The sequence below is a fragment of the Paractinoplanes ferrugineus genome, from assembly GCF_016862195.1.
In the GTDB taxonomy this organism is placed as follows: domain Bacteria; phylum Actinomycetota; class Actinomycetes; order Mycobacteriales; family Micromonosporaceae; genus Actinoplanes; species Actinoplanes ferrugineus.
This window is the reverse complement of sequence record NZ_BOMM01000060.1, coordinates 1-56867: the sequence shown is the minus strand read 5'-3', so window position 1 is coordinate 56867 and position 56867 is coordinate 1. Positions and strand designations below refer to the sequence as shown.

The following is a 56867-nucleotide window of genomic DNA, read 5'->3' as shown; positions in this document are numbered from 1 at the left end:
GCCGGGTCTCGCTGTTCCTGATCGTCCAGGTCCCGATCATGCTGTTCCTGGCGCTGCTGATCGCTCTCGCGATCGACAGCGGCCGGCTCTACGGCGCCGGGTTCTTCCGGGTCACGGTCTTCCTGCCGTACGCCGTGCCGGCCGTCGTCGCCGCCCTGATGTGGGGCTTCATCTACGGCTCCCAGTTCGGCCTGATCGGCAGCATCAACGACGCCCTCAACGTCACCCTGCCCGACCCGCTGAAGCCCAGTCTGATCCTTGCCTCCATCGGCAACATCGTGACCTGGGAGTTCGTCGGCTACAACATGCTGATCTTCTACTCCGCGCTCAAGGTCGTGCCGAAGTCGCTCTACGAGTCGGCCGAGATCGACGGTGCCGGGCAGTACCGGACGATCTGGTCGATCAAGCTCCCCGCGATCCGGGGTGCCCTGGTCATCGCCACGATCTTCTCGATCATCGGCAGCTTCCAGCTGTTCAACGAGCCGGCCATCCTGCGCGCCTCGGCGCCGAACGCGATCACCACCTACTTCACGCCGAACTTCTACGCGTACTCGCTGACCTTCTCCGGGCAGCAGTTCAACTACTCCGCGGCGGTGGCAGTCGTGATGGCCGTGATCACGATGATCGTCGCCTACGTGGTCCAGCTCCGCGGAACGAGGGACCTCTGATGACCACGACCACGGTGCCCGGCTCCACCCGTACCCCCTCGACGTCGGCCGAGAGCCGGCCGGCCAAGCGCAAGCGGCGCGGCAGTGTCACCCTGACGGCGCTCACCGCACTGATGGCGATCTATGCGCTGGTGCCGCTGGCCTGGCTGGTGTTCAACTCGACGAAGACCCAGGAGGGGCTGTTCAGCTCGTTCGGGCTCTGGTTCGACGACGGACATTTCGCGCTGTGGGACAACATCAGGACCACCTTCACGTACGACGGCGGGATCTTCAGCCGCTGGCTGGGAAACACCCTGCTGTACGTCGTCGTCGGGGCCGGTGGCGCGACCTTCCTCGCCGTCCTCGGTGGCTACGGGCTGGCCAAGTTCCAGTTCTTCGGCAAGAAGGCCGTGTTCGCGATCGTGATCGGCGCCGTGGCCGTGCCGCCGACCGCACTGGCCGTGCCGACCTTCCTGATGTTCAGCAAGATGGGCCTCACCAACACCCCGTGGGCCGTGATCATCCCGTCCCTGATCTCGCCGTTCGGCCTGTACCTGATGTGGACGTTCGCCGCGCAGGCCATCCCGACCGAGATGCTCGAGGCCGCCCGGGTCGACGGCGCGAGCGAGTTCCGCACGCTGTTCCGGATCAGCCTCCCGCTGCTCGCGCCGGGCATCGTCACCACTCTGCTGTTCACGATGGTCTCGACCATGAACAACTACTTCCTCCCGTTGATCATGCTCAAGGACCCCGACTGGTACCCGCTCACCGTCGGCCTCAACGCCTGGAACGCCCAGGCCGCCACCGCGGGCGGCGAGGCCGTCTTCAACCTCGTCATCACCGGCTCACTCATCACCATCACGCTGCTGCTCGCCGTGTTCCTGCTGCTGCAGCGGTACTGGCAGTCCGGCCTGGCAGCCGGCTCCGTCAAGGAATAGCCCTCCCGAAAGGACCATTAATGTCCAGATTCCGCACAGTCGCGGCCGTCGCCTCAGCGGCCGCACTGGCTCTGTCGATGGCCGCCTGCGGCTCGTCCGACTCGTCGTCGGACTCCGCCTCGTCCGGCGGCGGCAAGGCAGTCTCCGACGCCGACGTGACGGCGGCCCTCGAGAAGGGCGGCAACCTGACCGTCTGGGCCTGGGAACCGACCCTCAAGCAGGTCGTCGCGAAGTTCCAGGAGAAGTACCCGAAGGTCAAGGTCGACCTGGTCAACGCCGGCACCGGCGACAAGCAGTACACCGCCCTGCAGAACGCGATCGCGGCCGGCAAGGGTGTCCCCGACATCGGCCAGATCGAGTACTACGCGCTGCCGCAGTTCGCCCTCGGCAAATCGCTGACCAGCCTCGGCACGTTCGGCGCCGACGGCATCAAGGCCGACTTCGCGCCCGGACCGTGGAACTCGGTGAACAACGGCGGCCAGGTCTACGGCCTGCCGATGGACTCCGGCCCGATGGCGCTGTACTACAACAAAGAGGTCTTCGACAAATACAAGATCGCGGTGCCGACCACCTGGGACGAGTACCTCGACGCGGCCCGCAAGCTGCACGCGGCCGACCCCAAGGCGTACATCACCAACGACACCGGCGACGCCGGCTTCGTGACCAGCATGATCTGGCAGGCCGGCGGCAAGCCGTACGCCGTCGACGGCACCAACGTCACGATCAACTTCTCGGACGAGGGCACCCAGAAGTTCGAGAAGGTCTGGCAGACGCTGATCACCGAGAAGCTCGTCGCGCCGGTCTCGTCGTGGAGCGACCAGTGGTTCCAGGGCATCGCCAGCGGCTCGATCGCGTCCCTCGCGACCGGCGCCTGGATGCCGGCGAACTTCGTCTCCAGCGCGCCCGGCGGTGCCGGCAAGTGGCGTGCCGCCGCGCTCCCGCAGTGGACCGCCGGTGCGAACGCCAGCGCCGAGAACGGTGGCTCCTCGCTCGCCCTGATGGACAAGGGCACCGCCGACAAGGCGCTGGCCTACGGCTTCCTGAAGTACGCGACCGACGGTGACGGTGTGCAGACCCGCGTCGACAACGGCGCCTTCCCGGCCACCACCGCGCAGCTGTCCGACGCCAAATGGCTCGCCACCGAGTTCCCCTACTTCGGCGGTCAGAAGGCCAACGAGATCTTCGCGAAGTCGTCGCAGAACGTCCTCACCGGCTGGTCGTACCTGCCGTTCCAGGTCTACTCGAACAGCATCTTCAACGACACCGTCGGCAAGGCGTACGTCTCCGGCACCACGCTGGCCGACGGCCTCAAGGCCTGGCAGGACCAGTCCGCGAAGTACGGCACCGAGCAGGGCTTCACCGTCAAGTGACACCCGGGGGCCCGCGGTTTTCGTCGCGGGCCCCGTCTTTCTTCCTGGCTAGGAGTTCGTGTGAGTTCCCCTCGATGGCTGCGTCGCGACGGTGCCCCCCGCTTGGAGTTCGGCGCCGACTACAACCCTGACCAGTGGCCACGTGATGTGTGGGACTCCGACGTCCGGCACATGCGCGAGGCCGGCGTCACCATCGTCTCGCTGGCGATCTTCTCGTGGGCCAAGCTCGAACCGGCCGACGGCGAGTTCGACTTCGCCTGGCTCGACGACGCCATGGATCTCCTGCACGCCAACGGGATCCTGGTCGACCTGGCCACCGCGACCGCGTCCCCGCCGCCCTGGCTGACCGCCGCCCACCCGTCGATCCTCCCGGTCGACCGGCTCGGGCACACCATCTGGCCGGGTGGTCGCCAGCAGTGGCGGCCGACCTCGCCGATCTTCCGCCGCTACGCGCTGCGGCTGGTCTCCGTCCTCGCGGAGCGTTACCGGGACCACCCCGCGCTCGCGGCCTGGCACGTCTCGAACGAGCTCGGCTGCCACAACATCTACGACTACTCCGACGACGCGGCCGCGGCCTTCCGCGGATGGTTGCGCGACCGCTACGTCACCCTGGACGAGCTCAACGACGCCTGGGGGACCGCGTTCTGGGCGCAGCGCTACACCGACTGGGCCGAGATCATCCCGCCGCGCCTCGCCGCCACCCACCCGAACCCGGGCCAGCAACTCGACTTCAAGCGGTTCTCCTCGGACGCGCTGAAGCAGTACCTGGTGGAGGAACGCACGATCCTGCGCGCCGCCACCCCCGACGTCCCCATCACCACGAACTTCATGGTGATGGGCGAGACGAAGGGCATGGACTACGCCGACTGGGCGAGCGAGGTCGACTTCGTCTCCAACGACCACTACCGCCAGCCCGGCCCGCAGTCGCTCGACGAACTCTCCTTCTCGGCCAACCTGACCGGCAACATCGCCGGCGGCCGGCCCTGGTTCCTGATGGAGCATTCGACGAGCGCCGTGAACTGGCAGCCCATCAACGTGCCGAAGAAGCCGGGCGAGCTGGCCCGTGATTCCCTGCTGCACGTGGCCCACGGCGCCGACGCGGTCTGCTTCTTCCAGTGGCGCCAGTCCCGGGCGGGTGCCGAGAAGTACCACTCGGCGATGCTGCCCCACGCCGGCACCGACAGCGACCTGTTCCGCGCCGTCAAGTCGCTCGGCGACCGCCTGACGTCGTTGTCCTCGCTCGCCGGCACCCCGCGCACCCGCGCCCGCGCCGCCATCGTCTTCGACTGGCCGTCCTGGTGGGCGTCCGAACTCGACTCGCACCCCACCGACCGCCTGCGCTACCGGCAGGAGGCCCTGGACTGGTACACCGCCTTCCTCGACCTGGGTGTCCGCGCCGACGTGGTGCCGCTCTCGGCCCCGCTCGAGGACTACGACGTGGTGGTCGCCCCGATCCTGCACGTCGTTCCCGCCGACCTGGCCAAACGACTGGACGCCTACGTGTCGGCCGGCGGCCACCTCGTCACGACCTACTTCTCCGGCATCGTCGACGAACACGACCACGTGTGGCTCGGCGGCTACCCGGGCGCCCTGCGTGACCTGCTCGGCATCCGCATCGAGGAGTTCGCCCCGCTGCTGGACGACGAGAGCGCCGCCCTCTCGAACGGCACGGTCGGCACCGTGTGGACCGACCGGATCGACCTGACCGACGAGTCGACCGAGGTGCTGGCCTCCTACGACTCAGGCGAGATGAGCGGCCGCCCGGCCGTGACCCGACGCCCCGTGGGCAACGGCTCAGCCGCCTACGTCTCGACCCGCCTCGGCGCCACCGGCCTCACCCCCGTCCTGTCGACCTTGCTGGACCGCGCGAACCTGCACAGCGACCTCCCGGTCGCGTTGCGGGGCCAGGTCGAGGTGGCCCAGCGAGGCGACTTCCGTTTCGTCGTGAACCGCACCGACAACCCGCTCGACATCACCGAGCTGGGTGCCCCCGAGCCCACTCTCGCCGCCAGGGGAGTGGCGGTGTTCCGCGCCTGACCTGCCAGTCGCCCGCCGAGCGACCCGGTGACGACCTTCCAGACGTCACCGGGTCGTTGCACATCCACCCCACACCGCCTCTCGGCTGCGCCTCGACGTTCCCCCGCGGCCCCTCGTTTCATCCTGCTCGGCTCTATGGGGTCCGTTTCGGCCTGTGGCTTTCGCATTGCCCTCAGCGGAGCTGTGCGTGTCGCGGCACGTGCGGCTTTCTCTTCGTCGATGCAGGCCCTTCCGACGCGGGTCTCACCGGTGCGCCGTCGCGGGGCATCCCGAGGCGGCCGCGTGTTGCCACCATCAGCACCGCGGCGGCCAGACCGGCGCTGATCGTGAGAGCGTGCAGCGAGTCGCGGAACAGGTCCAGCTGCGGAAAGATCTGCGGCCATACCAGCGAGAAGACAGTGTTGACGCCGGCGTGCAGCAGCATGACCAGTGGCAGGCTTTCCCCGGTCCGGTTGAACACCCAGGTGAGCACGATGCTCAGCACCGTCGAACCGGCCAGGAACTCGACCGGCATCACCCAGTCGACGTGGGGCCAGCCCGCCCATTCGGTGAAGAACAGCGGCAGATGCCAGGCGCCCCACAGCGGACCCAGGATCAGCGAGGCCCGGAGCGGCCCGAATCTGATCTGCAGGCGCGGCTGGGCGAAATCGCGCCACCCGGGCTCCTCCGCCACCCCGGTCGTGAGGACCTGAAGGGCGAGTATCGGCAGGTAGAGCAGCAGGATCGTCGGCGACGGCAGGTGCGCGCCGGCCCAGGCGCGGGGCAGCGCGAACGTGGCGGCGATGGCCGCGGCCGGCACCCCGAGGAGCACGAGGGCATACCACCGGAGGCTCACTCGCCACCGAACCAGTCGCCGCACCCACCTGGTCAGTCCCGGTCGCCCGGCGGCGAGCGCGGTCACCACGAGCGCCGACGTGACCGGTCCGAGATAGGCACCGGGCAACACGCCGAGCAGCTGGGTGCTGCCGAACAGTCGCGGCGGGTGCCACGGCAGGATGCCGAGGCCCGACGTGGACAGGACGAACGGGAGCCAAGCGAGCCACGTCAGGCCGAAGGTCAGGATGAAGTAGGCGAGCAGGGGGCGGCGGGCGATGAATCCTCGCGGGCTGGTCATGGAGCGAGAAGACCATGCGGTGTCCGCCGCGGGCACTACGTCCAGGCGCCGCTTGAAGGTATGCCTAGCACTACCTCAAACGTATGCCTAGACGGCTGGGCCGTCCCGAGGACCCTGGATAGCGTCTCTCCCATGCCCGAACCCCACGCAAACACCGCCCTGGCTGCGCTCCGCCGTGGCCGGTTCCTGGCGAGCTCGTGGCCGTGGCGATCTCTCGCCTTCCTCATCACCACCGCTCCGCTGGCCTCCGTGATCGCCATCCCGTTCGGCCTGCTGACCCTCCCGTGGCTGCTGATGCTGCGATGGTCGACGAGCGGCCGGGTCGGCCTGTTCGGCGGGCTGTTGCTCTTCCTGGGCGGCGCTGTGCTGGTCGCGGGGCTCGGTCCGCTGGTGGCCTGGCCGCTCGCCGAGGCGGAGCGGGTCCGGTTGCGTCTGGTCGACAACCGGGATGTCGTGGTGACCCGGTCCCGCTGGCGGCGCCTCGGCTACGCGGTATTCCTGGTGACCGGCGTCCCGATCGTCTACAGCGCGATGGTCGTGCTGATCATGCTGTTGGTCGTCTGCGCGCTGAGCCCGGCGCTGGTCGGTGATGGCCCGGTTTCGTTCGGAGTCGTCACGATCAACACCTCCCGAGAGGCCGTGCCCTATTCGATCGTCGGGGCACTCGCCCTGATCGGAGTTCCTTTCCTGATGGGGGCCGTCGCCGGCGCGCACGCGGCGCTGGCCCGCGGGATGCTGCACGCCGGCACCAGCGCCGAGCTGCGGGCCGAGCTGGTCGAGGTGTCGCGGTCGCGGGCCCGCCTGGCCGGCGCGTTCGAGGCCGAACGCCGTCGTATCGAGCGCGACCTGCACGACGGGGCGCAGCAACAGGTTGTCGGGCTGGCGTTGCAGATCAGCCTGGCCAGTCTCGACGTCCCGGCGGGCTCGCCGGCCGGCTCCGCGCTGGAGAAGGCGCAGGTCCAGGCCAAGGAGTTGATGGGCAACCTGAGGGAGCTCATCCACGGCATCCGGCCGCAGCTGCTGACCGAGCTGGGTCTGCCGGCCGCACTGCAGGATCTGGCCGGGCGCTCGGCGGTCCCCACCCGGGTCGACGTCGACCTGCCTCGGCGGCCGCCCGAAGACGTCGAGGCCACTGTCTACTTCGTGGTCGCTGAAGCCCTGGCCAACGTCGCCAAGCACAGCGGGGCAAGTTCGGCCGCAGTAACCGTCCGCTGGGCCGGCGAGTTGGTGAGCGCCGAGGTCACCGACGACGGGCGAGGCGGCGCCGACCCGGCTCACGGCAGCGGGCTGCTCGGGCTGGCCGACCGAGCCGCTGTCGGCGACGGACGCATGTACCTGTCCAGCCCGGCCGGGGGACCGACCGTGATCCGTGTGGAGTTGCCGTGCCGCCGAAAGTGACAGTCGTACTCGCCGAGGACGCGGTGTTGCTCCGTGAAGGTCTGGCCGGCTTGCTGCAGCGCTTCGGCTTCGATGTGGTGGCTGCTGTCGGCGACGCGCAGGAGTTGATGGCCGCGGTCGCGAGGCACAAGCCGCAGATGATCGTCACCGACATCCGGATGCCGCCGACGTTCAGCGACGAGGGACTCCGAGCGGCTGTGCAGCTGCGCCGCGAAGATCCAGGCCTGGCGGTCGTGGCGTTGAGTCAGTATGTGCAGCACGGCTACGCCGCCGAGTTGCTCGACTCCGGCAGCGGCCGCAGCGTCGGCTACCTCCTGAAAGACCGCGTCGTCGATGTGGAGGACTTCATCGTTGCGCTGAACCGGGTGGCAGCGGGCGACACGGTGGTCGACCCGGAGGTGGTCCGCAGCCTGCTGGGCCGCCGGAACCACCCGCTCGACGCGCTCTCGCCGAGGGAGCGTGAGGTGCTGGCGCGCGTGGCCGAGGGTTACTCGAACGCCGCGACAGCCCGCTTGCTGAGTCTTTCCGAGGCGGCGGTGGGCAAGCACGTAGGCAACATCCTGGCGAAGCTGGACCTGCCGCCAGACGACAACACCAACCGGCGTGTCCTGGCGGTCCTGACCTATCTGCGGGGCCAGTCATGACTGTCCACGCCCGACCACCGCCGTGAGTTCGTGCCCCCGGCCCGCTGCAGCGGCGAGATGGACGAAGCGGTGTACATGTGGACAGTGACGATCAGCCATAGAGAGATCTTTGAGCGGTACCTCTACGCGGGCGCCATCACTCGCAACCCCGACGCGTTTGCTGAGTTGTTCACGGAGGACGGCATCTACGAGGTGCCGCTGGCCGGTGACAGGCTCGAAGGACGTGCGGCGATCCGGGCCGGCATCGCTGTCTATCAGGTGCAACCGGAAGGGCTCGGCACGGTGAACATGGAGCTGTCCAAGGTGGTCCTGCATGACACCGCCGACCCGGACGTCTTCATCGCCGAGATCGACACAGTCCTGGACAGCCCGACCGCCGACAGCCCGGCCGCCGACAGCCCGGCCGCCGACAGCCCGGCCGCCGCCGAGGAAGAGCCGGCGGTGGCTCGGCGCACGATGTCGCTCGTGCAGATCTTTCGGGTCCGGGGTGAGCAGATCGCGCATCTGCGTGACTACTTCGAGACGGAGCCGAGGGCGGCGGCGGGCTAGTGAGCGGCCTCCAGAGCGGCGGCGCGGGCAGGGGTGGCCGTCCGAGACGTCAAGGTGTTCGCCAGTGCGCCGGTGAAGCGTTCCAGTGACTGGTTGAACGCCTCGCGGACAAGCTTCCCAGGGCGGGCGAATCGGGGCGGGGGATTTCCCGTCTAGGGCAGGCGAGTCCAGGGCGGGCGAGTCGGCGCGGGCTGAGTCGGCACTGTGATGGAGCAGTCAGCAGGAGTAGAATTTAATAGCTGCATTATGCAGCTAGTGTGGAGCTGTGCGAAACAGGAGGGTGGGTTCTTCGATGTTCAAGCAGCCCAAGGCGGTCTACGCGGTGGCGTTCGCCTGCGTGGTCAGCTTCATGGGGATCGGGCTCGTGGATCCGATCCTGCCGGCGCTGTCGAAGCAGCTCGATGCGACACCCAGTCAGGTCAGTCTGCTGTTCACCAGTTATCTGCTGGTCACGGCGGTGGCCATGCTCTTCACGGGGTGGGTGTCCAGCCGGATCGGGGCCAAGCTCACGCTGCTCGCCGGCCTTGGCCTGATCGTGGTGTTCGCGGCGCTGGCCGGGCTGTCGGGGTCGATCAACGGCATCGTGGGCTTCCGGGCCGGTTGGGGCCTGGGCAACGCGCTGTTCATCGCGACCTCCCTGGCCGTGATCGTGGCGTCGGCGTCGGGCGGGTTCGCCGGGGCGATCATCATGTACGAGGCGGCGCTCGGGCTCGGCATCGCGGCCGGGCCGCTGGTCGGTGGCCTGCTCGGCAACATCAGCTGGCGCGGGCCGTTCTTCGGGGTGGCCGTCCTGATGGCGATCGCTCTGCTCGCCACCGCCACGCTGCTGGAGCCGCAGCCGAAGCCGGCCCACCGGACGTCGATCCTGGCTCCGCTCAAGGCCCTCCGGCACCGGAGCCTGCTGACCATCAGCTTGACGGCGGTGCTTTACAACTGGGGCTTCTTCACGATGCTCGGCTACGCGCCGTACCCGATGGAGCTCTCGGCCACCAAGCTCGGCTTCGTCTTCTTCGCGTGGGGCCTGCTGCTCGCCTTCTTCTCGATCACCGGCGCGCCGTGGTTGCAGCGGCGGTTCGGCACGGCGCCCTCGATGTACGGCGCGCTGACCGTGTTCGCGATCCTGCTGCTGCTCATCGGTCTGTTCACCGAGAACCGCTGGGCCGTGATCGTCTGTGTGGTCGCCTCCGGCGTCGTGGCGGGCATCAACAACACTCTGACCACCCAGGCGGTCATGCTTGTCGCGCCGGTCGAGCGGCCGGTCGCCTCCGCGGCGTACGGCTTCGTCCGGTTCATCGGCGGCGGGCTCGCCCCGTACTTCGCGGGCAAGATGGTCGACCACTGGAACATGCACGTCCCGTTCGTGGTGGGCGCGATCGCCGTACTCGGCGGGGTGGGAATCCTGACCACCGGCCACCGCATGCTCGCCGCCGCCGACGCCGAAATGGCGGCGGGCCGGCCGGGGAATCCCGAGGAGGTCGCCGGTGAGATGGCCGACGAGTTCGGCGGTGCCCCCGACGCGATCGACTTCGAGAAGGAAGCGACCGCGCGCTAGGGCCGCGTCGCGCCGGGGACGGCGGCCCAGGGCGAAGGCTGCCGGCTACGGGGTGGTCACCGCACGCATGAGGAAGTCGACGAGCTGCCGGGCGTGGTCGGCGGCGTTCGCGGCCAGGGCCGGGGGAGTGCTCATCGCGTGCACCATGGCGCCGCCGACCAGGGTGTCCAGCAGCAACGTCACCGACGTGCCGGCGGGCAGTTCGCCCCGGGCGATGCCGCGCCGCACGATCGAACGGGCGGCGCGGGTCTGGGCCTTGCGGATCGCCTCGTAGTTCTCGGCGACGCCGGGAATCGCCCCGGCCTCCAGCGAGACGCGCAAGGCCGCGCGGCTCGCCGGGCCGGAGTAGAGGTCGAGGATCTGCGTGGCCAACTCGACCATGTCGCCGTGCAGGGTGCCGGTGTCCACGTCGCTGACCCGCACCAGGCCGGTCGAGAGGGCATCGCTGAGCAGCGACTCCTTGCTGCTCCAGCGCAGGTAGAGCGATGCTTTGCCGACCCCGGCCCGTTTCGCGACGACCTCCATGGCGAAGCCGGCCCAGCCGAGCTCGCCGAAGACGTCCAGCGCGGCCCGGGCGATCCGGCGATCCACCTCGGGATCGCGGGGCCGGCCGGGCGCGGCGCTGGTCGTACTCATCGGGTGATTCTATTTGGGTCAGGGCGTGGCGGCGGCCACCAGTTCCTGGTAGGCGGCGACGCCGTCGGGGTCGGCGTAGCCGCCGGCCGGGAAGGTGCTGGCGCCCAGGTACCAGTTGTCCATCTGCCAGTAGGCGACGATGTGGAAGTTGTGGCTCGTCAGCCACGTGCGGGAGGCGCGGATGGCCGGCCCGCGGGAGGCCCGGGTGCCCTGGTCGTCGTCGATGCCCCACTCCGGCAGGGTGAGCGGCCGGCCGAGGCCGCTGACCGCGTTGTACCAGCGGGTCATCCGCGGGTCGGCGTTCACCGCGACCGGGTCGTCCGGCTCGCTGCCGCGGGTGCTGGCCTGCCAGTAGAGATCGAACCCATAAGCATCGGCGTACGCGGCGGGAACGAGCCAGTCCTGGATCTCGTAGTCGCCGCCGGTGCCGTTGTTGGTGACCTTCGTCGAGCCCGTCCGCCACTGGTACGACATGTAGATCGGCACGACGTTGAGGCTCGGCTTGACCGCCTTGGCCACCGTGTAGGCGCGGCTGAACGCGGCGACGAACTGCACGCCCGTCATGTCGTTCTCGGGCTCGTGGAAGTAGGTGAGGTAGCTGTTGGCCGGCATCGCGGCCGCGATGTTCTGGATCTCGGTGTCGCAGCTGCCGGCCGCGACCGCGGTCGGCGTGCAGGACGTCTTGAACGAGAACCAGAGGCCGGCGCCGTTGTTGTTGTGGCAGTTCAGCGCGTCGTTCGGGGGCAACTGGCCGGCGCTGGCGAAGACCCGGCGGATGCCGAGCGCGCCGAGGTTGGTGCGTTCGTCGAGGAAGCCGGCGCAGGTGTTGCCGCTACCGACGGTGTCGGCGGCCGAGGTGGTGGCGCCGACGGCGAGGGTGGGGAGGGCGGCGCCGGCCGGCGTGGCGGCCGCGGCAACCGTGACGAGGGCGACGACAAGAGGGGCAGCGAAACGCATGTCTTCAAAGTAAGTACACATATCGAAAGATCGCCATACGACAATGTTTCACTCACGAACGATCGTGGCTCGGGAAGCGCTTCCCCGAGTTTCACCACATGGTGTCGATTAGTGCACGCCGAGGTAGAGAGAGCGCTTCCCCAACCTTGATACTCCGGGCACTTCCTATCCCCGTTCCCCAAGGGAGTGTCAATGCAGTCATCCCCACGTGTCCGCGTGCTGACGGCCGTCTCCACAGCGGTCGCCGGCACGCTCTTGTTCGCCCCGACGGCGGCTCAGGCCGCCAGCGTCACCGTCCAGGCCGAGTCCTACGCCGCCCAGTCCGGCGCCCAGGTCGAGGCCACCGCCGACAGCGGTGGCGGCCAGAACGTCGCCTACCTCGGCAACGGCGACTGGCTGCGCTACGACGGTGTCAACCTCGGCGCGGCCGGCTCGCTCACCGTGCAGGCCCGGGTCGCCTCCGCCACCGGCACCGGCAGCATCGAGTTGCGCACCGGCTCGCAGACCGGCCCGGTGCTGGCCAGTTTTGCGGTCGCCAACACCGGCGGCTGGCAGGCGTGGTCCACCCAGACCACCACCGTGGCCAGCCACCCGACCGGTTCGCAGACCGTGTTCGCACTTCTCAAGAACTCGACCGGGGGCGACTTCGTCAACCTCAACTGGTTCTCGTTCGGCGACGGCGCGGCGACCGACGGGCCCGGCTGGATCCCGCTCGACCAGGCCGCCTGGAACGCCCAGCTGGCCCAGTTCAACGCGCTCACCCCGAAGGCGGTGCCGGCCGGCACGGTACGGGTGTCGGAGTTCAACGCCACCTGCGCCTACAGCCACTCGCGCCCGGACGACCCGATCATCTTCCCGGGGATGCCGGGGGCGTCGCACATGCACACGTTCCTGGGCAACACCAGGACCGACGCCGCCACCACGACGCAGGCGCTGCTGTCCAACGCCGGCACCACCTGCCGGCCGTCGCCCGACCTCTCGGCCTACTGGATTCCCACCCTCTACAACGGTGACCAGGCGATCGAGCCCAAGGACGTCGTCGTCTACTACGGTTCCCGGATCACCGACCCGAGCGTCACGAAGCCGTTCCCCCAGGGCTTCAAGATGATCGCCGGTGACGCCAAGCTGCAGACCCCGACGCCGGCCGGCTCGGTGAACGCGTTCTACTGCGCCGGCCCGGGCGGCGAGATCGGCCGCAGCGCCGACGGCAACTGGCCGATCTGCGCCTCCACCGCCGTGCTGATGTTCCACCTGGTCTTCCAGGACTGCTGGGACGGCAAGCACCTGGACAGCCCCACCCACAAGGCGCACGTCTCGTACAGCTACGACGGCACCTGCAAGGGCGACTACCCGGTCGCCATCCCGAACCTGTCGTTCCTCATCTCCTACCCCACGCAGGGGTCGGCCAACGGCTTCCGGCTCGCTTCCGGCCTGGCGTCCTCGATGCACGGTGACGCCTTCTTCGCCTGGGACAACCTGGCGCAGAGCCAGCGGGTGAAGAACTGCATCGTGCAAAAGGCCAAGTGCAACACCGAAGGCAATTTCTGACGTACGGGCGGGGCCGGTGCGTTCGCACGCCGGCCCCTTCAGTCGTGGTCCCAGCCGGAGCAGCACCGGTTAACAAGGTTGCCCAAACGTGCAAACAAAATCGAACACGATTCAGCGCTTATTGACGCTTTCGAGCGTCCGGGCGTAACTTCCGGGCCAAGGTGTCGACAACCTTGAATGTCTGCTCTCATCCCCAGGAGCGCTCATGCGCAGACTGTTCCGGATCTTCGCCGCGCTGGTCCTCACCGCCGGCACCCTCTTCGGCATCGCCGGCGTCGCCCACGCGGCCGCCGCCCGCCCCTGCGACATCTACGCCGCGGCCGGCACCCCCTGCGTGGCCGCGCACAGCACCACCCGGGCCCTGTTCGGCGCCTACAGCGGCCGCCTCTACCAGGTGACCCGGGCCTCCGACGGCGCCACCCGCGACGTCGCCACCCTGACCGCCGGTGGCTATGCCGACGCGGCCGGCCAGGACGCCTTCTGCAACGGCAGCACCTGCCGGATCACCCGGATCTGGGACCAGACCAGCCGCCACAACGACCTGTCGGTGGCACCGGACGGCGGGGCCGGCAGCGGCGACCGCGGGGCGAACGCGAGTGCCATCGCGGTCACGGCCGGCGGGCACAAGGTGTACGGGATCTGGGGCACCCCGGGCGTCGGATACCGCTACCCCGGAGTCGCCTCCGGGGTGGCCGTGAACGGTCAGCCCGAAGGTGTCTACATGGTGGCCAGCGGCACCCACGTCGGCTCCGACTGCTGCTTCGACTACGGCAACGCCGAGTCCACCCCGTACGACACCGGCAACGGCCACATGGACGCCGTCAGCATCGCCACCACCTGCTACTTCGCCCCGTGTCAGGGCTCCGGCCCGTGGATCGAGGCCGACCTGGAGAACGGCATGTTCCAGGGCGGCAACGGCTCCAACCCCAACCCGGGCAACAATTCCGCGTTCGTCACGGCGGTCCTGAAGAACAACGGCCGGACGACGTACGCGCTCAAGGGCGGCAACTCCCAGTCGGGCGGCCTGACCACCTGGTACGACGGTTCGCTGCCCACCGACAAGAGCGGTTACCGGCCGATGCACCAGGAGGGCGGCATCATCCTGGCGATCGGCGGCGACAACAGCAACCGCAACCGGGGCACCTGGTTCGAGGGCGCGATGACGGCGGGCTACCCGACCGACGCCGCCGAGAACGCGGTCCAGGCCGACGTCGTCTCGGTCGGTTACGCCGGCCAGACCAGCGTGATCAACGGCCCGGCCGGCACGGTGACCGGTCCCGGCGGCAAGTGCATGGACGTGGCCGCCGACGACACCGGCACCAACGGCACCGCGGTCCAGCTGTGGGACTGCCAGTCCTACGCCGCCGACCAGCACTGGTTCCGGAACTCCAACGGCTCCCTGCGCACCCTCAACCGCTGCCTGGACATCGTCGGCAACGGCACTGCCGACAACACCCAGGTCGAGCTCTGGGACTGCAACGGCGTCGGCGGCCAGGTGTTCCAGCAGCAGGCCGACGGTTCCCTGAAGAACCCCCAGTCCGGCCGCTGCCTGGACGCCCCCAACGGCACCAGCACCAACGGCACCCGGCTGCAGATCAACGACTGCAACGGCAGTGCCGCCCAGAAGTTCGCCCTCAGCTAGCCCGCGCGCCGAGCGTGGCCCTCCCCGGCGGCAACCCGGGGAGGGCCACGCGCTACGAGCCTGGGTAGAGCATCCCGACAATTTGACGTGTCAGGGCCTTGGCTTCTGCGTCCTTGCCGAGATCGTGCAGGATCAGGGTCAAAGTGCCGACCTGTTCGACTGCCGCCATAGTGTCGAGGCTCGGCGCGGCCTGGGTAATGGTTACGGCGCGTCGTGCCAGTGGCTCGGCTTCGACGGCGCGATCCAGCTTCCGCAGGGTGACGGCGAGGTTGTCCAGCACCGCCGCTACTTCCGGGTGATCGGACCCCAGAACATTCTCGACAAGGGTCAAGGCTCGGCGGTGCATCGTCTCGGCCTCACCGGCCCGGTCGAGCTCGCGCAGGCAACCAGCGAGGTTGTTCATCACGGTGGCCACGCGGTGATGGTCGGGCTCGAGCGTCTTCTCGGCTATCAGCAGGGCGTGACGGAGTAACGGCTCCGCTTCCGCCGGCCGGTTGAGGTCACGCAGGCTCGTGGCCAGGTTGTTCAAGCACAAGGCCACCAAGGGGTGACCGGAGCCGAACGCGGACTCGGCAATGGCGAGAGATCTGCGAAAGAGTCGCTCGGACTCGGCCGCCCGGCCGAGATCGCGAAGGGTGCCCGCGAGGCTCCCCAGCCGATTGGCGACCTCGGGATGCTCGGGGCCCAGATTGGCCTCCGTGATGGCCAGCGCCCGGCGCTGCAACGGCTCGGCCTCGTCGGCTCGTCCAAGATCTCGGAGTGTATTGGCGAGGTTGTGCAGGCTTGCGGCCGTGTCTGTGTGGTCGGGCCCGAGCGCGGCCTCGGTGATGGCCAGGGCCCGGCGCTGCAACGGTTCAGCTTCGTCCGCCCGCGCCAGGTGAGTCAGGCTCACCGTCAAATGATCAAGTGCAGCGGCCACCTCGACATGATCAGGGCCGCGTACCGCTTCGATGATGGTCAGAGCACGTCGGTCGTAGTCCATCGCGCGTCGGTAACGGCCCTGGGTGGTCTCATAGACGGCTGCCTTCAGGAGAAGCTCGGCCAGATTCAAGCCCGGACCGTCGTCGCACAGGCGCTCGAGCGCGGCGACGTGCGGACTCAGTGCCGCCCAACGAGTTCGTTCAGTCAGGACGAACTCGGGATTACCGACCGGCACGGACGTCGCGAGGATGTCGACGGCCAGCCTGAGCAGTTCTGGCCAGGGACTCGCCGCACCCGGACTCGTCGCGCCGGCGTCGCCCGCGCCGTCGACGATCTGGCTGATGGTCGCGGATTGCACCAGCCGATGAACCGTCACGGTGTCTTTCGTCAAATCGATCATGTGGTAGGACGCCAGAGTCCCCAGTGCGGCCGCGGCCTCCGCCTCCCAGGCCGCATCTGTGCCGGAAACAATTACTTCGCGCGGAAGGGCGTCTGTCGCGTAGCAGGACAGAAGGTGCATCAGGAGCGCGGCCAACGGTGCCTGCTCCTCGATCCGGCTCATAGTGATCGACCAGGTGGAGGCCACCGAACGCGACGCGTCGTCGCCGAACGCCACCGTGGCCAGAACCTGCCCCGGCTCATCGAGCAGCCGTCGCAGGTAATCACCCATCGCGGTTTGGGTCTGCCGTAGATATGCCCCGGCCTGCTGCAGTGCCAGCGGTAGGTGGCCCAGTTCCCGAGCCAGGGCGGCGGCGGTCGCCGGATCGTCCTGGCCGCTCAGCCGGATCAGCAGGGCGATCGAGGCGTCTTCATCGAGCACGCCGAGCCGCAGTGACCGATCGGTGATGCTCTCCCACCGCGCATCGCGTCGAGTGGTGATCAGTACGTGGCCGTTGCTCAGTTGGCCCAGCAGAGGTTCGACCTCGTGCCGGTGTTCCACGTTGTCCAGCACCAACAGCCAGTCGTCGTGGCACTGCAACCAGCCGATAGCCCAGTCGGCAGCCGCCGCCTCCGTAACGAGGGTCAGGATGCCCGGGTGCAGACGCGAGGCCAGCGTGTGGAGTCCCGCTTGAATCGTGTCCGCGGATTCGGCGACCACCCACCAGGTCACGCGATAGCGCGCTCGGTGACGCGTCGCGTATTGCAGAGCCAGTTCCGTCTTCCCGACGCCGCCGAGCCCGTGCACGGCCTGGGTCACGACTCCGGCTCCGCCACCCCCGAGCGGATCCAGTTCGTCCAATTGGCTGGATCGTCCGACGAACTCGCGCGTCGCCGCCTTGGCGACTCCCCACACCCCTGAGTCCGGCGGGTCCACCTCCGACGGCGATCTCAGGGTGATCGCCCCGCTCAGCACCCGGGCCTGCGCGTGATCACCGGTCTGAACGATACCGGCGTTGTGGCCGATCGAGATCGAGCGCTCTCCGAAGTTGCCGGGTCTCGGCATGTCAATCGCGATCTTGCCAGGCCGTGCTGCGGTCACCCGTCTGCACGATGCCGGTGTTCTGGTACATGGCCGTCGCACGGTTCCCGGACGCATCGATCGTCGCGCCGTCCGTCCCCAGCAGCGTGGCGACGTCGGCGGCCAGCACGGTGTCGGCCTCGATCGCCTTGCGGATCTGTGATCGTAGGGCCGCGACACGGTCCGCATCGTCCGGCCGGTCGGCCACGTCCTGCACGGCTGCGGCGATCGCCGGTTCGGATTCGCCACGACGGAGGATCCGGTTCAGCAGCCGGCGGCCCAGTCTTGCCGTGCCGTCGGTGGTGGCGTCGACAGCCCCGTCCTGCACTCGCTGCGCGATCGCCGACCCGTACGCGGCGACCGCCGCCGTGACATAGGGCACCACGACAGCCGCCAGGTCGATATCCACCACGATCAACTCCAAACGGCGCACTCAGTTCCTCTGAGATGTATCACGTGGTGTCACTGACGGCCTGCGGACCGGCGGCACGGGAATCCGGTGGCATCACGCAGAGTCGTCCGGCGTAGGCCCTCGAGCCCGCCGGAGTTGCCGTACCGCTCCTCGCATGACATCGCCGCCCGTTCTCGTCGCCGCGAGGACCAGACCTGACGAGTTGACTTGCCTCGGCGACGACCGCACTGCCACGGGCCTCGTTCCTGCACGTGCGGCGGCCGGCCCAGCAATCAGGCCGAACGTTCGTAGGGGATCTTCTCGCCGGCCTCCACCGCGATCGGCAGCCGGTTCTCGGCGGGCGGCAGCGGGCACGTCGCGAAATCCGTGTAGGCGCACGGCAGGTTGGTCGCCCGGGTGAAGTCGAGCGTCACGGTTCCGTCGGCGGTCGGCGCGTCGATCGCCAGGCTGCGGTTGGCCGCATAGGTGGTGACACCCGACGTCTCGTCAGTGAACAGGGCGAAGAACGACCCCGGGGAGCGCCCGTTGAAAACGGTCAGCGCCAGCGGCGTCCCCAGCGCCTCGAACTCGACCTGGCCCGGCGACTCGTAGACGTGCTCCAGCCCCTCGACCGCCGCACCCACCGTCACGTCGCGCGGCGCCTCGAACGGCACGAACCGCCCGCTGAGCACCCACTTCTCGTCCGGCTCGTAGGCGGGCGTTCCGTGGAACTGCTCGCGCAACGCGTGGGCGGGGTGCCGCGGCCGCACGATGTCGAAGCCACCGCGCTTGGCCACCTCGAGCACGGCGTCGCCGGCGAGCACGTCGATGCCTTCGCGTTCGGCGATGACGCCGAGCGTGACGGTCCCGGTCTTCTCGACGCCGTCGACGGTCACGGTTTCGCCGTCGTCCAGCGCGACGACCACCCCGGCGGGGCCGGTCGACCATGCGCCGGGCGCGTCGGGGAAGCGCTGCGGTGTCGTGGTGAGGAAGTTCAGGCTGGTGATGGCCAGGAACCCGTGCGGGGCGGCCAGTTGTTGTTCGTGCGCGGTGTGCCACTGCGCCCAGTCGTCGGTAGCCATGGCCCGAGCCTATCCCTACGGACACGATAGGAGATAGGGCCAGGGGATACGATCTTGCAGATGTACGTGCTCTTCCCCGGCCGCCATCACCTGCTGACCCGGTTCCAGGCCGACTACCTGGCGCGGTTCGCCGACGCCACCATCGTCTGGGCGGTCACCTCGGCCAACCACGAGAACACCAAGCGCAACCCGGTCCCGTACCACCGCCGGGAGGCCGCCGTCGAGCGCCTCAGCGCGCAGACCGGCCTGCGTTCCCTGGTCGTGCCGATCTTCGACACCGCCCCCACGAACGCGTTCGCCGAGGTGACGCTGAAGACGGTGGCGGTGGCGACGGGTCTGGAGCTGACTCCGGCCGACACGGTGGTCGCCTGTTCGACGCCGGAGGTCGCGGCGCTCTACGAGAAGCTCGGCTTCGAGATCGCGCTCGTGGAGGCGGAGACGGACCCGGCCCCGGAACGGCCCTGGGACGTGCTGCTGCGCCTCGCCGGCGGCGACGAGACCTGGCGTGAGCTGGCCCATCCGGCGACGATCGACGTGTTCGAGCGCTACCGCCTCGTCGAGCAGGTGCGGGCGGCGGTCAACGATCCGCTGGTCGGCGACGAGGGTGGGCTGACCACGACGCGCGACTACCGCACCTATGTCGAGGCGTTCGCCGACGCCGCCGAGCGCAAGTGGTCCGCGGTGAAGAGCCACGTGCGGCCGGGCCGGATCGTGGACATCGGCTGCGGGGCCGGCTCGTTGCTGGAGCTGGCCGACCGGGAGCCGGCGCTGCACGAGAGCGACCTGATCGGCGTCGAGGTGGCCCGGCACCTCTTCCAGGAGTGCGTGCACAAGAAGGCGCAGGGCGTCTTCCAGAACGCGAACGTCTACTTCTACCAGCGCAACGTCCTGGGCGGCGCGATCTTCGCGGACCGCTCGGTCGACACCACGCTGACGTTCGCGCTGACCCACGAGATCTGGTCGTACGGGCAGCAGCGGGAGTCGCTGCGGCAGTTCGTCAAGCGGATCCACGACCACACCGCGCCCGGCGGCGTCTGGATCAACAGCGACGTGTGCGGGCCCGACGACCCGCACCGCGAGGTGCTCCTGAAGCTCACCACGGTCGACGGCGACAATCCGGCGGAACCACGGCGCGACCTCGGGACCGAGGAGCACGTCCAGGCGTACGTCGCGAGTCTGTCGACCCGCGCCAAACTGGACCAGTTCGCCGTCGATTTCGCCTTCCCGTTCCGGTTCGAGCCGGTCGGCGAGGACGTCGTGCGGATCGAGCTGGGCGCCGCCATGGACTTCCTGACCCGCAAGGACTACGTGGACAACTGGCTGTCGGAGACCCACGAGCAGTTCTGCGGCCTGAGCTTCGCCGACTGGCGTGAGTTGCTGGCCGAGGCCGGGTTCGAACTGGACCCGGCCTCGGCGGCGATCCGCAACGACTGGGTGATCGACAACCGGATCGCGCCGGTCGCGTCGCTCAGCGAGCTCGACGGCCGCGAGCTCGACTGGCCGACCACCCACCTGCTCACCGTCGCGCGGCGCCCGCGCAACGGCTGAGGCTCACCAGCCCACCGCCACCAGCAGATACTGCGGGTCGCCGTGCGAGATGAACGTCGACTGCCCGGCCACGTCGTCGTAGGGGAAGCCGTAGGCGAGCGCGCCGAGCGAGTTGTCGTGCCAGAACTCGGCGTAGTAGTTGGCCGGCGCCGCCCGGTAGAAGTTGCTCACCGTCTCCTGCTGGGCGGCGGGCAGGTCGGCGGTGTGCCGGTTGAGCGCCGCGCACTGGGCGGCGTTCGCGGCGAGCGGGCCCGAGCAGCCGAAGATCTGCTGGGTGGTGGCGCTGACGCCGACCGACGACGCGTACGAGGACAGGTAGTTCTGGTATTGCCCGCCCGGCTGGAAGGCGGGGTCGCCGCCCGGTGACACGATCCGGTACGGCGCGGTGGCGGTGGCCGAGTGCTGGAACGGTGTGGGAACGGCCGCCGCGAACCGGGCGAACGTGGCCATCCGGTCCTCGGTGAAGGTCTGGTAGTTCTCGCCGACCTGCTGGTCGGTTCCGTCGTGCGAGTGCAGCCGCAGGGCGAGCTTCAGCCCGAAGGCGTCGACCCGGGTGGTGTTGCCGTTGAAGACGTCCGGTCCGACGGTGAACTCGATGAAGTCGTAGTACTGGCTGTCGGCCGAGCCGAGGTGGAAGTACATCCGCCCGGCCGAGTTGGCCGGCATGTCGAGGTAGGGCTGCTCGGCGATGGAGTGGGTCTGGCCGTTGAAGCTCCAGAACACCTGGCTGTCGGGGTACCGGCCGTTGGTCCGGTTGAGCACCTTGACCTCGACGACGTTGCGGGCGGCCGGGATGCCGGCGGTGTCACCCCAGAACGAGTCGGGCATCGCGGTGCTGCTGCCGCCACCGCCGGTGCCGCCGGTGCCGTAGACCTGGAACTCCCACAGCGAGTAGCCGTAGGGGGTCGCGCGGACGGTGCCGTTCACCCGGACGTATCGCCCGGAGCCGCGCACCGTGAGGCTCTGCGTGCCGCCGGTGCCGGTGGTGGTGCTGTAGACGGTGGTCCAGGTGCTGCCGTCGGCCGAGGTCTGGATCTGGAAGGACTTCGCGTACGCGGCCTCCCAGGTCAGCTTGACCGAGGTGATGGTGGCTGTCGCGCCGAGGTCGACCCGCAGCCACTGCGGGTCGCTGAACGCGCTCGACCAGCGGGTGCCGGTGTTGCCGTCGACGGCCGCGCTCGCGGCGTAGGCGCCGCTCTCGGTGCTCGACGCGGTGGCGGGTCGGCCCTGCGAGAGCAGGGTGTCGGCGGCGTCGGCCCGGCCGGCGGCCGGGAACAGGCCGAGGACCAGGAGTACGGCGCCGAGCGCGGCCGTGGTCAGCCGGCGCCGGGGGATGGCGTGTCGCATGGGAGTCTCCCGAACAGTGGTGCGCCCTCGCGGCTAGGGGGATGCGAGAGCGCTCTCACCGTCCGAGTCTCATCGACCGGAGCCGCTACCTCAAGGAAACCGGGTTCCGGAACTTCGGCGCCCAGCCGATCGCCGGGGCGATGTGCTTCACGATCGTCTCCAGGATGCGCGCGTTGTAGGCGACACCGAGCTGGTTGGGCACCGTGAACAGGATCGAGTCGGCGGCCCGGACGGCGGCGTCGTTCGCCAGTTCCTCGGCGATGCGGTCGGGCTCACCCGCGTACGTGCGGCCGAAGCGTGACCGGACCCCCTCGAGCAGGCCCACCTGGTCCTCGTTCTCCTGGTTGCCGAAGTAGAGGCGGTCGATGTCCTCGGTGATCGGCAGCACGCTGCGCGAGACCGAGACGCGGGGCTCCCGGTCGTGGCCGGCCTCTTTCCAGGCGTCCCGGTAGAGCTGGATCTGCTCGGCCTGGAGCTGGTCGAACGGCACCCCGGTGTCCTCCGACAGCAGCGTCGAGCTCTGCAGGTTGAGCCCGAGCCCGGCCGCCCACGTCGCGGTCTGCCGGGTGCCCGCGCCCCACCAGATGCGCTCGCGCAGGCCGGGGGACTGCGGCTGGACGGCCAGCCCGCCACTGATCCCGGTGCGGGCCGGGTCGGTGCGCGCCATCGCCTTGCCGCTGATCGCGTCCAGGAAGATCGTCGTCTTCTCGCGCGCGAGGTCCGCGACGGTGCTGCCCTCCGCCGGTACGTAGCCGAAGTTGGCGGCGCCGTCGAGCGCGGTCTCCGGCGATCCCCGGCTGACCCCGAGCTGCAGCCGCCCGCCACCGATCAGGTCGGCGGCCGCGGCCTCCTCGGCCATGTAGAGCGGGTTCTCGTAGCGCATGTCGATCACGCCGGTGCCGATCTCGATCCGCCGGGTGCGCGCCCCGATCGCCGCCAGCAGCGGGAACGGTGCGGCGAGCTGCCGCTCGAAGTGGTGCACTCGCACGTACGCCCCGTCGACCCCGAGTTCCTCGGCCGCCTCGGCCAGCTCGATGGTCTGCAGCAGCGAGTCCGCCGCACTGCGTGTCTGTGACCCGGCGGCATCGCGCCAGTGCCCGAACGACAGGAATCCGATCTTCTTCTCCACGCCCGTGCCAACCCCGCGTGGTGGCCCCGGATTCCCGTCAGGCGGTGTCGAGGTGGTTCTTGATCGTTTCCATGACGGTGGCGAGGGCTTCCAGCTCGGCGGAGCTGAGCACCTCGGCGAAGTGGGTGCGGACGGCCTGCGAGTGCTGCTTGGCGGCGCGCCGGAAGGTCGCCCGGCCGTGCTCGGTCAGGCGGACCTCGGCCACCCGGTTGTCGGACCGGTGCCGGCTGCGCACGACCAGTCCGCGGCTCTCCATCCGGGCCAGGTGGTGGGACAGCCGGCTCTGCTCCCAGCCGATCAGATCGGCCAGCTGGGTGGAGCGCAGCGCCGGTTCGCCGCGCTCGTGCAGGGCCACCAGCACCGGGTAGTCACTGCCGGACAGCCCGGAGTCGGCCATCAGCAACCGGTCGAGGTGCCGCTGGAGCAGCGGCGTGACCTCGATGAGCCCGCGCCAGGCCCGGAGCTCGAGCGGGTCGAGGCCGCCCGGTTCAGGAAGATCGTCGACCACGGTCCGAACCTAGCAACGGGGTGTCCGACAACACCAGCCAATTGCATGACGTGTCATATATCGTCTTCGGCACGCGAGCCCCGTGACTTGAGGCCCCTGATTCGAGGAGAGTGCGATGGCCACCGTCGAGCAGCTGATGAACGCCAACCTGCTGGAGGTCTTCAACGAGCGCGACGGCGACCGGCGCCGGGCCGCGATCGCGCGGACCTATGCGCCGCACGTCCGGTTCGCCGATCCCGACGCGGTCGTCGAGGGCCACGAGGCGCTCGACGCCAAGGCGCAGCAGATCCTCGACGGGGCTCCGGGGTTCGTGTTCACCGCCGGCGGCCCGCTGCGGGTCAGCCACGACCTGGGCATGCTGGAGTGGAACTTCGGTCCCGAGGGACAGCCGCCGGTCGTGCGCGGGGTCGACATCGCGCTCGTCGCCGACGGCTTGATCACCAGCGTCCACACGCTGCTGCTCGACTGAGCCGCCGCGCCGGGCGACGATCGGATCGCTAGGCGCGCTCCGGGCCGGCGGCTGACGGCCGCAGGGCCAGCTTGCCGACCGTGGCCCGGGCCTCCAGCTCGGCGAGTGCCTCGGGGCCCTCGGCCAGCGGCCGGACGGTGGGCTCGGCCGGCCCGAGCACGCCCGCCGCGAGCAACGCGGACATCTCGGCCATCAGTTCGCCGAACATCGCCGGTGCGGCCTGGATCAGGACGCCGATGTTCAGGCCGACGACGTGGATCTGATGCCGGTAGACCAACTCCCAGTTGGTGACCCGGGCCTCGCCGCCGGCCAGGCCGAAGACGACGACCCGGCCGGTGACCCGCCGGGCCGCGGCCAGACTCGCCGCGAAGGTCGCGCCGCCCGCCGACTCCAGCACCAGGTCGGCGCCCGCGCCGCCGGTCAGCCGCCGGACCTGCGCGGCCAGGTCGGCCCGGCGGGAATCGAGGACGTGGTCGGCGCCCAGCGCGCGGACCAGGTCGTGCTTGCCGGGCGAGGCCGTGCCGATCACGGTGGCGCCGTAGTGCTTGGCCATCCGTACCGCGGCCTGGCCGGTCCCACCGGCGGCGGCGTGGATCAGCACGCTCTGTCCCTCGGCAACGGCGCCGAGCGGCTTGAGCGCGGCCAGCGCGGTCGGCCAGTTCACCATCAGGCCCAGCGCCTGCTCGTCGGCCCAGCCGGCCGGCACCGGGACCGCCCCGGCCGCGGGCAGCACCATGAACTCGGCGAACGCCCCACCGTCGATCCCGACGCCGACCACGTGGGTGCCGGGCGGCGGGCCGGTCACGCCCGTACCGGCGGCGACCACCTCACCGGCGCCCTCGATGCCCGCCACGTAGGGCGGCCGCGGGCCGTCCGCGAACGTGCCGCGGGACTGGGAGATGTCCACGAAGTTGAGTCCGGCCGCCATGACCCGGATCAGGATCTCGCCGGGCCCGGGGACCGGCGTCGGGGCGTCGGTGATCAGTCGCAGGTCCCGGGGGCCGTCGAAAGAGGTCTGCTGAAGGGCACGCACAGTCGGTCTCCTCGGTTCGGGCGGGCGGCGATCGCCCGCCGATCACCCAGGAAGACCCGGCCGGGCCGGCAAAGGAATCGCGGCGAACCCGAAGAACGCGACCAGATCCGGATCACCGAAGGAAGAGATCCGGCGGATGCCGTCGTCGGTCACGGTGAGCACACAGATTCCGTACGGTTGGTAGTCGCCCCGCTCGTCGCGCCGGTAGGCAGCCGCGGCCGGTTGGCCGTTGGCGCTGGTCGCCAGCATGCGCCAGGCGCCGGGCCGGCCCAGCAGGTGATCGCGCAGGAACGGCAGGCAGGCGGCGCGACCGGCGAACCAGGTGCGCAGCGGGGTCGCCTCGATCGTGGCGTCGGCCAGCAGGAGCCGTTCCAGGGCGGCGGCGTCGGCGTTCTCGAACGCCGCGATGTACTCCTCGAGAATCGCCCGGGCCCGCGGCTCGGCCGGCTCGGCGATCTCCGTCTCGGCCAGGCCCAACTCCTCGATCCGCGCCCGCGCCCGCTGCAACGCGCTCTTCACCGAGGCGGTCGTGGTGCCGAGCATGACCGCCACCTCGGCCGCCGGGAACGCGAGCACGTCCCGCAGCAGCAGCACGGCCCGCTGCCGCGCCGGAAGGTACTGCAGGCCGGCGGCCAGGGCCAGCCGGACCGAGGCCCGCTCGGCCACCACGGCCGCCGGATCGGCCGACCCGGCCAGGACCATCGCGTCCGGCGCGGGCTGCAACCAGCTCACGTCCGGGTCGGCCGTCAGGTCGGCGTCCGGATCGTGGGCCGGGTCGGACCTCCCCGACGGCAGCACCCGCCGGCTCCGGCCGGCCAGCTCGGTGAGGCACCGGTTGGTGGCGATCCGGTAGAGCCAGGTGCGCACCGAGGACCGGCCCTCGAACCGGTCGTAGGAGCGCCAGGCCCGCAGATAGGTCTCCTGAACCACGTCCTGCGCGTCGTGGATCGAGCCGAGCAGGCGGTAGCAGTGCGCCACCAGCTCCCGCCGGAACGGCTCGGCCACGTCGGCGAACCCGGCCCGATCGCTATCCACGGCGCCTATTCAAGCACCACCGGCCTTCGCCTACTTGGACTGTTCGGCCGCCCACGCGGCGACGCGGCGGGCGCTCTCCTGCTCGGAGAGGTCCTCGACCCGGGTCATGATCGACCAGCGGACGCCGTGCGGGTCCCGGACGCTGGCGAACCGGTCGCCGGACACGAAAGTGGTCGGGGCCTCGCGGATCACCGCCCCGGCCGCCTCGGCGCGGGCCACCACCTCGTCGACATCGGGACAGTAGAAGCCCAGCGAGTAGCACGCGCTGTCGCCCTCGGGCGCGGCGACCAGGCCGTAGTCGGGCATCGGCTCGCCCAGCTGGAGCAGGCCGTTGCCGAAGTCGAGGACGGCGTGCGCGACCACGTCGCCGAACTCGGTCACGTCCACCACGCGTACGCCGAAGATCTTCTGGTAGAAATCGATGGCGCCGCGGGCGTCGCGGATCGCCAGGAAGGGTGTCAGGGCGGTGGCGCCGTGCGGGGTGCCGTTCGTGGTGTACTGGCCGTCGGCCGGCGCGTTCGTCTCCGTCATAGCTCAGGATCGTAGGTATGCCCGGTTCAGCGGGGCTTGAAGATTCGCGACAGCCGCGCGGGATCCTGTACCCGGCGCGGCTGCCCACGTTCGACCGGATCCCGGCACCCCCGGCGGTGGCCGACCTGGTGCGGTGGTTCTGGATCCCCGAATGGCGGATCCAGCCGGGCCGGACCTCGCGGCAGCACCTGATCGCGTTTCCCGCGTGCAACCTGGTGGTCGAGCCGGCCGGGGTCGGCCTCGCCGGGCCGGCGACGCGCAGCTCCCACCGTGATCTGAGCGGGACCGGCTGGGGCGTCGGGGCGCTGCTGCGGCCCGCGGCGGTGCCGCACCTCGCCGGGGACCCGGGGGCCCTGCGCGACACGTACGTCAGCAAGGATCTGCCGGATCTGCACGACCTGGTCGGCCGAGCCATGACCGGGCCGGGGGACCGGCACCGGCGCGCCGTCGACGCCTTCGCCGGCTGGCTCGCCGCCGAGGTCCCGCCGCCCGATCCGGAGGCGCTGCTGGCCAACCGGATGGCCGAGGTGATCGACGCGGATCCGGCGATCCGCACGGTACGGGACGCGACCGAGCGCCTGCACCTGTCGGCCCGGTCCCTGCAACGGCTGGCCGGCCGCTACGTCGGGCTCACCCCGCTGGCGATGATCCGCCGGCGGCGGCTGCAGGAGGCGGCCGAGCGGCTGCGGGCGGAACCGGGCACGAACCTGGCCGCGGTCGCCGCCGACCTCGGCTACAGCGACCACGCCCACCTCGCCAACGAGTTCCGGGCGGTGCTCGGCCTCACCCTGAGCGACTACCGGGACCGCGCGAGCGACTAGCGGTCAGTCGCGGGGCTCGGCGTCCGGAAAGGCGGCCCCGGCCGGGTGGCTCACGGGTGGCCGGTGCTCTGCCGGATCAGCAGTTCGAAGGGGGCGTAACCCTCCTGGGGGGACGCCGACGCGCCGCCGTCGATCCGGCGCTCCAGCAGGGCCAGGGCGAGCCGGGCGATCTCCGCCCGGTCGGGGCGGATCGTGCTCAGCGTCGGGGTGTGGAAGTCGCCCTCCTCGATGCCGTCGAAGCCGATCACCGCCACGTCGCCGGGCACGCCCCGGCCGCGCTCGTGCAGGGCCCGCAGCGCGCCGATGGCCAGCAGGTCGTTGAAGCAGAACACGGCGTCGGGTGGCTGGGGGAGGTCCAGCAACTGGTTCATCGCGGCGTAGCCGTCGGCCCGGTGGTAGCTCTTCGCCGGCTGCACCAGGGTCGCGTCGTAGCGGATCCGGGCGGTTCGCAGCGCGGCCCGGAAACCGCGCAGGCGCAGGGCCGCGGTGCCGCCGGAGATGTGCGGCTGGCTGCCGATCGCCGCTATCCGGCGCCGGCCGAGGGCGAGCAGGTGGGCGGTGGCGGCGGTCGCGCCGGCCACGTTGTCGATGCTCACGTGGTCGACCGGGGCCTTGGTCAGGCGCTCGCCCAGCAGCACCAGCGGGGTGCGGTCGCGGCGTTGCTCGATCTCCTTGGCGGTCAGCGCCAGCGGGCTGACGATCAGGCCGTCGATCAGGTGCGACTTGATGCCGTCGAGGACGATGCGTTCGCTGTCCTTGGCACCCTGGGTCTCGTCGATCAGCACGGTCCAGCCGTGTTTCTTGGCCTGCTGCACGAACTGGGCGGCCAGCTCGGCGAAGTAGGGCGCGCTGATCTCGGGGACGGCGAGGGCGACCACCCCGGTGCGGCCGCCGCGCAGCAGCCGGGCCGACAGGTTGGGCCGGTAGTCCAGCTCGTCCAGCGCGGCCTGGACCTTCGCGCGGGTCGCGGCCGAGACGAACGGGAAGTCGTTGATCACGTTGGACACGGTCTTGACCGAGACGCCGGCATGCAGCGCGACGTCCTTGATGCTGGCGCCCATGAGCCTCCTCCGCCGGACCTCCCAGGATAGTAAAGCGCGTTTCCCGCTCTTTACAACGTAGTAAACAACGTTGTAAAACCAAGCCCATGCACAACGCGAGGCTGACTCTCGACCCGGCGTTCCGGATCGGGACCATCGACCGCCGGCTCTTCGGCTCCTTCGTCGAGCACATGGGCCGCTGCGTCTACACCGGCATCTTCGAGCCCGGCCATCCCCGGGCCGACGACCAGGGCTTCCGCACCGACGTGCTCGACCTGGCCGGCGAGCTCGGCGTCACCGTCGTGCGCTACCCGGGCGGCAACTTCGTCTCGAACTACCGCTGGGAGGACGGGGTCGGCCCGCGCGAATCCCGCCCCACCCGCCTGGACCTGGCCTGGCGCTCGATCGAGAGCAACCAGTTCGGCCTGGGGGAGTACATGTCGTGGATCCGCCGCCTCGGCGCCGAGCCGATGCTCGCGGTCAACCTCGGCACCCGCGGCCTCGCCGAGGCCGTCGACCTGCTCGAGTACTGCAACTTCCCGGGCGGCACCGAGATGTCGGATCGCCGGATCGAGAACGGCGACCCCGAGCCGTACGGGGTGAAGCTGTGGTGCCTGGGCAACGAGATGGACGGTCCCTGGCAGATGGGACACCAGACCGCCCACGAGTACGGCCGCAAAGCCGCCGAGACCGCCCGGGCGATGCGCCGGCTCGACCCGTCGGTGGAACTCGTCGCCTGCGGGAGCTCCAACCGGCAGATGCCCACGTTCGGCTCCTGGGAGGCGGCCGTGCTGGAGCAGACGTACGACCAGGTCGACTACATCTCCATGCACGCGTACTACCAGGAGCACGACGGCGACGCGGACAGCTTCCTGGCCTGCGCCGTCGACATGGACGCCTTCATCGAGGACGTCATCTCCACCGCCGACCACGTCCGCGCGGTCGGCCGGCACCGGAAACGGCTCAAGATCTCGTTCGACGAGTGGAACGTCTGGTACGCGTCCCGCTTCGGCGGCGAGGCGAGCCTCGACTGGGCGGCGGCGCCCCGGCTGATCGAGGACGAGTACAGCGTGCTGGACGCGGTCGTCGTCGGCACCTTCCTGATCTCGCTGATCGGCCACGCCGACCGGGTCGCGATCGGCTGCCAGGCCCAGCTCGCCAACATCATCGCCCCGATCCGGACCGAACCCGGCGGCCCGGCGTGGCGCCAGACGATCTTCCACCCGTTCGCGGCCGCCGCCCGGCTCGCCCGCGGCGAGGCGCTGCGGGTCGCGCACGACTCGCCGCTGATCGACACCGCCCGTTACGGGCCGGTCCCGGCCCTGACCGCCGCCGCCTCGCTCGACCCGTCGACCGGCGACACCGCGCTCTTCGCCGTCAACCGCGACCGCACCGGTCCGCTTTCCCTGACCGTGGATCTGCGCGCCCTCCCGGGAGCCTCGTTGCGCTCGCACGAGGTACTCGCCGACGACGACCAGCGCCGCACCAACAACCAGCAGCACCCCGACCGGGTCGCCCCGCGCGCGGTCGCCGGCCGGGTCGAGGACGGCCGGTTGACCGTCACCCTCCCGCCCGCCTCCTGGAACGTCCTCGAGATATCCACCGACGCCAAATAGGAGTACCGATGACCCCCTCAGCACACTCCCTGTCCCGTCGCCGGTTCCTCGTTCTGACCGGCGGCGCCGGCACCGCCGCCGCGCTCGCCGCCTGCGGTGGCACCTCCCAGGCGCCGACCGCGGCCCCGGCCGGCGGCAACGGCGGGGCCAGCTACAGCGGCCCGAACGTGACGATCAACTTCTGGAACGGGTGGACCGGCAGCGACGGTGAGACCGCGCAGAAGATGGTCGACGAGTTCAACAAGGCCAACCCCGGTGTCCAGGTCAAGATGAACGTCTTCCAGTGGGCCGACTTCTACCAGAAGCTGCCCGCCGCCGTGCAGAGCGGCAACGGGCCCGACGTCGGCGCGATGCACATCGACGACCTGCCGACCCAGGCCGCCCAGCAGGTCATCGTGCCGCTCGACGACATCGCCGGCACGCTCGGGCTGAAGGAGTCCGACTACGCGCCGGCGGTCTGGACCGGCGGGATGTACCAGGGCAAGCGCTACGGCATCCCGATCGACGTGCACAACCTCGGGCTCTACTACAACAAGACGGTCATGGAGCGGGCCGGCCTCGACCCGGAGAAACCGCCCACGACCAAGGACGAGTACATGTCCCAGCTCGAGACCCTCAAGAGCAAGGGCATCCAGGGTTCCTGGGTCTCGCCGTTCCAGTTCACCGGCGGCTTCCAGTTCGAGTCGCTGCTGTGGCAGTTCGGCGGCGACGTGTTCAACGCCGACGCGTCCGGCGCCACCTGGAACGGCGACCCCGGGGTGCAGGCCCTCACCTGGATGGTCGACCTGGTCAAGAACGGCTACAGCCCCAAGAACGTCGGGCAGGACGCCGATTACCTGTCGCTCAAGAACGGCCGGAACGTCTTCAACTGGCAGGGCATCTGGCAGGTCAACGACGTCGCGGCGCTCACCACGTACAAGATCGGCACCGCGCCGCTGCCGAAGATCGGATCCACCGGCGGGGTCTGGGGCAACAGCCACCAGTTCGTGCTGCCGCGCAAGAAGGACGACGACGCCAACAAGTCCAACGCGAGCCGGTTCTTCATCAACTGGTTCACCCAGCACTCGGCCGACTGGGCCAAGAGTGCCAAGGTGCCGGCCCGCAACGACCTCGCGCAGTCGGCCGACTTCAAGGCCATCCCCGGCCTGAGCTCGTTCGCCGGGGACGTGCGGTTCACCCACTTCCCGCCGTCGGTGGCGGGCATCGGCGACGCGCTCGCCCAGCTCTACACCGGGGTGCAGAGCGCGGTGCTGCTCAAGCAGGACCCGGCGGCCGCGCTCGACTCGGCGGCCGACAAGGCCAACAAGATCCTGGCCGACAACAAGAAGAAGTACGGGGCCTGATCGTGGCCGTCGAAGCCCGGCCGGCGCGCGCCGTCGACGCGCCGGCCGCCGGATCGGGCGGCACCGTACGGCGGCACGCGACGTTCACGCCGTACCTCTTCCTCCTGCCCTTCGGGGTGCTGTTCGTCGGTTTCGTGGTGGTCCCGGCCGGCTACGGCCTGTGGGTCAGCCTGCACGACTACAACTACCTGCTGCCCGGCAAGCCCTGGACCGGGCTGGGCAACTACCTCGACCTGTTCACCCCGGACAGCCGCGACAGCGGCGACTTCTGGAAGAGCATGCTGGCCACCGGCATCTTCACGGTGTTCAGCGTGCCGTTCCTGATCGTCTGCCCGCTCGGCGTGGCGCTGCTGCTCAACCGGGCCGTCAAGGGCCGCGGCTTCTTCCGGGCGGTCTTCTTCGCACCGTACGTGCTCGGGGTGGCCGTCGTCGGCCTGCTCTTCCGGTTCGTGCTCGACCCCAACATCGGCCTGGTCAACAACTACCTGGGCCACGCCGTGCCGTGGACCACCGACCTGCCCTGGGCGTGGATCTCGCTCATCGGCATGACCGTGTGGTGGACGCTCGGCTTCAACGCCGTCATCTATATGGCCGGCCTGCAGGACATCTCCCCGGAGCTGTACGAGGCGGCCCGGGTCGACGGCGCGTCGCGCTGGGACGAGTTCCGCAACGTGACGTTGCCCGGCCTCCGACCGGTGCTGGCGTTCGTCACGACGATCACCATCCTGGCCTCCGCGAACATGTTCGGGCAGTCGTTCCTGCTGACCAAGGGCGCCCCGGCGAACGAGACCCGGACGGCCATCATGTACATCGCGGAGACCGGCCTGGTGAACAACCGGCAGGGCATGGCCGCCGCGATGAGCTATGTCCTGGCCCTGATCCTGATGGCGGTCAGCGTGCTCAACCTGCGCCTGACCCAGCGTAGGGAGGTCTGATGAGGCCCGGCCGCGTGCTCTTCTGGCTCACCCTCGGGGTGCTCACCGTCATCTTCGTGGCGCCCCTGCTGTGGATGGTGGTCACCTCGTTCAAGACCAACAACGACGCCACCGCGATCCCGCTGTCCTGGCTGCCGCACCCGTTCAGCGGCGCGGCCTACTCGACGGTGCTCACCACCGACTCGGCGACCCCGGTGCTGCGCTGGTTCGTCAACAGCGTGCTCGCCGCCGTGGCCAACGCGGTGCTCATCATCGCGGTCGACGCGATGGCCGCGTACGCCCTGGCCCGGCTGCGCTTCCGGGGCCGCCGGCTGGCCTCGGCGACGATCATCGGCACCCTGTTCGTGCCGCCGTTCGTCTTCCTGATCCCGAACTTCCTCATCGTCAGCCGACTGGGCTGGCTCGACTCGCTGTGGGCGATCATCATCCCGTCCGCCGGTGGCGCCTTCGGGGTCTTCTTCCTGCGCCAGTTCTTCGCCGCGCTGCCGGTCGAACTCGAGGAGGCGGCTCTGCTCGAGGGGGCCAACCAGTGGCAGATCTTCACCCGGATCGTGCTGCCGCTGGCCCGGCCCGCCCTGGCCACGCTCACCGTGCTGTCGTTCCTGACCAACTGGAACGACTTCCTGTGGCCGTTGTACGTGCTCTACAGCGCGGAACACCTGACCCTGCCGGCCGGGCTGGGGAACCTGCAGAACGCGGCCACCACCAACTATCCGATCGCGATGGCCGGTGCGGTGGTGGCCAGTGTGCCGGTGCTGATCCTGTTCGTGGCCGCGCAACGGCACGTGATCCAGAGCGTCACACACACCGGCGTGAAGGGGTGAGCCCATGTTCCGTGCCCTGTTGATGACACCCGTGCTGGCCGCCGGCCTGCTGAGCGTGCCGGCGGCGGCGGTGGCCGCACCGGCGGCGGCGTTCACCAATCCGGTCTCGCGGCCGTTCGCCGACACCTTCGCCGACCCGACGGTCATTCGCGGGCAGGACGGTCTCTGGTACGCGTACGGCACCGGTGACCCGCTGCGCTCCGGCGAGGGGACCGCGCACCGCATCCCCATCGCCCGCTCGTCCGACCTGGTGAACTGGGCCTATGCCGGGGACGCGCTCACCGGGGCGGCGGCACCCTATGTCGCCCCGGGTGCTTCCTACTGGGCGCCCGACGTCCGCTATCTCGACGGCCGCTACGTCATGTACTACGCGGTCACCGACACGACGGCCTCGGCTGACGGCTCCGACTTCGCGATCGGTGCGGCCGTCGCTCCCACCCCGGCCGGGCCGTGGACGCAGCAGCCGGCGCCGGTGGTGGCCCCCCGGCCGGGCGGTGGCGGCGGTTATCTCAGCACGATCGACCCGGCCCAGCTGACCGCCGCCGACGGGACCCGCTACCTCTATTTCGGCAGTTACTACGGCGGCATCTCGGTGGTGCGGCTCAGCCCCGACGGCCTGACCGCGGCGGGCGCGCCGACGCTCGTCGCCCTCGACAACAAGTACGAGGGTGCCTATGTGGTCCGCCACGGGGCTTACTACTACCTGTTCGCCTCGTCGGCGAACTGCTGCGCGGGGCCGGCCACCGGTTACTCGGTCTCGGTCGGGCGTTCGGCCTCTGCGCTCGGACCGTTCTACGACGCCGAGGGCGTCTCGCTGACGGCTTCCCAGGTGGGCGGCACACCTGTGGTGACCCAGAACGGCAATCGCTGGATCGGCGCGGGTCACAACGGGGTCGTCACCGATCTGTCCGGCCAGGACTACCTGGTCTATCACGCCATCGATCGGGATCTGCCCTACCTGGACGAGGCCTACGGGATCAACCGGCGGCCGATGCTGCTCGACCGGCTCGACTGGACAGCCGGCTGGCCGGTGGTGCGGGCGGGCGCCGGTCCGTCGGACACCCCGCAGGCCGCGCCGGCCGCGACCGGGGCGCAGACCTTCGCCCAGCCGGTGCGCTGGTTGCCGGCGGGGTGGCGGGTGAGCGGCGGCCACGCGACCGGCAGCGGCACCGTGCTGCGCCCCGCACCGGCCGGTGACCTGCGGGTCGAGGCCGACCTGCGGGTGCCGGCGGGTTCGTCGGCCGGCCTTGTCGTCGGCGCGAGCCGGGTGCTGATCGACCGGGCCGCCGGGCGGCTGACCGTCAGCTCGGCGGGCGCCCGGCCGGCCGGTGCCGCCCTTCCGGCCGGGCTGGACCTCGGGACCTGGCACAACCTCGCGGTCTCGGTGCGCGGGCGTCACCTGGTCGCCGAACTGACCGAGGCGCGGCAGAGCGGGCCGATCGTCTCGGTCGAGCTCACCGCCCCGGCCGCGGGGCCGCCGGTCGCCGGGTTCACCGGTCGCGGCGACGTCGACAACGTCAGCGCCCGGTCGCTGTTCCGGCCGGTGACCCGGGCGATCGCCGGGCCGGCGACCGGGCGTCTCGTCTGGTCGGACGAGTTCACCGGCGCACCCCGCGCCGGCTGGTCCTGGGTGCGGCCGGACGCCGCGGTCACGGTCGCGGGCGGGAAACTGAACTGGCCCGTCGAGGCCGGCGACCTCACCGGCACCAGCAACAGCGCCTCGGTGCTGTTGCGCGACGCCCCGGCCGGCGACTGGACGGCCGAGACCAGGCTGACCCTCGACCTCGGCACCGACGACGTGCGGAACTACCAGCAGGCGGGGCTGATCGCCTACGCCGGGGACGACGACTTCGCCCGCCTCGACGTGGTGTCGATCTGGAACACCCGGCAGATCGAGTTCGGCCGCGAGCTGCCCTACGCCGGGAGCCCGGCCTACGGCGGGATCACGCTCGGCACCCCGGCCACGACCACCTGGCTGCGGCTGGTGCACCGACTCGGACCCGGCCGGGAGCACCTGTTCCGGTCGGAGTCGAGCACCGACGGCCGCACCTGGACCGTCGGTGGGGTGTGGACGTTCCCGGCCGGGGCCCGGCCGAGGATCGGGCTCGCCGCGCACGGCGGCGCCACGCCCGCGGTCACCGCCCGGTTCGACTACCTACGGATCTATCAGCCGTGACCCGTACCCGAATCGTCTCGGTGCTGGCGGCGACCCTGCTGGTCGCCGCCTGCGGCGAGGCCCCGGCCGAGAAGAGCCCGATGACCTTCACCAACCCGGTCCACGACCGGAACTTCCCCGACCCGGGGGTGCTGCGGGTCGACGGCACCTTCTACGCCTACGGGACCAACAGCGCCGTCGCCAACGTGCCGCTGCTGACCTCGACCGACCTCGTGCACTGGACCGAGCGGGGCGACGTGCTGCCGGCCGTGGGCGAGTGGGCCGACCCCGGCAACACCTGGGCGCCGGAGGTGCTGCGCACCGACGCGGGCACATTCGTCCTCTACTACACCGCCCGCTGGAACAAGGCCGACCGCCAGTGCATCGGCACCGCCGTGGCCGACTCGCCGACGGGCCCCTTCCTGGACACCTCGGGCGAGCCGCTGATCTGCCAGGACGACGAGGGCGGCTCGATCGACGCGAGCCCGTTCCGCGACGAGGACGGTTCGCTCTACCTGTACTGGAAGAACGACGGCAACCACATCGGCGTGCCGAGCCACCTCTACGCCCAGCGCCTCGACCGCGACGGCCGGAAGCTGACCGGCGACCGGGTGCGGCTGTTGACCAACAACCAGCCCTGGCACGGCCCGGTGGTCGAGGCGCCGGAGATGCTGCGGCACGACGGCAAGCTCTATCTCTTCTATTCCGGCGGGGCGTTCGACCAGGACGGGTACGCCGTGGGTTACGCCACCTGCGACTCGCCCCTGGGTCCCTGCCACGACGCCGCGGAGAACCCGATCCTGCGCTCGGCCGGCAAGGCCGCCGGGCCGGGCCACTGCTACCCGGTGACCCTCGCCGACGGCACCGTCTGGCTGCTCTATCACGCCTGGCCGGCGGACGCGATCGGCAGCATCAGCCCGGGCCGGCAGATGTGGCTGGACCGCGTCGACTGGGTCGGCGGCAAACCGGTGGTGCACGGCCCGACCGCCGATCCGCAGCCGATGCCGGGGACGGCAAACCCGCAGAAAGGTGGATAGCCCCCTTCGGCCGCGCGTTCCGTCAGGACAGGACGAAGCGCAGTTGGGGCAGCAAGCGGCCGGGGACGGCGGTCGACGCGCTCTCGCCGACCCGGGTGGCGCCCATCGCCCGGTAGAAGCCTTCGGCGTGGGGGTCGGCGTCGATCAGGAGGCTGGTGAAGCCGAGATCCGCCGCCACGTGGGTGGCGTGCTCCCACAGGGCGCGGCCGATGCCGCGGCCGATGAAGGCCGGATCGATCCAGAGGTTGCCCAACGCGCCGGCCGGCGGAGTGCCGTCCAAGGTGTAGAAGCCGGGCGGGCGATCACAGCCATCGCAGGCCCGCCTCGGTGATGCGGGCGACCAGGCAGTCGCCGTCGTGTTCGGACCAGATCGCGGCCGTGCCGAGGTCGGCCGGCGTGGTCGGGACGCCGTCGGGCCAGGGCATCGGCCAGAACTGGAAGCGGCGCACCTCGATCAGGCGGTGCGCGGCCATCGACACCGCGCCCGGGCCCAGGACCGCGGCGATCTGCTCGATCGTCGGCAGGGTGCCGACCACGCAGCGGACGAAGTCGTCGGCGATCTCGAACAGCGGCCGCGGCTCGCCCGCCTCCAGGGGCGCGAGCACCAGATATTCGCCGTCAGTGAGGCCCTCCACGTCAGGCGACCTTGGCGACGATCTCCACCAGGTTGCCGTCCGGATCACGGACCACGGCGCTGCGGTTGTCGTTGCCGGCGTCATGCGGCGCGATCACCACCGGGACGCCGGCCGCGACGAGCCGGGCGAACTCGCGGTCCACCTCGTCGGTCCAGAACACCAGGGCCATGGCCGGGCGGCCCGGCTCCGCGTCGATGCCGTGCACGCGCCGTGCCGCCTCGACCGAGCCGAGACCGAGCGTGAAGCCGCCGGCCCGGAACTCGACGTGCTCCGGCGCCCCCTCGGTCGGCGTCCGGAACCTCTCGGCCAGGCCGAGCAGGTCACGGTAGAAGCGGATGGCCGCCTCGATGTCACGCGTGTAGACGTTGACCAGACCGTCGGCAAGCATGCCGCCCAGCCTAACCTCAACCGGCCGCGAGCTCAGCCGTCGACGCCCCCCGGCGTCCCGGACAGCGCCGAAGCGGGGCAGCTCCTCTTGTGAACCTTCAGCGCCTCGTCCGGGGACGCCGTCCAGGTGGCGTCGCCGAAGGCGCCGTCACCCACCCGCGCGGCGATCATGTCGGCCGCCGTCCGCGCACCGACCTCGATCCCGCCCCGCTTGGCCCGACCGTCCGGACCGTGGCCGGCGACGTCGCGTACCTGCTGTCGAGCGAGATCGAATCGGCTTCGGTGCCCGGGGCAACCCCCTCTCGCCGATGTGGTGGGACGGAAGCTTGCCGTCGAATGCCACAATCCGGAGATCGGAGGTGAGCTGATGCCCCGACCGGAACCCGACCGGATCGTGACGCCGGCCGACCTGCGGGCGGCGCTGGCCGACCTGCTCGACGGCCGGGGCACGTTGCGTGAGGTGGCTGACGACTGCGGGATCTCCAAGACGTCGGTCGCCCAGATCCGCAGGCGGGAACGACTGCCGCATCTCTCCACCCTGGAGCTGATCGTCGGCCGCTACGACGGCGGCCACACCGAGGCCTGGCGCCGAGCCTGGCATCGGGTCCGCAAGGAGCCCCGCCGCGGCCTTCTCCCGCTCGACACCATCCGGTTCGAGGGCCGCGCCGACGAGGTCGCCGGACTGCGAGTCGCGCTGCTCGGCCCGGAGTTGCCGAACATCGTGGTCGACGGGATGCCGGGAGTGGGCAAGACCGCGCTCGTGCTCCGGGCCGCGCACGAGGTGGCGGCGAACTTTCCCGATGGCTGCTTCTTCGTCGACATGCGGGGATACGCTCCGGCGGCGGAGCCCCGCACGTGGTACGAGACGCTCGGCGAACTGTTGCCCGACGGCGCCGCCGATCCGGCCGAGCGGCTCGCGGAGTACCGCCGATGGCTCACCGGCCACGCCGTACTGATCATCCTCGACAACGTCCGGTTACCCGAGCAGGTGGCTCTGTTGCTCGCCCGGCCCGGCCGCAGCCGGGTCGTCGTGACCACCCGGCACCAGATGCCGTCCCTGGACGACACCTGGCCGATGACTCTGGACTGCCTGGCCCCCGGCGACTCGCTCGCCCTGCTGAGGACGATCATTCCGGCCGATCGGACGGTCGGCCAGGACGCGGCACTGGAGCGGCTGTCGGCGTTGTGCGGCGGGTTGCCGCTGGCACTGCGGATCCTGTCCGCGCGACTGCTCCGGCGGCCCAGGTGGACGCTCGAGCACCTGGTCGATCGGATGGCCGAGGAGCGTCTGCGGCTGCCCGAGCTGGACGACGGGGTGCGCAGTGTCGGGGCGGCCTTCCAGCTGTCCTACCGCGAGCTGGACGATCGGCAGCAGCGGTTCTTCCGGGCGCTCGGGGCCGCACCCGGCACCGACATCGATCCGGAGCGGGCGGCCGCGCTGGCCGGCGTCGACGTCCCGGCGGCGGGCCGGCTGCTGGAGAGCCTGCTCGACTGCAACCTCGTCGGGCAGCTGGTGCCCGGCCGTTACCGCCTGCACGACCTGGTCGGCGTCTTCGCCGGGCACAAGGCGGCGGCCGTCCCCGCCGAGCGGGCACCGGCCCGCGACCGGCTGCTGGCCTGGGCGACGAGGGTGGCCACCGAGCGGCTCGCCGGGCTGTTCACCGGGGACCGGTCGGCGCGCGACTGGTTCATCCTCGAACGGGACAACCTGATCGCCTCGGTCGCCGCCGCGGACCGGTGGGGCCTGCACGCGGCCACGGCCGAGCTCGGCGCGGCCATCAACCGGCCGCTGATTGTCACCGGGTGCTACGAGGACGCTCTGCTCGTCGCGGGCTACCGGGCACACGCCGCCCGTGCGCTCGGTGATCTGACGGCGCAGGCGGACGCCCGCCTCGCGGCCGGGCAGGCGGGGGCCCGTCTCGGCCGGCGTTCGGCGGCGCTGACCGACTGCCGGGCCGCGCTGGCCGCCTATGCGGACGCCGGTGACCTGGCCGGGCAGGGCGCGGCGCTGAAGGAGATGGGAAACATCCACTGGTACCGCAACGAATACTCGAAGGCGCTCGAGCACTACCGGCGCGCGCTCGCGCTGCAACGGGCGGTGGGCGACCGGGTCGGTGAGGCCACGACGCTGAGCAACATCGGCGCGGTGCACTGGCAGCGGGGCGAGCCCGGGGACGCCCTGGCGAACTACGACGAGGCGTTGCGGATCCGCCGCGGCGAAGGTGACCTGGTGGGCGTCGCGCAGACGCTCAACAACATCGGTCTCGCCTGCGAGCGGCAGGGCCGGCTGGACGAAGCCGGTAAGGCCCTGCGTGAGGCCCTGAAACTCGGCCGGGCGCTCGCGGACCGGGCGCAGGTCTGCTCCACGCTCACCAACCTCGGCAATGTCAGCCGCCGGGCGGCACGCTACGACGACGGCGCGCGTCACCTGAGCGAGGCGATCGACCTGGCCCGCGCGCTCAAGTCCGCCGTCCTGGAGGCGGAGGCCTGGAACTGCCTGGCCGACCTGCGCCACGAACAGGGCCGGCCGGCCGACGCCCGGTCCGGCTACGAGACCGCGCTGGGCCTGGCCACCGGGGTCGACCGGTTCGAGGAGGCGCACGCGCACGAGGGGCTCGGGGGAGTGCTGGCGGCCGAGGGGAGCCTCGCCGAGGCGGCCGAGCGGTGGCGCACCGCCGCGGCGGTCTACGAGCGCCTCGGGGCGCTGCCCGACCTGAATCGCGTACGCGATCTTCTTGTCCCGTTTCGGAAAGGGGACAAAGCGGGACCGCCCTGAGCTGGCCGGTGCCGTCCCGGTGGTCGCACGATCGAGGTCTCCCCGAGGAGGTGGCGACCATGAACCAGATCATGACGATGATTCCGTACGGCGAGGACCTGCCGGGAAACACCATACGCGCCGAGCAGGTCACCGGGTTGCTCGAGCGCGTCGAGCAACACCTGCACACGATGAGCCTGCGCTGGCGGGACGTCTCGCTGCTGCTGCTGACGAATTCGAAGCTGACCCGCAACGTCGCCGACCAGGCGGTGTCCGATCAGAACATCCGGGACGGGCTGCAGGAGTTCTGCGCCGATCGGGGATGGTCACCGAGCCTGATCGGCGCGACCGTGGTCGGCAGCTTCTTCCGCAGCGCGGACAAGTGCGAGCCGGACATCTCCGACGGCCTCATGGTGGTGGCGGTGATCAGCGCGGTGCTGCAGCGGATCCCGGTCGCGCACGAGATCACCGAACAGGAGGGCGAACGACGCTTCGCCGGGTCCCGGGTGCTCGCGAAGGCGCTCCGCCTGCACGCCACGAGCATGCGTGCCGAGCTGGATCTGGACACGCACCAGCAGGTCATCGCGGAGACCAGCGCCGGGCTGATCTTCACCAGCGGCACCGGGCACACCGAGCACCGCGATCAGGTGATCGACTTCAAGGACTGCTACGCGGTCGGCCAGGAACTGCTCGACGCGGCCGACCGGCTCAACGGCCAGATCGCGGGCGGCTGCGCGTCCAACCGTTCGCAGGCCCAGTTGCAATGCCTCTACTACTCGACCGAGGTGGCCGGCCGGGTCCGGTACCGGTACACCTACCAGCACGGGGCGGTGCTCGCGCTGCTCCCGTTCGCGCGCGCTCAGCTCGTCCTGCAGCACCCGTACAAGCGGATCGAGGACCACCCCAAGCTCAACCTCCGATTCCATGCCCACGACCAGTACGCCGACGGCCGGTACTTCTACGTGGAGGAGATCGACGGCCGGCTGCCTGTCGAGTTCCTCACCGAGGTCTGGGGCTTCGACCGGGACCAGCTGGCCGCCATGGTCACCGGCCACACCGCCATCCAGCGGATGCCCAAGGCGCATCTGGTGACGGTCGCCTCGTCGCTGAGCAAGTACGACAAGATGATCTGGCCGAACGTGCCGGTCTGGCTGGACCAGGTCGACGGCAAGGTGATGCTCCGCCTCGTCCGGGCCGAGGCGGAGGACAGCAACTACTACCTGATGGAGATGAAGCACAACTACATCAGCGAGAACGCCCAGCGCCTGATGGACGCCGTCGAGTCCAGCCACGCGGCGAACGTGAACACGCTGGCCTTCCTCTGCGAGAGCCGCAAGTACGTGCTCAACGAGGCGGGTAGCAACGCCGAGGCCGAGGAGATGCTGGGCCGGGCCGGCTCGGGGGGTCCGGTGATCGGCATCTACCTCAACGGCGAGTACTCGACCGGGTCGCGCCAGTCGATCGGCTACCACAACTACTCGCAGATCGGGCTGCTGCTCGCCGGCCGTCCCGTGGGGCAGCTGCCGCGCGAGGTCGCCGAGGCCCTCCGGCAGGCCGGCAGCGAGATCTTCGTCTGCCACGGTCGCCGCGACAAGCCGGCCGTCCGGGAGTTCATCGGCTTCGTCGAGTCGTTCATCCCCGGCACGACGCACTGGCTGGACGAGCAGAACCTCAAGGCGGGCGACGCGTTCGAGATCGCGATCCGGCGCGCCATCGGCCGCAAGGACCAGTTCTTCCTCGCGTTCCTCAGCGACCGGTCGATCTCGTCCCCCTGGGTGCAGCGGGAGCTGCGATGGGCGATCGACGAGCAGGCAAGACACGGCCGGCCGATGATCATCCCGGTGATCCTGGACGACCTCGGCGACGAGGTGCTGCAGGAGCTGCGGAGAACCTGGGGGCCCGATCTCGTCTCGTACATCGAGCAGCACATCCACGTACGCATCACCGACTTCACCGAGTACGAGTTCCGGGTCAAGGCCAAGAGCGTGGCCGACGCCATGGCCGGCTGGCTGCGGGAACGGCCGTCCGAGCGGGACGACGAGTTCGATTTCATGCCGGGGATGCAGCCGTTCCTGTCGGCCCTGCCCGAACACCCCCACCGCGTCCAGGCCCTCACCGGCTCCGCCTCGACCGCGGCGGACGTGAACTGAGCTCACCCGGGAGGGAAGCCCGGAAGATCCGCTCCGGGCTGAACCCTTCGCGGTCCGCGCCCGTACTGGCAGGGGTGGGCGGCTCCCGCGTGCCGCCCCCGACCGAAGGGCTCCTGATCTTGCCGTCGACAACTCGGTCCCGGGTGCGCACCGTGCTCTCCGCCGCCCTGACCGCCGCTGCCGCCGTCCTCGTCTACCTGGCCCTGGTCGTTCCGGACGCGGTCGGACGGATGAAGGAAGGCACGTTCGTCGCGGGGGCGTTCCTGCGTGTCCCCATCGAGATCATCATCGGCGGGGCGATCCTGCTGGTCCTGTCGCCGAGGTGGCGGCGGCCGGTGGCGGTGCTGCTGGGCCTCGGCCTCGGCGCGGTGGTGGTGCTCAAGATCGTCAACGTGGGCTTCCGGCAGGTGCTGGGGCGGCGCTTCGACGTGGTGCTGGACCCGCCGCTGTTCAAGGACGGCTACAACGCGCTGACCGAGACCGACGGCCGGACGTACGCGATGCTGGCCGTCGTCGGGGCCGTGCTGCTCACCCTGGCCGCGCTGGCCGTGTGCACCCTCGCGGTGCTGCGCCTGACCCGGGCGACCGCCCGCTACGCCGGCCCGGCCCGGCGCGGCCTGGTCGGCCTGACCGCGGTGTGGCTCGCCCTCGCGATCAGCGGCATCACCCTCTTCCCGAACGCGCCGGTCGCCTCCGACAGCGCCGCCGACCTGCTCAAAGCCACTGCCAAGTCGGTGCCGACGGCGTTGCGCGACCAGCGGAAGTTCGCCGCTACGGCGCAGAACGACCCGTTCCGCGGGGTGCCGCCGGCCGACCTGGTGAGCGGTCTGGCCGGCAAGGACGTCGTGATCGGCGTGGTGGAGAGCTACGGCCGGTCGGCGCTCACCGACCCGGCGATGAGCGCGGTGGTCGGTCCGGTGCTGGCGGCCGACGAGAAGAAGCTCGCCGCGGCCGGGTTCGCCGCCCGCAGCGGATGGCTCACCTCCTCGACGTACGGCGGCGGCAGCTGGCTGGCGCACGCGTCGTTCCAGTCCGGTCTCTGGATCAACAGCCAGCAGCGGTACCGCCAGCTGACCGCCGGCAACCGGATCACCCTGACCAGCGCGTTCCACGACGCCGGCTGGCAGACCGTGGGGATGGAACCCGGCAACACGGTGGCCTGGCCGGAGTCGTCGTTCTACGGATACGACGAGGTCTACGACTCGCGGAACATGGGCTACACCGGGCCGCGTTTCGGCTGGTCACGGATGCCCGATCAGTACACGCTCGCGTCCTTCCAGAAGAACGCGTACGCCAAGCGCACCAAGCCGTTGATGGCCGAGATCACCATGACCTCGAGCCACGAGCCGTGGACCAACATCCCCGACACGGTCGACTGGGACCAGATCGGCGACGGCTCGATCTACAAGCCGATGGCCGCCAAGACACTGTCGCGCAACACGCTCTGGAGCAACAAACCGAAGACCCGCGATCAGTACGCCAAGTCGATCGGCTACTCGGTCGACAACCTGATCTCGTGGGCCACCCGGTACGGCAACCAGAACCTGGTCGTCGTCATGTTCGGCGACCACCAGCCGATCCCCCTGGTGAGCGGCGAGAACGCGAGCCACGACGTCCCGGTCACGATCATCGCGCACGACCCGAAGGTGCTCGACCGGCTGGCCGACTGGCACTGGGCCGACGGTCTGCGGCCCACGGCGGCGACCCCGGTCTGGCGGATGGACCAGTTCCGCGACAAGTTCTTCACCGCCTACCGCGCCGAGGGCGGCACGGCGCTCCCGGCCCACCGCTGACCGGCCCACCCTGACCGGCCCACCCATCGACCACGTCGGGGGTTCCGGTCACGGATTCCTCCTCGGAAAGTGGCCGATTTCCCCCGGTCCGGCGGCATAACTCGGTGATTGCCGGGCATCCGGGGCGCATGAGAGCTTTGACTTGGCAGGGCACCGGCAAGGTCTCGGTGGAGACGGTGCCGGATCCGACGATTCAGGAACCGACCGACGCGATCGTGCGGATCACCTCGACCGCGATCTGCGGGTCGGACCTGCACCTGTACGACGTGCTCGGCATGTTCATCGACAAGGGTGACATCCTCGGGCACGAGCCGATGGGCATCGTCGAGGCGGTGGGCTCCGAGGTCAGCCACATCAAGCCGGGCGACCGGGTGGTCATCCCGTTCAACATCTCGTGCGGGTACTGCTGGATGTGCAAGCGCGGCTACTTCGCCCAGTGCGAGACGACCCAGAACACCGACCAGCGCAAGGGCGCCTCGCTGTTCGGCTACACCAAGCTGTACGGCCAGGTGCCGGGCGGCCAGGCCGAGTTCCTCCGGGTGCCGCAGGCGCAGTTCGGGCCGATCAAGGTACCGGCGGGTCACCCGGACGAGCGTTTCCTGTTCCTGTCCGACGTGCTGACCACGTCCTGGCAGGCCGCGAAGTACGCCGACATCCAGCCCGGCGACACCGTCTTCGTCACCGGTCTGGGCCCGATCGGCCAGATGAGCGCCCGGATCGCCCGGCACCTCGGCGCCGGCCGGGTGATCGCCAGCGACCTGGTGCCCGAGCGGCTGGCGATGGCCGAGCGGCACGGCATCGAGGTGCTCGACCTCAACAAGATCGACGACATCCCGGCGGCGGTCCTGGACCTCACCGACGGGCGGGGCGCGGACGGCGTCATCGAGTCGGTCGGCATGGAGGCGCACGGTTCGCCGCTGCAGGAGACGGCGGTGCGCGGCGCCGGCCTGCTGCCCGACGCGCTCGCCAAGAAGGCGATCGACAAGTTCGGCATCGATCGGACGGCCGCGCTCACCGACGCGTTCGGCGCGGTGCGGCGGGCCGGCACGGTGTCGATCATCGGGGTGTACGGCGGTCAGGCCGACCCGTTCCCGATGATGGACCTGTTCGACAAGGGCGTGACGCTGCGCATGGGTCAGGCCCACGTGAAGCGCTGGGTCGATGACATCATGCCGTTGCTGACCGGCGACGACGACCCGCTGGGCGTGGACGACCTGGTCACCCACCGGCTCCCGCTGGAGGAGGCGCCGCACGCGTACGAGATGTTCAAGAACAAGGACGACGGCTGCGTCAAGGTCGTGCTCAAGCCGTGACCGGTGCTGCCACCATCGAGACCGAGGAAGTCACGGTAGTGGTGGCGACGCGCAACCGGGCGGATCTGCTGCGCGAGACGGTGCCGCCTCACCCGGCGCCGGGTGGGCGAGCAGCACCGGCTCGACCCGGTCTCGGCCGGGACGGCGGCGGCACCGCTGGGCCTGGCGCCCGGCGGTGCCGGCCCGGCGGTGCTGCCGGATCTGCGCCGGGCGTGGCGGCCCCACCGCCGCTTGCCGCCGGGGTCGAGGCGGGTCTGCGACGGTTAAGCACGTGACCACGGGGCATCCGCCGGTCATGACAGAGTTTGCTGTGATCACCGGAGCGTCCAGCGGGATCGGGTACGAGCTGGCGAGGCAGTTCGCCGAGCACGGATACGACCTGCTGCTCGCCGCCGAGGACGACGCCATCGAGCAGGCCGCCGCCGATCTGCGCCGCGACGGCCGCACCCAGGTCACCGCCGTGCGGGCCGACCTGGCCACCTACGAGGGCGTGGAGCGGGTCTACGCGGCGATCCGGGAGAGCGGCCGGGACGTCGACGCGATCGCCCTGAACGCGGGCCGTGGCATCGGCGGTGACTTCACCCGGGACACCGACCTGGCCGACGAGCTGAACGTGATCGACGTGAACGTGACGTCCACTGTGCACCTGGCCAAGCGGGTGCTGCCGGACATGGTGGCCCGCGGCGCCGGGCAGGTGTTGTTCACCTCGTCGATCGCGTCCACGATGCCGGGTACGTTCCAGGCCGTCTACAACGCCTCCAAGTCGTTCGTCCAGTCGTTCGCCGAGGCGGTGCGGGCCGAGCTCAAGGGCACCGGCGTGTCGGTGACCGCACTGATGCCCGGCCCCACCGACACGAACTTCTTCCACCGTGCCGACATGGACGACACCAGGGTGGGCGCGGGCAAGAAGGACGACCCGGCGGTGGTCGCGCGGCAGGGCTTCGAGGCCCTGATGAAGGACAAGGAGAAGGTCGTCGCGGGCTCGGTGAAGACCAAGGCGCAGGGCGCGATGAGCAACGTCTTGCCGGACCGCGCCAAGGCCGAGTTGCACCGCCGGATGGCCGAGCCGGGCTCGGCCGAGAAGTAGCGGAAAATCTTGCCGAAATGCTTGGCACTCCGCCCTGCTTGGTGCTAAAAAAATAGCTGTCGCTGCTGGTCAAGCCGGGGTGATGCACCTCAGCAGACCATGCGGCCGACTCGGCAGAACTGATTGTTAGCCGACGCCACGTGTCCGCCGGAAAGGCCGGCGGACGGTCTTGAGGAGGTGTTCGTGGTGCTGACTTTCGATCCCTTCCGCGACTTCGACCGGCTCCTGGGCTCCGGTTCGAACGCGATGCCGCTCGACCTCTACCGTTCGGGCGACCACTTCGTGCTGCACTGTGACCTGGCGGGCGTCGACCCGGGCTCGGTGCACGTCGGCGTCGACAACCGGGTGCTGACCATTCGCGCCGAGCGCTCCCCGCGCCCCGACGAGGATCTGCAGTGGATCCGCCGCGAGCGGCTCACCGGCACGTTCGAGCGCCGCATCACCGTCGGCGACGGCCTCAACCTCGACGACATCTCGGCCACCTGGCAGGACGGGGTGCTCACGATCACGATCCCGGTCGCCGAGGCGGCCAAGCCGCGCTCCATCCCGATCACCCTGGCCGGCGACCGCCGCGTCGTGGAGAGCTCGGTGACCGCCGGCGCCTGACCCACGCGAAGCCGGGCAGGAGGTTTCTCCTGCCCGGCAGATCCCGGTCGAGCACTGCTCAGTAGGGGTCACCGGTGCCGGGCAGCCGGCCTTGTGCCAATCCGCCGGGCCGCCCCGGCAGGCCGGGGTCACCCGACAGCGGCGGGCTCGCCGCGTTGTGCGCCCGTTCGGCCATCCCGGCGACCAGTTCCCGCAGTGCGGCCACCGAGTCCACCCGCGGTTTCCAGTCCAGTTCCCGGGCCGCCCGGGAGCTCGACATCAGCGGCGCAGCGAGCGCCAGCCGGATCCACCCGGCGTCGATCGGCTGCAACCGCAGCTTCCAGCTCGCCGCGGCCGCCGCGGCGAGGGCGGGCGCGGGCACCGGCACCGTGATGCCACGGAACACCTGCGCCGCCAGATGCGGGTCGAGCACCGGGTCGGCGGCGATGTTGAAGGCCCCCCGCAGGTCGGTGCGCAGGATCCGGGCGTACGCGTCGGCGACGTCGTCCGCGTGCACCGCCTGCATCCGCAGCCGCCGGTGCGACGGCACCACCGGAACCCGCTCGTGCCGCAGCAGCCGCGCCGGCAGCAGCGGACCGGCGAAGTACCGGGCGATCTCGGTGCCGGCCTCCCGCTGGAAGATCAGCCCCGGCCGTACCCGCACCACCCGCAGCCCCGGGTGGTCCGACTCGATCTCGTCGAGCATCCGCTCCACCAACGCCTTGTGCCGGCTGTAGGACGATTCGAGCACCCCGCGCCGGGGATGACTCTCGGACACGAACTCGGTCTTGGGCCCGGGGGAATAGACCCCGACCGACGACGCCTGCACCAGGGTGTCGACCCCGGTGGCCAGCACCGCGCGCGCCACCGCCCGGCCGCCCAGGACGTTCGTGCGAAACAGCCGCCGCTGATCGTGGCTGGGCTGGATCTGCCAGGACAGGTTGACCACCGCGCCGGCCCCGCGGAACACCTCCGCCAGCCGGTCGACCGACCCGTCGGCCGCGACGTCCACCGAGTGCCAGTCGACGCCCGCGTAGACGCCGACCGGTTCCGGCCGTCGCCGCGCCACCCCCACCAGCTCGATGTCCGTTTCCGCCCGCAGCCGCCGCAGCAGCGCGGTGCCGGCGTTACCGGTAGCTCCGACGATCACCACACGCATATCAGGGGCATACCCGCGCACCCGGCACCGAACCGCGATCGCCCCCCGCGATTGACCGGCCCCCGTCCGGGTAACAGCACCCCGTGCGCAAGATCGACCTGCCCGACCTCCCGCTTCCGGGCCACGGCGCCACCGCCGACCGCCTGCGCGGCCTGACCGCGCTGGGCCGTGCCGACCTGGTCACCTGCCGCCTCGCCGAGGGACACCTGGACGCGGTGGCGATCCGGGCCGAGCTCGGCGACGCCGAGCAGAACCAGCCGGGCGAGCGCTGGGGCGTCTGGGCCGCGGCGCCTTCTTCGGTACGCGCGGAGCCCGGCCCGCGGGGCTGGACCCTGACCGGCGACCGCCCCTGGTGCTCCGGGGCCGCCTGGTGCACGCACGCCCTGGTCACCGCGGCCGCCGCCGACGGCATCCGCCTGTTCGCCGTTCGCAACACCCCGCCGCACGCCACCCCGCTCGACGACACGTGGCCGGCGGTCGGCATGGCCGGCAGCGACAGCCGCACGATCCGCTTCACCGGGGCCCCCGCCCGCCCGGTCGGCGATCCCGGCGCCTACGTGCAGCGGCCCGGCTTCTGGCACGGCGGCGTAGGCGTGGCCGCCTGCTGGTTCGGCGGCGCCCTGGGCGTGGCCGACACCCTGCTGAACGCCGCCCGCCGCCGGGATCTCGGCCCGCACGCCCTGGCCCACCTGGGCGCCGTCGACGTCACCCTGACCGCCGCCGGTGCCGTGCTGGCCGACGCCGGCCGTCAGATCGACACCGACCCCCAGGCCGACGCCCACCGCCTGGCCCTGCGCGTCCGCGCCGGCGTCGAGGCCACCGCCACCGAAGTCCTCGACCGGGTGGGCCGAGCCCTCGGTGCCGGCCCCCTGGGCAAAGACCCCGACCACGCCCGCCGAGTCGCCGACCTGACCGTCTACCTGCGCCAGAGTCACGCCGAAGCCGACCTGGAACAGCTGGGCCGCCTCCTGGCCGGGAGCGAGGACCGGTGGTGAGGCCGATCGTGGGGAACGGGACCGCCGAGGACGAGTGGCGGCGCTGGGCGGCCGTCAGCGACTGGCCGGCGCTGGACCTCCGGCCGGCGGCGGTGCCGCTGGTGGTCGCGCCGCACCCGGACGACGAGATTCTCGGGGTGGCCGGGACGATGGCGCTGCTCGGGGCGGCCGACCTCGCCGCGGTGACCGACGGCGAGGCGTCGCATCCCGGTTCGACGGTCTACACGCGGGCGCAACTGGCGGCGGTGCGGCGCGACGAGACGGACGAGGCGTTGCGGCGGCTCGGGCTCGGGACGGCGCGGGTGCACCGGCTCGGGCACGCCGACGGCGGGATCGACGAACAAGCGCTCGCCGGGCAGCTGGCGGAGCTGCTGACGCCGGGCCGGTGGTGTTTCGCCACCTGGCGCGGGGACGGACATCCCGACCACGAGGCCGTCGGCCGGGCGGCCGCCCGGGCGTGCGCGGCGACCGGGGCCAGGCTGCTCGAATATCCGATCTGGGCCTGGCACTGGGCGTACCCGGATGACCCGCGGGTGCCCTGGGCGCGGGCCCGGCGCATCGATCTGCCGCCGGCCGCGCGAGCGGCCAAGGCCGCGGCGATCGCGGCGTTCCCCAGTCAGACCGAACCGCTCGGGCCGGCCGACGCGGACGCCCCGATCCTGCCGCCGCACATCGTCGCGCGGTTCACCCGACCGTTCGAGGTGATCTTCGAATGACCACGCCGATCAGTTACTTCCAGCGGATGTACGACGCTGACCCGGACCCGTGGAGTTTCGAGACCCGCTGGTACGACGCTCGTAAGCACGCGCTCACCGCCGACGCGGTGCCGAACCGGCGGTACCGCTCGGGCTTCGAGCCGGGCTGCTCGACAGGCATGCTGACCGCGCGCTTGGCCGAGCGGTGCGACCGGCTCCTGGCCGTCGACGCGGTCGGGTCCGCCGTCGCGACCGCGGCCGAGCGGGTCGCCGGCCACCCCGGGGTGACCGTGCGGACCGGCCGGATGCCGCACGACTGGCCGGCCGAGACGTTCGACCTGATCGTGCTCTCCGAGCTGGTCTACTACTTCGACGACGCCGACCTGGCGCTCCTGCTCGAAAGCGTGAGCGGATCGCTGGCACCGGACGGTGACGTGGTGGCCGTGCACTGGCGCTGGCCGGTCGACGAGCACGCCCGCAGCGGCGACGAGGCGCACGCCGCCCTCGCCACCGTTCCCGGACTGCACCGGATCGCCCGGCACGAGGAGCCCGACTTCGTGCTCGAGGTGTTCAGCCGGGACCCGCGGTCGGTCGCCCGGCGCGCGGGCCTGGTGTAACGGGTGCACCGGGTCGCGGTCGTCGTGCCCGCCCATGACGAGAGCGCGCTGCTGCCCGCGTGCCTGGCGGCGTTGCGGGTGGCGGCGGCCGGGGTGGCCCCGGTGCCGGTGCGGGTGATCGTGGTGGCCGACGCGTGCACCGACGACACGGAACGGCTGGCCCGGGCGGGTGGCGCCGACGTGGTGACGATCGGCGCGGGCAACGTCGGGCGGGCGCGGGCGGCCGGGGTCGCGTACGCGATGAGCGCCGACGCCGGCGCGCTCTGGCTGGCCACCACCGACGCCGACAGCCGGGTGCCGCCGGAGTGGCTGCGCTGGCAGGCGCGCCATGCCGAACGGGGCGCCGATCTGGTGGCCGGGACCGTCGAGGTGGACGACTGGTCGCAGTGGGCCGGGCCGATGCCGGCGCGTTATGAGCGCCGCTATCTCGAGTTGGTCGCGGGCTTGCGGCACGGCCACATCCACGGTGCCAACCTGGGCTTTCGCGCTTCGGCCTACGCCGCTGCGGGCGGTTTCCCGGGGCTCGCCCACGACGAGGACCGGGAGTTGGTCGCCCGCTTCCACGCGGCCGGCGCCACGGTCGTCACCGACACCGGCTGCCCGGTCCGCACCAGCGCCCGGCCCGACGGCCGCGCCCCGCTGGGCTTCTCCGCCCACCTGCTCAGCCTGGCCACCGAATAACGCCCGGCCCGCTGCTCAGCCGGCCACCGGACAAGGAACGGCCCGGCGACGAACCGTCACCGGGCCAGCTCCTTCAGCGGTACGGCTGAACGAGAAAACTAGGACTTGAAGGCGTCCTTGACGTTCTCCACTGCCTGCTTGAGCTTCGAGCTCGACTGGTCCGCCTTGCCCTCGGCCTCGAGCTGCTCGTCGTCGGTGGCCCGGCCGACGCCTTCCTTGACCTTGCCGCCGAACTCCTCGGCCTTGTTGTCAACCTTGTCGTCGAATGCCATGACCGTCAGCCTCCACGTCGTCGTACTGAGACGATCAGTAGGTACCCACGGTTGCCGGGCGGCAATCATCGGCGTTGCTGGGCCATCCACTGCCAGATGTGGGTGCCGTTGATGCTCGGGTCGTTGCGGGCCACGTAGATCCACGACCAGTGCCCGGGGAACTGGTAGCCGTTGCGCACGACGTTGTCGTACAGCGTCATCCTCGAGCCCGGAATGAGGTCGTGGGCGTGGACCGTGTTGGCCCCGGGATCGACCGTGTCGTCGTCCCGTGACGCCACCAGCCAGGTCGGGGTGCGGACGGCGGCCAGCTCGGCGTCGGTGAGCACCGAGGTCACCACGCCGCAGACCGGCACCGACGCGGCGTACGTGTCGCGGTAGACGTTCGTCATCTCCAGGCTCATGTAGCCGCCGTTGCTGCACCCGGCCACATAGACGCGTCGCCGGTCCACGTCGTGGCGGCGGACGACGTCGCGGACGATCTCCTGGATCCGCGGGGCGAAGTGGGGCCCGTCGGCCAGCCAGTACGACGTGCTCTGCGGCGCCACCACGTGCGCGCCGCCGAAGATGCGCTGCCCCGCACCGGTCGCGAAGCCCAGCGCGCCCCGGTTGGCGCGCAGCGTGGTCTCGTTGTCGTAGTAGTCGTCGGGCAGCGACGCGCCCTCGCCGCCGCCGTGCAGCCAGACGATAAGCGGGCGCTTACGACGGTCGGCGGCGAACAGTCGGTATTTCATCCCCGAGCCGGAGGTGTGGTAGCTGAAGGCGTCGACTTCCGGGTTGACCAATCGGCCCTGGGTGAAGCGGGAGATCCGGACCGGGCCGCCGTGGCGCCGGGCCAGCGGGGCGTTCTGCGTGATCGTGTAGACGAGGTCGAGCCGCACGTTGCGACCCCGGCCGGTGAGGTAGCCCAGGGTGCCGCCGCCGACCTGACCCTCGGCGTGGCTCAGTTCCAGGACGATGTTGCCGCGGTGGTCGAGGCGGGCGGCGGTGACCGGGCGGTCCAGGTCGTACTCGCTGAGGATCTGCTCGCCCGGGGCGAGCGGGAGCGGGCTGGTGGCCTTGGCGTGCACGCTGAAAGTGCTGGTGGTCAGGCCGGCCGGGTCGATCGGGCCGAGCCGGCGGGTGTCGAGGGTGATGGCGACGACCTGCTCGCCGCCGTCGAGCGTGACCGCGTCGAGGGTGAACCCGACGGCGGTGCCGGCGGACGCCTCCCTGGGCAGGGCCAGGGTGGCGGCGGCACCGGCCCCGGCGGCGAGGACCGTGCGACGACTGATGGGCATGTGGACTCCCTTGTCGACAGAGGAACCAGGAGCTCGCCGAGGGGAGAGGACGGGGGAGCGGGCCGACGCTCAGCCCGAAGTTATCGCTGTCGAAATCCTCCCGCAACAATTGACGAGCGTTAATCTCGATCCAGGCTCGCCGATGAAGGGCCCCGGGCGGCCGAGCCCGGGACCTTTCCGGGGGCCGCCGGTGAACGGCGGCCCCCGGCCCCCGTTCACCCAGCGGCCGGGACCGCCGACCCGGTGGTGCCGCGCCGGTCCGTCATCAGCCAGGCCACGATCGCGAACAGCGCTCCCGCGACGGAGAGCTGTACCAGCATCCAGGGAGTGCTGTAGCTCCAGTAGGGACTCGCGTTGAGCGCGCTGTGCACCGTGTTGACGACGCTGCCCGAGGCCTCCAGAACGCGCATCACATTGATGTAGAACGCGAACGCGGGTGTGGCCAGCGCCGCGACGGCGAGCCCGGCCAGCAGCGCGGCGATCCGGCGCCGGCCGCCGGGCGACTCCCGCATGCGGTAGGCGCCGGCCGCGGCGACCATCCAGCCGCCGAGCAGCCCGAGCAGCAGGCCGGCGACCGTCAGCGGCTTGAGGGCCCCGGTGTCGGCCGGCCACAGCATGATCGACACGGTTCCGTGTCCGGCCGAGACATGGCCGGTGACCTGCATGAGCAACCCGTCCCGGGTGGCATCGAACGCGGCGCTGCGCGCCTCGACGCGCTCCACCCGGCCGTCGGAGGTGCTCGAGCTGTAGACGGCCCCGGCAAGGTTGCGGGTCGCCCCGACCCGCCAGCCGTCGGCCGCGAGCCGCCGCTCGGCGTCCTGGGCGGTCCACCCCGGACTGTCGACCGCGCCCAGCACCATCTCGGTGAACCAGGGCGACGCCGAGCGATCCGTCGAGAAGTCGTCCCCGCCGCCGCCGGCCGCCTGCCGGGTCAGCGCGGCGACGGCGGCGTCGCCGGGCAGCGCGGTGAAGGTCCGCTCGGCCGTCCACGAACCGGCGGCCGCCCCGAACCCGCCGCCGATCAGCGTGGTCAGCACGGCCGCGACCAGCACCAGGGGCCGCCCGGACGGCACCCGGAACCGCTGCCGCAGGCCGCCGAGGAACAGGTGCCAGGCCTCGGCGGCGAAGGGCCGGCTCTGCCCGGCGTCGGCCATGTCCATCAGCGTCGTGACCATCTCGGCGCCGTGCACTCGGCGATAACGCCCGGGATAGGCCAGCAGCAGCCGCCGGTAGCGGCGCTCCAGCGGGGCGGCGGTCACGCCGCGCCACCCATCAGCGGACGCCGGCGCAACTGCGTCTCGGCCGCCGCCGCGTTGCGCCGCAGCCGCTCGGCCTCGGCCGACAGCGCCCCCGCGCCGTTGTCGGTCAACTTGTAATAGCGCCGGAGCCGGCCGTCGACGGCTTCCTCCCGGTCGACCTCGATGAGTCCCTGCTCGGTGAGCCGGTCGAGGGCGCCGTAGAGGGTGCCGGCCCGCAGCTTGACGTCGCCGGCGGACAGCGACGCGACGGACTGGATGACGCCGTAGCCGTGCAACGGCTCGCCCGCGAGCGCGGTGAGGATGAGAAACGTCGGTTCCTGCATGCCGGGGACGCTACAGGAGGCGGTATATATCGGCAAGCTGACTATACGGGGCTCAGGATGATCGCCGGGTCGACCGGGTGCCCGACCCGGCGCAGCAGGTCGCGCAGCACCAGCCAGACCTGGTCGGCGAGCCATCCGGTGAGCGCGTCCGGGCCGGTCTCGTCGGGATGGTCGAGCCACCACACGAGGCCGGCGTCGACCATGCCGACGATGCCGGCCACCACGTACGCCGGGGGGCGGGTGTCGTAACCGGCCGCGCGCAGGTACGCCGCCAGGGCGTCGACCAGCTCGCCGACCGCGCCGCGCTCGCCCAGCCGGGCCCGGAACCGGTAGAGGTTGGGATGGTCGACCGCCCAGGCCACCACCCGCGCGATCAGTCCGTTGATCACCGCGGCGGGGGTGCCGCTGGCCGTCAGCGACGGGCGGATCCAAGCGCTCAGCAGGCGCGCGGCGTGCCGGGCGACCTCCCGGTCGAGGTCGTCCTTGCCGGTGAAGTGGCGGTAGACGTGCGGCCGGGCGACCCCGGCCTGATCGGCGATCGCGGCCAGGCCGGCCTCGGTGCCGTGCTCCTCGATCGCCCGCGCCGCCGCCTCGACGATCCGCCGCCGTTTGTCGTCGGTGGCGCCGGCGCGGCGCGAGGCGATCGTGTCCCGTTTCACAGCTCGCAGATTACGTCACTGGGTACAGTCTGTACCCATGACGGGTCTTCAGGACGCACTCGACGGCCGCTGGGCGGACGTCCGCCGCGAAGCGCGCAAGCAACTCGCCGGCGCCCACTTCGTCGCCGTTGCCGGCGAGACCCTCGAACAGGCGCGGGCCCGGGTCTCCCGGCTGCTCACCGAGCTGCCGACGGACCCGGGCGTCGCGGCCGGCTTCCCCAAGGAGTACGGCGGGAGCTCCGACCCGGGCGGCTCGGTCGTCGCCGCCGAGATGCTCGCGCAGCTCGACCTGTCCCTGATGGTCAAGGCGGGGGTGCAGTGGGGGCTGTTCGGCGGGGCGGTGGTGGCCCTGGGCAACGACCGGCAGCACGCCACCCACCTGCCCGACATCATCTCGGCGAAGCTGCTGGGCTGCTTCGCGATGACCGAGACCGGCCACGGCTCGGACGTGCAACAGCTGCGCACCCTTTGCACGTACGATCCGGCGACCGAATCCTTTGATCTGCACACCCCGCACGAGGCCGCGCGCAAGGACTACATCGGCAACGCGGCCCGCGACGGCCGGATGGCGGTGGTGTTCGCGCAGCTGATCACCGGCGGGAAGAGTTACGGCGTGCACGCGTGGCTGGTGCCGATCCGGGACGAGGACGGCAACCCGCTGCCCGGGGTGACCGTCGGCGACGACGGCCACAAGGCGGGCCTGCTCGGCGTCGACAACGGACGTCTCTCGTTCGACCACGTGCGGGTGCCCCGCGACATGCTGCTCGACCGCTACGGGCAGGTGGCCGAGGACGGCACCTACACCAGCTCGATCGAGAACGACACCCGGCGCTTCTTCACCATGCTCGGCACCCTCGTGCGCGGCCGGATCGTGGTCGGCGGCTCGTCGTCCGCCGCCACCAAGAGCGCGCTGACCATCGCCGTGCGCTACGGCGACCTTCGTCGCCAGTTCCGGGCGCCGGGGGAGGGGCTCGAGATCGCGCTCAACGACTACCTGGCCCACCAGCGCATCCTGCTGGTCGCGCTGGCCAAGACCTACGCGCTGACGTTCGCCCAGGAAGAGCTGGTCACCGCGCTGCACGAGGTGCAGACCGCGACCGGCGGCGTCGACGAGCACCGGCAGCGCGAGCTGGAATCCCGGGCGGCCGGCCTCAAGGCCGTCCAGACGTGGCACGCCACCACCACCATCCAGGCCTGCCGGGAGGCGTGCGGCGGGGCCGGCTACCTGGCCGAGAACCGGCTGCCCGGACTCAAGGCCGACACCGACGTGTTCACCACGTTCGAGGGCGACAACACCGTCCTGCTCCAGCTCGTCGCGAAGGGGCTGCTCACCGGCTACCGGGATGCGTTCGGCTCACTCGACGGATGGGGGCGGGCCGCGTTCGTCGCCGAGCAGGTGCGGGAGATGGTGCTCGAGCGTACGGCGGCCAGGTCGTTGATCCAGCGGTTGGTCGACGCGGTGCCCGGCCGCGACGAGGAGGTCGCCCTGACCGACCGCGGCTGGCACCTGGCGATGTTCGAGGACCGCGAGAAACACCTGCTCGACGGCGTGATCCGGCGGCTCCGCAAGGGGGCCGCCACCAAGAAGGACCGCCAGTTCGACATCTTCAACGACGTGCAGGACCATGTGCTCGAGCTGGCCAAGGCGCACGTCGACCGCGTCGTGCTCGAGGCGTTCGTCGCCGCCGTGCAGCGCAGCGGCGAGCCGTTGCTCGACCGGATGTGCGACCTTTACGCCCTGTCCACCATCGAGGGCCACAAAGGCTGGTATCTGGAGCACGGCCGGATCACGCCGAACCGGTCTAAATCGGTCACCGCCAAGACCAACGAACTGCTCAAACAGCTCCGGCCGCACATGCGCGAACTGGTCGACGCCTTCGCCATCCCCGACGAGTGGCTCGACGCCGCGATCCTCCGCGAGGAGGGCCACCGCCAGGACACCATGGCCGCCCACGACGAGACCCGCCGG

The 56867-nt window shown here is 70.8% G+C and carries 51 protein-coding genes and 1 pseudogene (1 of these 52 running past the window's edge); 30 read left to right on the top strand and 22 right to left on the bottom strand.

Going from position 1 to position 56867, the window contains the following annotated elements:
- The 4 genes in view from Afe05nite_RS34020 to Afe05nite_RS34005 are tightly spaced (at most 60 nt apart) and all read left to right on the top strand, a layout consistent with a single transcriptional unit that may run on beyond the window.
- Window positions 1-668: the 3' portion of a carbohydrate ABC transporter permease gene (locus Afe05nite_RS34020; protein WP_203821389.1), read on the top strand. The gene continues 238 nt to the left of window position 1, outside the view; 668 of the gene's 906 nt are visible here — the last part of the coding sequence; its start codon lies beyond the left edge, outside the window; it ends in the stop codon at window positions 666-668.
- Window positions 668-1585 (top strand): carbohydrate ABC transporter permease, encoded by a 918-nt coding sequence (locus tag Afe05nite_RS34015; RefSeq protein ID WP_203821388.1) that lies wholly within the window; start codon window positions 668-670, stop codon window positions 1583-1585. Before Afe05nite_RS34020 ends, Afe05nite_RS34015 begins: the two co-directional genes overlap by 1 nt.
- A 20-nt stretch (window positions 1586-1605) precedes the next feature.
- Window positions 1606-2955 (top strand): ABC transporter substrate-binding protein, encoded by a 1350-nt coding sequence (locus Afe05nite_RS34010; RefSeq protein WP_203821387.1) that lies wholly within the window; start codon window positions 1606-1608, stop codon window positions 2953-2955.
- Window positions 2956-3015: 60 nt separating this feature from the next.
- On the top strand, window positions 3016-4992 hold the full coding sequence (locus tag Afe05nite_RS34005) for a beta-galactosidase (RefSeq protein WP_203821386.1): 1977 nt from the start codon (window positions 3016-3018) through the stop codon (window positions 4990-4992).
- 172 nt (window positions 4993-5164) lie between these two features.
- Here Afe05nite_RS34005 and Afe05nite_RS34000 read toward each other — a convergent pair whose 3' ends face one another.
- Complete coding sequence (locus Afe05nite_RS34000) at window positions 5165-6106, bottom strand: CPBP family intramembrane glutamic endopeptidase (protein WP_239118401.1); 942 nt, start codon at window positions 6104-6106, stop codon at window positions 5165-5167.
- A gap of 132 nt (window positions 6107-6238) precedes the next feature.
- Between Afe05nite_RS34000 and Afe05nite_RS33995 the strand changes: the two genes are divergently transcribed.
- From Afe05nite_RS33995 to Afe05nite_RS33980, 4 genes are all read left to right on the top strand, one after another.
- Entirely contained in the window at window positions 6239-7504 is a 1266-nt protein-coding gene (locus tag Afe05nite_RS33995) for a sensor histidine kinase (RefSeq protein WP_203821385.1), read from the top strand.
- Window positions 7489-8148 carry a response regulator transcription factor gene (locus Afe05nite_RS33990; protein WP_203821384.1) on the top strand — a complete coding sequence of 220 codons (660 nt, stop codon included), beginning with the start codon at window positions 7489-7491 and terminating at the stop codon, window positions 8146-8148. The genes Afe05nite_RS33995 and Afe05nite_RS33990 overlap by 16 nt, the downstream gene beginning before the upstream one ends.
- Window positions 8149-8205: 57 nt before the next feature.
- Window positions 8206-8697: a nuclear transport factor 2 family protein gene (locus Afe05nite_RS33985; RefSeq protein ID WP_203821383.1), complete on the top strand. Its 492-nt coding sequence runs from the start codon at window positions 8206-8208 to the stop codon at window positions 8695-8697.
- Between the two features lie 292 nt (window positions 8698-8989).
- A complete protein-coding gene (locus Afe05nite_RS33980) occupies window positions 8990-10249 on the top strand; it encodes an MFS transporter (protein WP_203821382.1) in 1260 nt (419 codons plus the stop codon).
- A gap of 45 nt (window positions 10250-10294) precedes the next feature.
- Here the strand turns inward: Afe05nite_RS33980 and Afe05nite_RS33975 are convergent, their stop codons facing one another.
- The gene (locus tag Afe05nite_RS33975) at window positions 10295-10885 is read right to left on the bottom strand and encodes a TetR/AcrR family transcriptional regulator (protein ID WP_203821381.1); all 591 of its coding nucleotides are present in this window, start codon (window positions 10883-10885) and stop codon (window positions 10295-10297) included.
- 18 nt (window positions 10886-10903) lie between these two features.
- A complete protein-coding gene (locus Afe05nite_RS33970; protein ID WP_203821380.1) occupies window positions 10904-11842 on the bottom strand; it encodes a hypothetical protein in 939 nt (312 codons plus the stop codon).
- Between the two features lie 192 nt (window positions 11843-12034).
- Between Afe05nite_RS33970 and Afe05nite_RS44695 the strand changes: the two genes are divergently transcribed.
- Both Afe05nite_RS44695 and Afe05nite_RS33960 read left to right on the top strand, forming a co-directional pair.
- The gene (locus Afe05nite_RS44695) at window positions 12035-13390 is read left to right on the top strand and encodes a DUF1996 domain-containing protein (protein WP_203821379.1); all 1356 of its coding nucleotides are present in this window, start codon (window positions 12035-12037) and stop codon (window positions 13388-13390) included.
- 205 nt (window positions 13391-13595) lie between these two features.
- Window positions 13596-15032 carry an arabinofuranosidase catalytic domain-containing protein gene (locus Afe05nite_RS33960; protein ID WP_203821378.1) on the top strand — a complete coding sequence of 479 codons (1437 nt, stop codon included), beginning with the start codon at window positions 13596-13598 and terminating at the stop codon, window positions 15030-15032.
- A gap of 52 nt (window positions 15033-15084) precedes the next feature.
- Here the strand turns inward: Afe05nite_RS33960 and Afe05nite_RS33955 are convergent, their stop codons facing one another.
- The 3 genes from Afe05nite_RS33955 to Afe05nite_RS33945 all read right to left on the bottom strand — a co-directional run bounded on the left by Afe05nite_RS33955 (window position 15085) and on the right by Afe05nite_RS33945 (window position 18885).
- The gene (locus Afe05nite_RS33955) at window positions 15085-17433 is read right to left on the bottom strand and encodes a tetratricopeptide repeat protein (RefSeq protein ID WP_203821377.1); all 2349 of its coding nucleotides are present in this window, start codon (window positions 17431-17433) and stop codon (window positions 15085-15087) included.
- Window positions 17399-17824, bottom strand: coding sequence for a hypothetical protein (locus Afe05nite_RS33950; RefSeq protein ID WP_239118400.1), 426 nt, complete (start codon window positions 17822-17824; stop codon window positions 17399-17401). The genes Afe05nite_RS33955 and Afe05nite_RS33950 overlap by 35 nt, the downstream gene beginning before the upstream one ends.
- Before the next feature lie 272 nt (window positions 17825-18096).
- Entirely contained in the window at window positions 18097-18885 is a 789-nt protein-coding gene (locus tag Afe05nite_RS33945) for a DUF1684 domain-containing protein (protein ID WP_203821376.1), read from the bottom strand.
- Window positions 18886-18945: 60 nt separating this feature from the next.
- Here Afe05nite_RS33945 and Afe05nite_RS33940 point away from each other — a divergent pair, with 60 nt between their 5' ends.
- Entirely contained in the window at window positions 18946-20433 is a 1488-nt protein-coding gene (locus Afe05nite_RS33940; protein ID WP_203821375.1) for a methyltransferase domain-containing protein, read from the top strand.
- Window positions 20434-20436: 3 nt separating this feature from the next.
- Here Afe05nite_RS33940 and Afe05nite_RS33935 read toward each other — a convergent pair whose 3' ends face one another.
- The 3 genes from Afe05nite_RS33935 to Afe05nite_RS33925 all read right to left on the bottom strand — a co-directional run bounded on the left by Afe05nite_RS33935 (window position 20437) and on the right by Afe05nite_RS33925 (window position 23417).
- Entirely contained in the window at window positions 20437-21780 is a 1344-nt protein-coding gene (locus Afe05nite_RS33935) for a beta-1,3-glucanase family protein (protein WP_203821374.1), read from the bottom strand.
- Window positions 21781-21865: 85 nt separating this feature from the next.
- Window positions 21866-22909 (bottom strand): LLM class flavin-dependent oxidoreductase, encoded by a 1044-nt coding sequence (locus Afe05nite_RS33930; protein WP_203821373.1) that lies wholly within the window; start codon window positions 22907-22909, stop codon window positions 21866-21868.
- 37 nt (window positions 22910-22946) lie between these two features.
- Window positions 22947-23417: a MarR family winged helix-turn-helix transcriptional regulator gene (locus tag Afe05nite_RS33925; RefSeq protein ID WP_203821372.1), complete on the bottom strand. Its 471-nt coding sequence runs from the start codon at window positions 23415-23417 to the stop codon at window positions 22947-22949.
- 115 nt (window positions 23418-23532) lie between these two features.
- Here Afe05nite_RS33925 and Afe05nite_RS33920 point away from each other — a divergent pair, with 115 nt between their 5' ends.
- Window positions 23533-23886, top strand: a complete 354-nt coding sequence (locus Afe05nite_RS33920; RefSeq protein WP_203821371.1) for a nuclear transport factor 2 family protein — start codon at window positions 23533-23535, stop codon at window positions 23884-23886.
- A 28-nt stretch (window positions 23887-23914) separates the two neighbouring features.
- Here Afe05nite_RS33920 and Afe05nite_RS33915 read toward each other — a convergent pair whose 3' ends face one another.
- Genes Afe05nite_RS33915 through Afe05nite_RS33905 form a run of 3 tightly spaced genes read right to left on the bottom strand, consistent with a single transcriptional unit; the run spans window position 23915 to window position 26485 of the window.
- The gene (locus Afe05nite_RS33915) at window positions 23915-24919 is read right to left on the bottom strand and encodes an NADPH:quinone oxidoreductase family protein (protein ID WP_203821370.1); all 1005 of its coding nucleotides are present in this window, start codon (window positions 24917-24919) and stop codon (window positions 23915-23917) included.
- Between the two features lie 42 nt (window positions 24920-24961).
- Window positions 24962-25954: an RNA polymerase subunit sigma-70 gene (locus tag Afe05nite_RS33910; protein WP_239118399.1), complete on the bottom strand. Its 993-nt coding sequence runs from the start codon at window positions 25952-25954 to the stop codon at window positions 24962-24964.
- 30 nt (window positions 25955-25984) lie between these two features.
- Window positions 25985-26485 carry a VOC family protein gene (locus Afe05nite_RS33905; protein WP_203821369.1) on the bottom strand — a complete coding sequence of 167 codons (501 nt, stop codon included), beginning with the start codon at window positions 26483-26485 and terminating at the stop codon, window positions 25985-25987.
- Between the two features lie 17 nt (window positions 26486-26502).
- Here Afe05nite_RS33905 and Afe05nite_RS33900 point away from each other — a divergent pair, with 17 nt between their 5' ends.
- A complete protein-coding gene (locus Afe05nite_RS33900) occupies window positions 26503-27306 on the top strand; it encodes an AraC family transcriptional regulator (protein WP_344224420.1) in 804 nt (267 codons plus the stop codon).
- A gap of 50 nt (window positions 27307-27356) precedes the next feature.
- Here Afe05nite_RS33900 and Afe05nite_RS33895 read toward each other — a convergent pair whose 3' ends face one another.
- The gene (locus Afe05nite_RS33895) at window positions 27357-28367 is read right to left on the bottom strand and encodes a LacI family DNA-binding transcriptional regulator (protein WP_203821368.1); all 1011 of its coding nucleotides are present in this window, start codon (window positions 28365-28367) and stop codon (window positions 27357-27359) included.
- Between the two features lie 86 nt (window positions 28368-28453).
- Here Afe05nite_RS33895 and arfA point away from each other — a divergent pair, with 86 nt between their 5' ends.
- The 6 genes from arfA to Afe05nite_RS33865 are packed head-to-tail and all read left to right on the top strand — an operon-like array spanning window position 28454 to window position 36256.
- Window positions 28454-29962: an arabinosylfuranosidase ArfA gene (gene arfA, locus Afe05nite_RS33890; protein WP_203821367.1), complete on the top strand. Its 1509-nt coding sequence runs from the start codon at window positions 28454-28456 to the stop codon at window positions 29960-29962.
- 8 nt (window positions 29963-29970) lie between these two features.
- The gene (locus Afe05nite_RS33885; protein ID WP_203821366.1) at window positions 29971-31305 is read left to right on the top strand and encodes an ABC transporter substrate-binding protein; all 1335 of its coding nucleotides are present in this window, start codon (window positions 29971-29973) and stop codon (window positions 31303-31305) included.
- A gap of 2 nt (window positions 31306-31307) precedes the next feature.
- Window positions 31308-32240: a carbohydrate ABC transporter permease gene (locus Afe05nite_RS33880; protein ID WP_239118398.1), complete on the top strand. Its 933-nt coding sequence runs from the start codon at window positions 31308-31310 to the stop codon at window positions 32238-32240.
- On the top strand, window positions 32240-33064 hold the full coding sequence (locus Afe05nite_RS33875) for a carbohydrate ABC transporter permease (RefSeq protein WP_203821365.1): 825 nt from the start codon (window positions 32240-32242) through the stop codon (window positions 33062-33064). The genes Afe05nite_RS33880 and Afe05nite_RS33875 overlap by 1 nt, the downstream gene beginning before the upstream one ends.
- Before the next feature lie 4 nt (window positions 33065-33068).
- Entirely contained in the window at window positions 33069-35240 is a 2172-nt protein-coding gene (locus Afe05nite_RS33870; protein WP_203821364.1) for a glycoside hydrolase family 43 protein, read from the top strand.
- Window positions 35237-36256, top strand: a complete 1020-nt coding sequence (locus tag Afe05nite_RS33865) for a glycoside hydrolase family 43 protein (protein ID WP_203821363.1) — start codon at window positions 35237-35239, stop codon at window positions 36254-36256. Before Afe05nite_RS33870 ends, Afe05nite_RS33865 begins: the two co-directional genes overlap by 4 nt.
- Before the next feature lie 22 nt (window positions 36257-36278).
- Here Afe05nite_RS33865 and Afe05nite_RS33860 read toward each other — a convergent pair.
- The 3 genes and pseudogenes from Afe05nite_RS33860 to Afe05nite_RS33850 all read right to left on the bottom strand — a co-directional run.
- Window positions 36279-36542: pseudogene (locus Afe05nite_RS33860) on the bottom strand (GNAT family N-acetyltransferase); the annotation flags it as partial.
- Window positions 36543-36558: 16 nt separating this feature from the next.
- Window positions 36559-36891 (bottom strand): hypothetical protein, encoded by a 333-nt coding sequence (locus Afe05nite_RS33855; RefSeq protein ID WP_203821361.1) that lies wholly within the window; start codon window positions 36889-36891, stop codon window positions 36559-36561.
- A gap of 1 nt (window position 36892) precedes the next feature.
- Window positions 36893-37279 carry a VOC family protein gene (locus Afe05nite_RS33850; protein ID WP_203821360.1) on the bottom strand — a complete coding sequence of 129 codons (387 nt, stop codon included), beginning with the start codon at window positions 37277-37279 and terminating at the stop codon, window positions 36893-36895.
- 366 nt (window positions 37280-37645) lie between these two features.
- Between Afe05nite_RS33850 and Afe05nite_RS33845 the strand changes: the two genes are divergently transcribed.
- From Afe05nite_RS33845 to Afe05nite_RS33820, 6 genes are all read left to right on the top strand, one after another.
- Window positions 37646-40054, top strand: coding sequence for an ATP-binding protein (locus Afe05nite_RS33845; protein ID WP_203821359.1), 2409 nt, complete (start codon window positions 37646-37648; stop codon window positions 40052-40054).
- 59 nt (window positions 40055-40113) lie between these two features.
- Complete coding sequence (locus Afe05nite_RS33840; RefSeq protein WP_203821358.1) at window positions 40114-42183, top strand: toll/interleukin-1 receptor domain-containing protein; 2070 nt, start codon at window positions 40114-40116, stop codon at window positions 42181-42183.
- A 119-nt stretch (window positions 42184-42302) separates the two neighbouring features.
- Window positions 42303-43976: an alkaline phosphatase family protein gene (locus Afe05nite_RS33835; protein WP_239118397.1), complete on the top strand. Its 1674-nt coding sequence runs from the start codon at window positions 42303-42305 to the stop codon at window positions 43974-43976.
- Between the two features lie 128 nt (window positions 43977-44104).
- Window positions 44105-45289: a zinc-dependent alcohol dehydrogenase gene (locus tag Afe05nite_RS33830; RefSeq protein WP_203821357.1), complete on the top strand. Its 1185-nt coding sequence runs from the start codon at window positions 44105-44107 to the stop codon at window positions 45287-45289.
- A gap of 295 nt (window positions 45290-45584) precedes the next feature.
- A complete protein-coding gene (locus Afe05nite_RS33825; protein WP_203821356.1) occupies window positions 45585-46376 on the top strand; it encodes an SDR family NAD(P)-dependent oxidoreductase in 792 nt (263 codons plus the stop codon).
- 183 nt (window positions 46377-46559) lie between these two features.
- Window positions 46560-46982 carry an Hsp20/alpha crystallin family protein gene (locus tag Afe05nite_RS33820; RefSeq protein ID WP_203821355.1) on the top strand — a complete coding sequence of 141 codons (423 nt, stop codon included), beginning with the start codon at window positions 46560-46562 and terminating at the stop codon, window positions 46980-46982.
- Between the two features lie 58 nt (window positions 46983-47040).
- Here Afe05nite_RS33820 and Afe05nite_RS33815 read toward each other — a convergent pair whose 3' ends face one another.
- Window positions 47041-48120 carry an NAD-dependent epimerase/dehydratase family protein gene (locus tag Afe05nite_RS33815; RefSeq protein ID WP_203821354.1) on the bottom strand — a complete coding sequence of 360 codons (1080 nt, stop codon included), beginning with the start codon at window positions 48118-48120 and terminating at the stop codon, window positions 47041-47043.
- Window positions 48121-48203: 83 nt separating this feature from the next.
- Here Afe05nite_RS33815 and Afe05nite_RS33810 point away from each other — a divergent pair, with 83 nt between their 5' ends.
- Genes Afe05nite_RS33810 through Afe05nite_RS33795 form a run of 4 tightly spaced genes read left to right on the top strand, consistent with a single transcriptional unit; the run spans window position 48204 to window position 51108 of the window.
- Entirely contained in the window at window positions 48204-49115 is a 912-nt protein-coding gene (locus Afe05nite_RS33810; RefSeq protein WP_203821353.1) for an acyl-CoA dehydrogenase family protein, read from the top strand.
- Window positions 49112-49831, top strand: coding sequence for a PIG-L deacetylase family protein (locus Afe05nite_RS33805; RefSeq protein WP_239118396.1), 720 nt, complete (start codon window positions 49112-49114; stop codon window positions 49829-49831). Before Afe05nite_RS33810 ends, Afe05nite_RS33805 begins: the two co-directional genes overlap by 4 nt.
- Window positions 49828-50427, top strand: coding sequence for a class I SAM-dependent DNA methyltransferase (locus tag Afe05nite_RS33800; protein WP_203821351.1), 600 nt, complete (start codon window positions 49828-49830; stop codon window positions 50425-50427). The genes Afe05nite_RS33805 and Afe05nite_RS33800 overlap by 4 nt, the downstream gene beginning before the upstream one ends.
- 3 nt (window positions 50428-50430) lie before the next feature.
- Complete coding sequence (locus Afe05nite_RS33795; RefSeq protein WP_203821350.1) at window positions 50431-51108, top strand: glycosyltransferase family 2 protein; 678 nt, start codon at window positions 50431-50433, stop codon at window positions 51106-51108.
- Between the two features lie 98 nt (window positions 51109-51206).
- Here Afe05nite_RS33795 and Afe05nite_RS33790 read toward each other — a convergent pair whose 3' ends face one another.
- The 5 genes from Afe05nite_RS33790 to Afe05nite_RS33770 form a co-directional block, all read right to left on the bottom strand.
- Window positions 51207-51380, bottom strand: coding sequence for a CsbD family protein (locus Afe05nite_RS33790; protein ID WP_203821349.1), 174 nt, complete (start codon window positions 51378-51380; stop codon window positions 51207-51209).
- Between the two features lie 65 nt (window positions 51381-51445).
- Window positions 51446-52657: a prolyl oligopeptidase family serine peptidase gene (locus tag Afe05nite_RS33785; RefSeq protein WP_203821348.1), complete on the bottom strand. Its 1212-nt coding sequence runs from the start codon at window positions 52655-52657 to the stop codon at window positions 51446-51448.
- A gap of 215 nt (window positions 52658-52872) precedes the next feature.
- A complete protein-coding gene (locus Afe05nite_RS33780) occupies window positions 52873-53916 on the bottom strand; it encodes a hypothetical protein (protein ID WP_203821347.1) in 1044 nt (347 codons plus the stop codon).
- Complete coding sequence (locus Afe05nite_RS33775; RefSeq protein ID WP_203821346.1) at window positions 53913-54239, bottom strand: PadR family transcriptional regulator; 327 nt, start codon at window positions 54237-54239, stop codon at window positions 53913-53915. Before Afe05nite_RS33775 ends, Afe05nite_RS33780 begins: the two co-directional genes overlap by 4 nt.
- Window positions 54240-54280: 41 nt before the next feature.
- The gene (locus tag Afe05nite_RS33770; protein WP_203821345.1) at window positions 54281-54898 is read right to left on the bottom strand and encodes a TetR/AcrR family transcriptional regulator; all 618 of its coding nucleotides are present in this window, start codon (window positions 54896-54898) and stop codon (window positions 54281-54283) included.
- A gap of 37 nt (window positions 54899-54935) precedes the next feature.
- Between Afe05nite_RS33770 and Afe05nite_RS33765 the strand changes: the two genes are divergently transcribed.
- Window positions 54936-56867, top strand: a 1932-nt coding sequence (locus Afe05nite_RS33765; protein WP_203821344.1) for an acyl-CoA dehydrogenase family protein, incomplete at its 3' end; no start/stop codon positions are given.

Bases quoted from the DNA above. Each gene is read 5' to 3' on its own strand.
- Afe05nite_RS44695 (WP_203821379.1), top strand. From the start codon at position 12,035: ATGCAGTCATCCCCACGTGTCCGCGTGCTGACGGCCGTCTCCACAGCG.
- Afe05nite_RS33845 (WP_203821359.1), top strand. From the start codon at position 37,646: ATGCCCCGACCGGAACCCGACCGGATCGTGACGCCGGCCGACCTGCGG.
- Afe05nite_RS33970 (WP_203821380.1), bottom strand. From the start codon at position 11,842: ATGCGTTTCGCTGCCCCTCTTGTCGTCGCCCTCGTCACGGTTGCCGCG.
- Afe05nite_RS33985 (WP_203821383.1), top strand. From the start codon at position 8,206: ATGGACGAAGCGGTGTACATGTGGACAGTGACGATCAGCCATAGAGAG.
- Afe05nite_RS34010 (WP_203821387.1), top strand. From the start codon at position 1,606: ATGTCCAGATTCCGCACAGTCGCGGCCGTCGCCTCAGCGGCCGCACTG.
- Afe05nite_RS34000 (WP_239118401.1), bottom strand. From the start codon at position 6,106: ATGACCAGCCCGCGAGGATTCATCGCCCGCCGCCCCCTGCTCGCCTAC.
- Afe05nite_RS33850 (WP_203821360.1), bottom strand. From the start codon at position 37,279: ATGCTTGCCGACGGTCTGGTCAACGTCTACACGCGTGACATCGAGGCG.
- Afe05nite_RS33980 (WP_203821382.1), top strand. From the start codon at position 8,990: ATGTTCAAGCAGCCCAAGGCGGTCTACGCGGTGGCGTTCGCCTGCGTG.
- Afe05nite_RS33870 (WP_203821364.1), top strand. From the start codon at position 33,069: ATGTTCCGTGCCCTGTTGATGACACCCGTGCTGGCCGCCGGCCTGCTG.
- Afe05nite_RS33960 (WP_203821378.1), top strand. From the start codon at position 13,596: ATGCGCAGACTGTTCCGGATCTTCGCCGCGCTGGTCCTCACCGCCGGC.
- Afe05nite_RS33975 (WP_203821381.1), bottom strand. From the start codon at position 10,885: ATGAGTACGACCAGCGCCGCGCCCGGCCGGCCCCGCGATCCCGAGGTG.
- Afe05nite_RS33830 (WP_203821357.1), top strand. From the start codon at position 44,105: ATGAGAGCTTTGACTTGGCAGGGCACCGGCAAGGTCTCGGTGGAGACG.
- arfA (WP_203821367.1), top strand. From the start codon at position 28,454: ATGCACAACGCGAGGCTGACTCTCGACCCGGCGTTCCGGATCGGGACC.
- Afe05nite_RS33905 (WP_203821369.1), bottom strand. From the start codon at position 26,485: ATGACGGAGACGAACGCGCCGGCCGACGGCCAGTACACCACGAACGGC.
- Afe05nite_RS33840 (WP_203821358.1), top strand. From the start codon at position 40,114: ATGAACCAGATCATGACGATGATTCCGTACGGCGAGGACCTGCCGGGA.
- Afe05nite_RS33920 (WP_203821371.1), top strand. From the start codon at position 23,533: ATGGCCACCGTCGAGCAGCTGATGAACGCCAACCTGCTGGAGGTCTTC.
- Afe05nite_RS33825 (WP_203821356.1), top strand. From the start codon at position 45,585: ATGACAGAGTTTGCTGTGATCACCGGAGCGTCCAGCGGGATCGGGTAC.
- Afe05nite_RS33945 (WP_203821376.1), bottom strand. From the start codon at position 18,885: ATGGCTACCGACGACTGGGCGCAGTGGCACACCGCGCACGAACAACAA.
- Afe05nite_RS33940 (WP_203821375.1), top strand. From the start codon at position 18,946: ATGTACGTGCTCTTCCCCGGCCGCCATCACCTGCTGACCCGGTTCCAG.
- Afe05nite_RS33800 (WP_203821351.1), top strand. From the start codon at position 49,828: ATGACCACGCCGATCAGTTACTTCCAGCGGATGTACGACGCTGACCCG.
- Afe05nite_RS33785 (WP_203821348.1), bottom strand. From the start codon at position 52,657: ATGCCCATCAGTCGTCGCACGGTCCTCGCCGCCGGGGCCGGTGCCGCC.
- Afe05nite_RS34015 (WP_203821388.1), top strand. From the start codon at position 668: ATGACCACGACCACGGTGCCCGGCTCCACCCGTACCCCCTCGACGTCG.
- Afe05nite_RS33815 (WP_203821354.1), bottom strand. From the start codon at position 48,120: ATGCGTGTGGTGATCGTCGGAGCTACCGGTAACGCCGGCACCGCGCTG.
- Afe05nite_RS33885 (WP_203821366.1), top strand. From the start codon at position 29,971: ATGACCCCCTCAGCACACTCCCTGTCCCGTCGCCGGTTCCTCGTTCTG.
- Afe05nite_RS33900 (WP_344224420.1), top strand. From the start codon at position 26,503: ATGCCCGGTTCAGCGGGGCTTGAAGATTCGCGACAGCCGCGCGGGATC.
- Afe05nite_RS33895 (WP_203821368.1), bottom strand. From the start codon at position 28,367: ATGGGCGCCAGCATCAAGGACGTCGCGCTGCATGCCGGCGTCTCGGTC.
- Afe05nite_RS33775 (WP_203821346.1), bottom strand. From the start codon at position 54,239: ATGCAGGAACCGACGTTTCTCATCCTCACCGCGCTCGCGGGCGAGCCG.
- Afe05nite_RS33790 (WP_203821349.1), bottom strand. From the start codon at position 51,380: ATGGCATTCGACGACAAGGTTGACAACAAGGCCGAGGAGTTCGGCGGC.
- Afe05nite_RS33995 (WP_203821385.1), top strand. From the start codon at position 6,239: ATGCCCGAACCCCACGCAAACACCGCCCTGGCTGCGCTCCGCCGTGGC.
- Afe05nite_RS33935 (WP_203821374.1), bottom strand. From the start codon at position 21,780: ATGCGACACGCCATCCCCCGGCGCCGGCTGACCACGGCCGCGCTCGGC.
- Afe05nite_RS33875 (WP_203821365.1), top strand. From the start codon at position 32,240: ATGAGGCCCGGCCGCGTGCTCTTCTGGCTCACCCTCGGGGTGCTCACC.